The organism is Rhodococcus sp. NPDC059968, from assembly GCF_042738615.1.
Lineage (GTDB): Bacteria > Actinomycetota > Actinomycetes > Mycobacteriales > Mycobacteriaceae > Rhodococcus_F.
Window position 1 is genome coordinate 56,986 of record NZ_JBHWUE010000015.1, and the last position, 56,186, is coordinate 113,171.

Below are 56,186 nucleotides of genomic sequence, written 5' to 3' on the forward strand. Positions count from 1 at the left end.
CCACACCGGCAGCTTCCTGCTGATCGACCCGGCCGGCGGCAACACGCTCGCGGCCGGCCTCGTCGGAGATGCCATCGCAGCGGTGGAGCTCGGCGAGCGCGTCTAGATGCGATGACTCCGCTGATCGCTGTCGCCCACGGCAGTCGCGACCCCCGCAGTGCGCGGGTGGTGGCGGCTGCCGTGTCGGCGCTCCGGGCGAAGCGACCGGACCTCGACGTCCGGCTGTGCTTCCTCGACCTCAACGCACCGTCCGTGGACCAGGTGATCGACGCGGTCGCCGCCGAGGGGCATTCCTCCGCCGTGGTCGTGCCGATGCTGCTGGGCAGCGCGTTCCATGCACGCGTCGACCTTCCGGCACTCCTGGACGCCGCCCGCCTCCGTCATCCCCACCTGCACGTCCGGCAGGCCGACGTTCTCGGGCACGATGCGCGGCTGGTCGAGGCCGTCCGTGACCGCATCGGCGAGGCCGGTGGTTCCGTCGGCGAGGCCGGTCTCGGGATCGTCCTCGCCGCGGTCGGTTCATCCGACCCGGCCGCGAACGACCGAACCCGCGAGCTGGCCGGATCGGTCGTCGCGGGTACCCGATGGTCGGGAGCGGTGACGTGTTTCGCGACCTCGGCGGAACCGACGGTGCAGCAGGCGATCTCGACGCTGCGGCAGGCCGGTGCCGAGCGCATCGTGATCGCACCGTGGTTCCTGGCCCCGGGACTGCTCACGGACCGGTTGAGCCGTGCGGCGGAATCCTGCGGACCCGGCATCACCTACGCGGCCACCATCGGACCGCACCCTCGGCTGCTCGACGTCATGCTCGACCGGTACTCGCAGACCCACACGGAGCTGCAGCGGTACCGCGCACTGTCGGCCTGAGCGCGTCTGTCACCGCACGCCCGGCGTCCGGGTTCCCGACCGCTATCCGCGCGTCACCACTGGGATAGGTGCGCGCGTGGATGCCGGCGCGAGCCAGTGCGTCACCGACTCCCTCCCCGGGGATGTACAGGAAATTGGCGGAACTGCGCGGGACCGGAATTCCCGCCGCCCTCACCGTGCGCCACAGTTCCTCGCGTTCGGCGACGATGGCTGCCACCCGGGCACGGAGTTCACGCTCGGCGGCGTACGACGCCGTGACCGCGGGAACGGCGGCGCTGCCCATCCCGAACGGCAGTTGCAGCGTTCGAATCGTCCGCGCCAGAGCCGCATTCGCGAAGCCGAATCCGATACGCAACCCGGCAAGTCCGTACGCCTTGGAGAACGTTCGCAGGAACACGACGTTCGGATGTTCGGCGATGATGCGATGCACGTCCAGGACCAGTTGGCGGTCGACGAACTCCACGTAGGCCTCGTCGAGGACGACGACCACCCGGTCGGGAACACGACGGAGGAAGTCCGCCAGTTCGGCGGCGTCGACGAGCGTTCCGGTGGGGTTGTGCGGGCGGCAGACGACGACGAGCCGGGTGCGGTCGTCGATCGCGGCCGCCATCGCGGCCAGATCCTGCCCGCCGTCCGGGAGAATCGGTACCGGCACCGCGTCGAGTGCCGCGATGCGCGCCATGATCGGGTACCCGTCGAACGTCGGGGTGGTGAACACGATCCGCTCCCCCGGCCCGGCGACGGAGCGCATGATCTGCAGGGCGACGCCGGTGGCACCGGCGCCCACCACCACCTGATCGGCGTCGAGCCCCTCGTGATCCGCGATGACCTCGATCAGCCGGTCGGGCAGGAACTCCGGATACCGATGCGCCCGGCGCATCACACCGTCGAGCGCATCGAGTACGGAGGGCAGCGGGGCGAACGGGTTCTCGCTCAACGCGAGATCGAATCTCACACCGGGTCCCGCGATGGTCGGCGTCGTCATCTCACACCCCCGCCGGGGCGGCGCCCCATCGAATCGCCCCGGCCCCGGCGAAGTCGCCCGCGTGCGCGAACGCGGACATCATCACCAGCGAGCCGTTCGGGATCCGGCCTGCCCGGTTCTCGATGTCGAGGGTGACGGGGATCGCGGCGCCGAACAGGTTCCCGCATTCGTCGAACGTGTCGGGGTGTCGTTCCGCCGGGAGCTCGAGTGCGTCCCGCCAGTTGCGGAGGAACAGCCGGTTGGGCTGGTTGGTGACCAGGGTGTCGATCTCGTCCGGGGCGATGCCGATCTGCTTGCACACCGCGAGGGCGACCTCGGGGACCAGCCGGTTGCCGCGGGCGAAGACCTTCGCGATCCTCGATTCGGTGAACCCGATGTGCAGTTGGCCGGTTCCCGCCTCCCAGTACTTGCGAGGCGGATCGACGGCGGCCGTCATGTCCCCGGCGAACTCGGGGTAGGTCCGGCACTCGAGCCCGAGCACCGGCGCGGCCTCCGACTTCACCAGCAGACACGCGCCCGCGCCGTCACCCGGCACCGCCGACTGTGCCAGCGCGCGCACGTCCGATTGCGTGAAGATCTGGCCCGCGCTGTTCTGCACCGACACGATCAGGGCGGTCGACGCGTCGCCGGTCTGCATGATCTGACGTGCCAGTTTGATCATGTACACGAACGATGCGCAGCCGCCGTTGTGCAGGTCCACCACCCAGTCCGGGGTGATCCCCATCCGGCGCGCGAGTTCCCCGCCGGCGCCCAGGATCGGGACGTCGGGCAGCTGGGTGTGGGTGATGAGAATGTCCACGTTGGACACGAGTTCGGAGCCGTTCCGTTCGATCAACGGGGCGATCGCCCGTTCCGCCATGTCGACGGCGTTCTCGTCGCTCCCGATGTGGTGACGAAACTTCGGTGCCCGGAACATGATGTTCTGGGCGAGCCGGTCGGAGACGGCGAACTGGGCGAAATAGTCTGCTCCCACCCGGTTCTCGGGTAGGTAGCCGGCGATGTCGATCAGGCTGACGGTGTCCATGTCTCACTCACTCATCCAGGTCGGGGTCACGGGCAGGTCGTTCGCCCACCGGTATTCGCAGATCGCCTTGAGATTGCTCATCTCGAGCTGGTGTCCGGCGGCGAACATGTCCCAGAAGTCGCCCACCCACGGAACCCGGTCCGCGGGAGCGGTCTCGGGGTAGGGATTTTCGTCGTAGAAGGGATGGTGGCAGTTGGTCCACAGCACGACGGATCCGTCGACGTCCAGGACCGTGCGCGCGTCCACCACCCGCATCAGATACACCATCCACAGGTGTTTGCCCTGGTCCCAGGCACAGTGATAGTCGACGGTCATCGCGGCCGGGTGTGCCACGGTGCGCGTGTAGATCTCGGTGGTGTCGCCGAGGCGGTCGTACGCGAGCCACAGCCCGGGTTCCCCGGCCGGGGTGAATCCCCGGAGGCTGTACGTCCATTCCTCGAGGCTGCGGGTGTCGGAAAGGTAGCGGAACACCTCGTCCGGCGGGCAGTCGATGTATTCGTTCACAGTGCAGTACTTTCCGAACACCTGGTCGTGCGGATACACCGATCTCAGCATGTCCATGATGATCGGTGTCGTCGCCTGACGGTCGGAGGTCTCGATCCGGACGAGGCCGGGCAGGTCGGCGGGAAGGTCGGGCAGCGGGGCGATCTCTCGAGCGGTCATCGGCGGGCTCCTTCTCGGGATTCGGATCTCTCGGTCGGGCGTCGTGCGGGCAGGAACGGCAGGAACGGCGGCAACTCCTCGGCGTCGCAGGCGACTTCGATGACAGCGGGCCCCGCCGAGTCGGCCGTGGCACGGAGAGAGTCGGCGAGGCCGGCGTGCGTGTCGACCGTGTGGGACGGCAAGCCGGGAAACAGTGCGCCGACTCCCGCCGCGATGTGTGCGGGACGAAACCGGCTGTAGGTGTATGCGCCCTCGAAGTACACCTGCTCGCGGGTCAGGCACATCGCGTGGGCGTTGTTGTTGAACACGACGAACGTGACCGGCACGTCGTACTCGACCGCCGTGTGGATCTCGAGACCGTGCGCGTAGAACGCACCGTCGCCGGCGATCACGAACGTGCGGCGGCCGCGTGAGAAGGCGGAACCGATCGCGGCGCCGAACGTGTAGCCCATCCCGCCCATTCCCAGCGCCACCACGAACCGGCCCCCGGTTGCGACCGGAAGATGGTGCACCACAGCGGCACCCGTATTTCCTGCGTCCGCGAACACGTCGGCGCCCGCGGGCATCACCGCGGCGAGCGCCTTCACCGCGTCGGTGTAGCGCAGACCCGATGTGCCGGACGACGGCACGTCGATCGGGGTCGGATCGCACTGCGCGACGGGCGCACGCGAGGTCGCCGGTCCGATCTCGGTGACGAGCCCACGCAGTGTCGCCCGCAGATCCCGCGTCGGCACGTGATGGGACTGCAGATACGGCTTCGCCGAGCCGACGCTGTACACCAGCGTCTTCTCGAGCACGGCATCCAGACCTCCCCGCGCCATCACCGGCAGTCGCGTGCCGACGAGCAGGCAGACGTCGGAATCCTGCAGTGCGTCGACGACATCCGGATTCCCCATCGCGCCGGTGACCCCGAGTCGCCCCGGCGCCGCAGGATCGAGCACGTCCCTCGCGTCGGGCGTGACGGCCACCCGGGCACCGAGCACGTGCGCGAGTTCCGCGAGTTCCGTTCGCGCGCCGGCTCGCGCGACCTCGTCGCCGGCGATGACGGTGATACGGCCGTAGTCGTCGCGCAGGGCTTCGGCGAGCCGCGTGACGTCCGTCGTGGTGGCGCGCGGCGCGGCCGGGACCGTCGGGCGCGGTTCCGGGAACTCGCCGATCGACTGCTGAATGTCTTTCGGCAACAGGAGAACCGCCGGTCCGCCGCGGCGCGCGGCGGCCAGCGCCTCGGCCAGCTGTCGTTCGAGGTCGAGTGGCGACTCGACGCGCGCGCAGTACACGGACACCTCACCGAACAACCGGGACGCATCGATCGACCCCGCCAGTCCACTCGTGTCCTGGAATGCGCCCATCCCCTCGAGCGTCGTCGGCGGTTGCCCGACCAGCGCCAGAAGCGGCACACGGGACGCGAATGCCTCACCGAGCCCGGCGATCACATTGAGCGCACCGCCGCCCGACGTCGCCGCGACCACGCCGATCCGGTTCGACGTCCTGGCATACCCGTCGGCCATGGTCGTCGCCGAGAACTCGTGTTTGGCGACGACGCCCTCGACGTCGCGGGAGCGGTGCAGCGCGTCGTACAGGTCCTCGATGTTCGCGCCTCCCACTCCGAAGACGTGCTCGACCCCTTCTGCGGCCAGCGCCGCGACGATGTAGTCGGCGACGCGCATGTTCCGACCGGTTTTCCGTGGCTCGTGATCCGTGAGATTCATCGGCAGACCCCCGTGTCGTGGATCGGACGGGGCGACCTGCGGTCACCCACTGGATATACACACGAACCACGTACCGGTCGGGTTCACCGGTGGCAGAACATTTTTCCGTAAACGTTCGTGACGAACGAAACACGGCGGTGAAGCGTGCAAGGGGTATGAAACCGACCCGACTCCCTGGCGGCCCGCTCACAACGCCGTGGTCAGCAGTACCTGATGGTCGTCGTCGGATCGCACGTCGATGCTCGCGATCTCGTCGACGGGCAGGCTGGTGGTGGCCGTGGGCCGCACCGTCCTGCCTGCCTCGCCGGTCCAGGTGGCCAGTGTGGTGACGACCCCGGAGCGGTCGGTGACGGTCAGCGCGTACCCCTCGGTGTCCGCGCCGTAGCGACCGTCGCCGGGCCAGGTGTCCTCGTAGGAGCACTCGACGAAGATGACGGTGCCCCAGGACGTCGACGCGACGGACGCAGTCGCGGTGATCGTAGTCGGGACCACGGGGGTGAACACCGCCTCGGTGGTGTTCGCGCGGTCCGGGACGGGCATGGCCGTGACGGGGACGGCCGGGGTCCGGTCCTGCGTCACCAGCACCCCGACGGGGACCGCCACGGCGACCATGGCGGCCGCCGCCGCGAGTGCCGTCGCCGCTCGCCGGTAGCGTCGGCGCCGTTGTACCGTGCCCACCAACTGGGTCAGCACGCGCGGTGCGGGCGTCTCCTCGTCCTGGGGCCCAGCGTTCCCCGGCAGTGTGCCGAACGCCTCTTCCGGTGTGATCAGGGCCATCAACCCGGGCATGCCCGCCAATTCGGACACGGCCTGCGAGCACCGTGCGCAGTGGGCGAGGTGCGCCTCGTATTCGCGCCGATCGCTCGGGGACATCGCACCGAGCACGTACGCGGCATCCCAGCGTACGTAGGGATCCTCGTGCGACTCGAAGTCGTCGAACGTCATCGGGTCACCCCCATTTCCTGCAGAGCCAATCGAAGGGCCCGCAATCCGTAGTGCATGCGGGATTTCACCGTTCCCTCCGGAATTCCGAGTTCGTCGGCGATCTGGTGGGTCGACATTCCCCGGTAGTAGCCGAGCACGAGGACCGCACGGTGGTCGGGACTGAGCCGGGCCAGCGCATCACCCATCATCCAGGCGTCGAGTGCGCCGTCCGAGCTGTCCGGGGCGGCGCGTTCGGGTGTTGTGCTCATCCCGATCTCACGCTGGGAGCGGGCGCTGCGGTGCTCGTCGAACACGAGGTTCCGGGCGACCGTGAACAACCACGCCCGAGCCGACGACTCCGACTGGTCGAGCACGTTCGGATGCTTCCAGGCTCGCAGCAGTACCTCCTGCACGATGTCCTCGGCGCGGGCGCGGTCGCCGGTCAGCCGCAGGGCATACCGCCACACTGCGGGGGCATGCTCCTCGTACAGGGCGTGCATAAGCTCGGACTGGGCATCCGGCATCGGTCACCACCTCCCAGCAGTACACACGGTTCAACCGCGCCTCCGGTTCACCACGCCAGCGAAACGCAGGGAAACCCCAGGTGAACCAGGTCGGGGCGGCCGAAAACCCTTGGCCCGTACTTCAGGAGGTGTTCAGTGCCACGGCGGCGTGGACGAGCGCCTGGAACGCCTTCTCGTCGATAGTGTCGCCCTCGTGGAAATCGATGGCACGCCGGGTATTGCCTTCGAGGCTGGAGTTGAAGAGGCCGGAAGGGTCGTCCAGTGAAGCGCCCTTGGCGAACGTCACCTTCACCGCGTTCTTGTACGTCTCACCGGTGCAGATCATTCCGGCGTGCGACCACACCGGAACCCCTCTCCACTTCCACTCCTCGACGACGTCGGGTTCGGCCTGCTTGACAAGGGCACGGATCCGGGCGAGCGTTTCGCCCCGCCAATCGGACAGCTCCTCGATTCGCGCATCGATCAACTGTGAGGGAGAGTCGCCTCCCCCTCCCTCTTCCGAGCCGCTCGTCCGCTTCTTCATGGTGAACCGTTGCTCTCTTTCTTGGTGTCGTCGCTCGCTCGCCGGTCACTCGAGTATCCCGCGGACCGCCTCGATCGTGTCGGGATCGGCCGCCGGCCGATTTACCTCTGGCGCGTCGCCGCCGTCCTGGACCAAACTGGAATGGAGGTGAGGAGCACCCCCATGAGCACAGCACGGATTCGACGCGGCATCGTGGCAGGGATCGACGGATCGGACGGCGCGCTGGAGGCGGCGGCGTGGGCTGCATCCGCCGCGAGGCGCTTCGAGGAGCCGCTGCGCCTCGTCCACGTGTTACCCAAGCATCCGAATTCCGCGGACGGTCACCCCGAAGGCGATGAGTTCCTCGACGCCGCCGAGCGCATCGTCCTGGACGGGCAGCAGGACCTGGAGGTGGAGCGCAGCACCCACCCCGGTCCGCCCGCCCACGCGCTGGTGGAACTGTCCAAGACGGCGCGGATGCTGGTTCTCGGGCCCGCGGCCACGAGTGAGATGAAATCCGTGGTTGCCGGTTCCGATGTCGTGCGGGTGTCGAATCGCGCCGAATGTCCGGTGGTCGTCTGGCGCGGCATCCAGGGCCACGAGGTCAGCGAGACCCGTCCCGTCGTGGTGGGTGTGGACGGCAGCGAACTGAGCGACATGGCGGTGGCCCACGCGTTCGAGTTCGCGGCGTTCTTCGGCGCTCCCCTCGTCGCGGTGCACACCTGGGCCGAGCACTCCACCCTCGGTGCGTGGTACTCGGAGGAACGTCGCTTCACCGACTGGTCCGATCTGGTCCAGCACGAGGAGGCGTGGCTCGCCGAGAGCCTCGCAGGGTGGCGCGAGAAGTATCCCGATGTCGAGGTCACGCGCTGCCTCGAGCGTGGTGGGCCGATGAAGGTGCTCCTCGAGTATTCGTTCGGTGCGCAGTTGATCGCCGTCGGCAGCCACGGGCGAAATCCGTTCACCGCGTCGATCGTGGGCTCGACGAGCCAGAGCCTCATCCACCACGCCCGGTGCCCGGTGCTCATCTGCCGAAAAGGCTGAACACGGTCGGCTTCCGTTTCACCTATTTCGATCAGCCTGATTCATATTCACCCGTCGCGGCGTCATTCCCCCGACGAGGCGCGAACCGAATTCCTACGCCCGAACACTGTCCTGAACTGCCGAAATGCATAGCGTCACAGCGCTGACATCGGAGACTCACACGCAGCAGAAAATGCCAAGTGTTTCAATCACGCTAATTCGATTTCCTCCCGATTTCGGCACCGAATTTCGCGTTTATAGTTTCCGGCATGTCGGAGCCACGCTCATATCTCGTCTGCGCGTCACAGCGCAGCGGCAGCACTCTGCTCGTCGAATCTCTTCGCGCCACGACCGTGGCCGGCCACCCCGAGGAGTTCTTCCAATACCTGCCGTCCACCAGTCGATCACCGCAGCCGCGGCAGTGGTTCGAAGGCGTCACCGACGAGGCGGTGCTCGCACTGCTCGCCCCGCTCGAACCGGGGACCGTCGACACCCGCACGGCGGAGCAGTGGCGTGATCAACTGCTCAGCCTCGGTCGCACCCCCAACGGGGTGTGGGGCGGAAAGCTGATGTGGAACCAGGTGCCGCTCGTCGTCGACCGCGCCGCCGGACTTCCGGAGCGGTCCGGCGACGACCTGCGGTCCGCCCTCGACGACATTCTCGGCCGCGACCTCGCCTTCATCCATGTCTACCGGCGTGACGTCGTCGCCCAGGCGGTGTCGATGTGGCGGGCGGTGCAGACCCAGGTGTGGCGCGACGACGCCACCCCACCCGCCCCGCACGACGGCGCCGAGTACCACGCGGGCGGCATCGCCCACCTCGTCCGCATTCTGCGCGATCAGGATGAGCAGTGGCGCAACTGGTTCGAGGCCGAGGGACTCGACCACATCGACATCGGTTTCGACGATCTCGTCGCGGCGCCGCAGGCGACGGCGGCGAAGGTGCTCGTCGAACTCGGCCTCGACGCCGATCTCGCGCCGCCGCCGCCGCTGAAGCGGCAGAGCGACGGCCGCTCCAAGGAGTGGGTGGAGCGGTATCGGTCCGCCGCCGCCGCGAACGGACTTCCGCTGTGACCGCCACCGACACCGCCGCACGGGTGGACGAACTCCGCGCGCTGGAGGCGGAGGCCGTGCACATCATCCGCGAGGTGGTCGCCGAACTCGAGCGGCCGGTTCTGCTGTTCTCGGCCGGCAAGGACTCGATCGTGTTGCTGCGGCTGGCGGAGAAGGCGTTCCGGCCGTCCCCGTTGCCGTTTCCCGTCCTGCACGTCGACACCGGGCACAACTTCCCCGAGGTGATCGAGTTCCGCGACCGCCGGCTCGCCGAGGACGGTCACCGGCTGATCGTCGCGTCGGTGCAGGAGTCGATCGACCGGGGCCGCGTCACCGAAACGGGCACCCCGGGCACGTCCCGGAACCGCCTGCAGACCCGCACCCTGCTCGACGCCCTCGAGGAGCACCGCTTCGACGCCGCGTTCGGCGGCGCGCGCCGCGACGAGGAACGGGCCCGCGCGAAGGAGCGGGTCCTCAGCTTCCGCGACGAGTTCGGGCAGTGGGATCCGCGTTCGCAGCGGCCCGAGCCGTGGTCGCTGTACAACGGGCGGATTCGCCGCGGGGAGCAGGTCCGCGTGTTCCCGCTGAGCAATTGGACCGAACTCGACATCTGGCGCTACATCGAACTCGAGAACCTGGCGCTGCCGTCGATCTACTTCGCCCACGAGCGGCAGGTGTTCGAACGCGACGGCATCCTGCTGGGGTTGTCCGAGTACACGCTGCCCACCGAAGACGAACTGGTGCAACGACTCCGGGTGCGGTACCGCACGGTCGGGGACCTGACCATCACCGGTGCCGTGCGCTCCGACGCCGGCGACGTCGCCGGCGTGATCGAGGAGATAGCCGCGGCCACGGTCTCCGAACGGGGCGAGACCCGGGCCGACGACAGGACTTCCGTTGCCGCGATGGAAGACCGCAAACGCGAGGGGTACTTCTGATGACCACCACCAGCCGGCCCCGCCAATTGCTGCGGCTCGCCACCGCGGGCAGCGTCGACGACGGCAAGAGCACGCTGATCGGGCGGCTCCTCCACGACACCGGGAGCCTGCCCACCGACCACCTCGAGGCGGTGACCAACGCCGACGGCGAGGCGGACCTCGCCGCCCTGTCCGACGGGCTGCGCGCCGAACGCGAACAGGGCATCACCATCGACGTGGCGTACCGGTTCTTCTCCACCCCCACCCGCAGCTTCGTCCTCGTGGACACGCCGGGGCACGAACGGTACACCCGCAACATGTTCACCGGTGCGTCGAACGCCCACGTGGCCGTGCTGCTCGTGGACGCCCGCGCCGGGGTGCTCCGGCAGACCCGCCGCCACGCCCGGATCGCCGACCTCCTCGGTGTGCCGCACCTCGTCGCGGTGGTCAACAAGATCGACCTCGTCGACTTCGACGAGACCCGGTTCAAGGAAGTCGAATCCGAACTCGGCCTGCTCGCGCAGCGGCTCGGCGGCCGCGACCTCACGGTGATCCCCGTGTCCGCCACCCGCGGTGACAACGTCGTGACACGGTCGGATTCGACACCCTGGTACGACGGGCCCACGATCCTCGAGTACCTCGAAGAGGTGGAACTCGCCGCGCCGTCCGCGGTCGCGTCCGAACTGCGACTGCCGATCCAGTGGGTGGCGCGTCCCACCGACGACCGGCGACGCCGCTACACCGGCCGGCTGTCCGCAGGCACCCTGTCCGTCGGCGACGAGGTGGTGGTGCTGCCCGCCGGTTCCCGCAGCACGGTCACCGCCCTCGACACCCTCGATCCGAGCCGGTCCGTCGCGGTCGCCCCGCTGTCGGTGTCGTTCGAACTCGCGGACGACCTCGACATCGCCCGCGGCGACCTCGTCGTGAGCGCCGCCGCCGACGCGACCGCACCCGCCCCGGCCCGCGAGATCGACGCGACCGTGTGCTGGCTGAGCGAGACACCGCTGCGGGCAGGCGACCGGGTGGCGCTCAAGCACACCAGCCGCACCGTGCGCGCCACGGTTCAGGAATTGCACACCCGGCTCGACCCGGAAACGCTCGAAGAACACGATTCCCCCAGCGAACTCGCCCTCAACGACATCGGCCGGATCACGCTCCGGACGAGCACGGTGGTGCTTCCCGACCCCTACGCCACCAATCGCGATGCCGGCGCGTTCATCCTCATCGACGAGCAGAGCAACGACACCGTCGGCGCCGGCACCGTCAGCGAAGCCCGGGAAGTCGTGCCCGGCGAGCAGACCCGGCACGACATCAAGTGGCACCCGTCGTCGCTGGAACGGGATCGGCGCTGGTCCGCGACCGGGCAGCGGGGCGCCACCATCTGGTTGACCGGGCTGCCGGCGTCCGGCAAGTCGACGGTGGCCGTCGCACTCGAACGGACCCTCGTCGACGCCGGACGGACCGCCTACCTGCTCGACGGCGACAACGTCCGGCACGGCATCTCGGACGACCTCGGATTCTCCCCCGGCGACCGGGCCGAGAACATCCGCCGCGTCGGTCACCTCACCCGGTTGTTCGCGGACGCCGGGGTGGTCGCCATCGCGTCGATGGTGTCACCGCTGCGCTCGGACCGCGCGATTGCGCGGGCGCTCAACGAGGCCGCGGGACTGCCGTTTCTCGAGATACACGTGAGCACGCCGGTCGACGAGTGCGAACGGCGTGACCCCAAGGGGCTCTACGCGCGGGCGCGGGCAGGCGAACTCCGCGGCCTCACCGGGATCGATGCACCGTACGAGGCCCCCGAGAACCCGGATCTCGCGTTCGACACCACCGGCGCCGATCTCGACGACCTCGTCGCACGGATTCTCGCCGAACTCGCCCGGCACGAGACGCTACTGGCCTAGCTCAGCGTGCGACGAGCCGGAGGAGTGCCTCGTGGAGCGCGATCCGGTCGTCGAACACACGTCGGCGCGGTCCGTACGCCTGAACCCGATCGTGCCCACGGCCTGCGACCACCACGACGTCGCCCGGCGCGGCGAGGGTGACGGCGGCGGCGATCGCCTCGGCGCGGTCGGGAAGGACGAGCACTTCGGCGTCGCCACCACTGCGAGCTCCTCGCGCCACGTCCTCGCGTAGGCGGTGCGCGTTGTCGGAGTACGGACTCTCGTCGGTGACGATGACGGTGTCGGCGAAACGGGCTGCGGTCGCGCCGAGCGGGACCCGCTTGCCGGGGTCGCGCTCACCGGTCGCCCCGACGACGGCGATGACCCGACCCTCGGTCAGCGAGCGGAGGTACGGAAACAGACGTCGCTGTCCGGCCGTGTTGTGCATGTAGTCGACGAAAGCGAGGAACGGCTGGCCCGCGTGCACCGCCTCCAGGCGTCCGGGCACGGTGTCGAGGTTCTCGATCCCGGCGACCGCCGCGTCGAGGTCCACGCCGCGAGCCGCGAGGGCGGCGATCGCCGCGAGTGCGTTGTCCACCTGATGCACTCCGAGTAGCCGGAGCCGCACCGGTTTCCGCGCCCCGGCGCCGTGGAGCGTGAACGACGTGCCGCCCTCGTCCGCGTGCACGGCGGAGGCGTGGAAGTCGGCCGCCGGCGTCGTCGACGAGAACGTCATGCGGGGCACGGTGACGGTGGCGGCGAGGCGGCGTCCGAACTCGTCGTCGACGCCGATGGCTGCCGCGGCGCAGTGCCCCGGTTCGAACAGTCTGGCCTTCGCCGCGAAATACGCGTCCATGTCGGGGTGAAAGTCCAGATGGTCGCGGGCGAGGTTGGTGAACACCCCCACCCGGAAGGATGTTCCGTCGATTCGGTGCAGAGCGAGGCCGTGGCTCGACACCTCCATCGCGACGGCGCCGATCCGGTGCTCCGCGAACGCGGCGAGGGTCTGCTGGAGTTCGCACGCCTCGGGAGTGGTCCGGGTCGCCGTGCGTGACCCGTTCGGTCCCCGGACGGTGATCCCCGTCATCATGCCGGTGGCGACACCTGCCGCACGCAGTCCCGCGTCCAGCAGGTACGCGGTGCTGGTCTTCCCGTTCGTCCCGGTCACGCCGTAGACGTCGAGTGCGTCGGACGGAGTGCCGTAGACCCACGATGCCAACGGACCGAGAACACGACGCGGATCGTCCACCACGATCGTCGGCAGGACGTCCGAGTCGCGGTCGCTGAGCATCGCGACGGCGCCGCGCGCTGCCGCTTCGACCGCGAACTCGATCCCGTGACGGTGCCGCCCCGGCAGCGCCGCATACACGTCTCCGGCCTGTACGAGACGCGAGTCCTGGCTGATACCCGTCACCGCTGCCTCGCCGGACCCGGAAAGTGTCGCCGAACGGCCGAGGCGGCGCACCATCTCACGCAGCAGCTTCGGCGGGGTGCACCGCGGGCAGTCGACGCTCACGCTTCCAGTGCACCACTGCCGTGCAGGTCGCGAGGACGGAACCGCATCATCCGCCCCCCGACCCGGCCCCTACGTCGCGACGCCGCTCCGCGGCTCGTCCAGGATTCCGCGTTCGGCGCTGTAGGCCGAACGCACGTCCGGCACCCGGCCGAGAGTGGCGAGGTATTCCTCCATGGCCTTCCGGGCGTAGGCCGTTCCCTCCTCCTCGCTCGGGATCGAGTCGCCCGTCGCCCGCCGCCACGTGGAGAGTTCCAGCGCCAACTCGGCCTGCGTCCCGGCGAAGTCCTCGGTGTCGGCCAGGTTGTCGCGCTCGCCGGGATCGGCGACCAGGTCGTAGAGTTCCCGGCTCGGACGCGGCCGGAGATGCTCGGTGCCCAGCGCTGCACCGGACAGACTGTTCTCGATGTCGAGGGGCAGATCGAGCCTGGGCCGTGGTGCGTAGTTCTCGATGTAGCTGAACTGCTTGGTGCGCACCGCGCGAATGGGATCGAAGCTGTCGTGGAACGTCTTCTCCGTGAACAGGACGTCGCGCGCCGTCGACTCCGACCGCCCCAGCAACTGCCCGGCGTGGGAAACACCCTCCACGGCCGCGGGGATCGGGACGCCGAGCAGATCGAGAAGGGTGGGAACCAGATCCACCCCACTGAACAGGTCGTCGTAGACGCGGGGCGCCGCCCGCAGCCTCCGCGGTGGGCGGACGATCGTCGCGATTCCCGTGCCCGGCGCATACAGTGTCGATTTCGCTCCGGGGAACGCCTCGCCGTGGTCGGTGAGAAACACGACCCACGTGCGCTCGTCGTGCCCCTCGTCGTCCAGCGTCTGCAGCAACCTGCCGACGGCCGCGTCGGCCACCTCGATCGACCCGTGGAATCCGGCCAGATCCTCACGGACCTCCGGCCGGTCGGGCAGGTACGACGGAACGTCGAAACCTTCGGGATCGGCGGGTACATACCTGTCGACCGGGTACGGGCGGTGGGTCTCGAAGAATCCTGCGGTCAGCAGGAACGGTTGCGGAGGGAACCGCGCCAGCCACCGCGACGCCCGATCGGTGACGTATTCGCAGTACGAGTTCGTCACGTCGTACTCGTGGAAGCCGAGGCGCTTGGGATACGCGGTCTCGTGCTGCATCCCGAACAGAGACGTGTACCAGCCCGCCTCCGCCAACAGGGACGGCAGCGTGCGGACGTCGTCGTGGTACTGCCAGCCGTGGTGTGCGAGGCCGATCAGCCCGTTGCTGTGCGGGTACCGGCCCGAGAACAGAGCGCCACGGGACGGCGAGCACAGCGGCGCCGCCGCATGCACGTCCGTCAGCAGCACACCCTCCGCGGCGAGCCGGTCGAGGTTCGGACTACGCACCCCGGACGCGCCGTAACATCCGAGGTGACGGCCCAGATCGTGCCAGTGCACGATCAGAACGTTGTCACGGACGGGATTCACCGGGGTCGCCACAGTCGCCTCCTACATCGGCGGGGAGTTACAGGGAGACCGGAACTTCGGCCTCCGGGAGTTCGGGTGCCCGCGTCGCCCGCGCGTACACGGTCTCGCCTTCCTGCAGACCGAGCGCCGCGCTGTCGCCGCGAGTAACCTGCGCGGAAAAGGGTTCACCGGTCGCCTCGTTGCGCAGATCCACCCGCACCTCGAACCCCAGGTGCACCACTCGCTCGACGGTGGCCCGCGTGACGCCGAGCGACTCGGCCGTGCCGGCCTTCTGGGCGAGGGCCAGGTCGGGATCGCGGCCGAGGCGGATGTCGTGCGGGCGGACCAGCTGACCGTTGAGCTTGGCCACCGACCCGAGGAACGACATCACGAAGTCGTTGTGGGGACGGTCGTAGAGGTCTGCCGGTTCGCCGATCTGCTCGATCCGGCCCTTGTTGAGGACCGCGATCCGGTCGGCAACGTCGAGCGCCTCCTCCTGGTCGTGGGTGACCAGCACGGTGGTCACGTGCACCTCGTCGTGCAACCGGCGCAGCCAGGTGCGCAGGTCAGTGCGGACCTTCGCGTCGAGCGCGCCGAACGGCTCGTCGAGGAGAAGCACCTTCGGGTCCACGGCCAGGGCCCGCGCGAGCGCCATCCGCTGACGCTGACCGCCGGACAGTTGCGCCGGATAGCGATGCTGGAAGCCGTCGAGGCCGACGATCTCGAGAAGCTCGTTGACCTTCTTGTCGATCTCCGGCTTGGGTCGCTTGCGGATCTTCAGACCGAACGCGACGTTGTCACGCACCGTCATGTGCTTGAACGCCGCGTAGTGCTGGAACACGAAGCCGATGTCCCGCTTCTGCGGGGAGATGTCGGTGACGTCGTTCCCGCCGATCACGACGGTGCCGGAGTCGAGGGACTCCAGGCCGGCGATGGATCGGAGCAGCGTCGACTTGCCCGAACCACTGGGCCCGAGGAGCGCGGTCAGCGAACCCGAGGGGATGTCGATGGTGACGTCGTCGAGAGCAGCAAAGGACCCGTAGTTCTTCCGGGCGCCGGTCACGGTAATCATGTGGTGCTCCTCTTGCGGTCGAGCAGAGTCATCAGAAGCAGGGTGATCAGCGCAATGCCCATCAGCAGGGTGGCTGCGGAGTACGCACCGAACGTGTTGTGGTCGTCGATGTAGCGCGAGTGCACGAGCAGGGTCAAGGTCTGCGACACACCGGGGAAGCCGGAGGACACCATGATCACCGCACCGAACTCGCCCAGCGAGCGGGCGACGGTCAGGACCACGCCGTAGGTGAGGCCCCAGCGGATGGCGGGCAAGGTGATCAGCCAGAACGTCTGCCAGCGGCTCGCACCGAGCGTCGCGGCGGCCTGTTCCTGCTCCTCGCCGATCTCGTGCAGGACGGGCTCCACCTCCCGCACGACGAACGGCAACGTCACGAAGAGGGTGGCGATGACCATGCCGGGAAGCCCGAAAATCACCTTGAACCCCAGCGATTCGAGCCCGCCGAACCACCCGTTGGCGCCCCACAGCAGGATCAGCGACACACCGACCACGATCGGCGAGACGGCGAACGGAAGGTCGACCACCGCCTGCACCAGGCCGCGCCCGGGGAATCGGCCCCGGACCAGCGCGAGGGCCGTGACGATCCCGAACACCACGTTCACCGGGACGACGATGGCCACGATCAGCAGGGACAGATTGAGCGCGGAGATCGCGGCGGGGGTGCTGATCGACTGGACGAACGCGCCGATCCCGTTCTCGAACGTGCGGAACAGGATGATGACGATCGGCACCACCAGCAGGCCGAACAGATAGAGCAGCGCGACCGCGCGCAGGGTGATCCGGGTGGACCCAGAGAGCTTCATTCCGCCTGCTCCTCACGACGCTGCCCCCGGCTGGCGAAGACCCGGAGGGCGAACAACGTCACGAACGCGATGGCCAGGAGAGCCACCGACACGGCCGCCGCGGCGGCCGGCCGATCGATTTCGATCTGCTGTTGAATGTACTGGGAAGCGACCTGGGTCTCTCGGGGAATGTTTCCGCCGATCAGGACGACGGATCCGTACTCGCCGATCGCGCGGGCGAACGCGAGCCCCGCGCCGCTGATGATGGCCGGGGTCAGGGTCGGCAGCACGACTCGCCGGAAGATCGTCACGTTGTCCGCGCCGAGCGAGGCCGCGGCCTCTTCGACTTCCCTGTCCACCTCGATCAGCACCGGCTGCACCGAGCGGACGACGAACGGCAGCGTCACGAATGCCAGCGCCACGATCAGACCGGGTTGCGTCGCGTTGAGGTGGACGCCGATCGGGCTCTCCGGGCCGTACAGCGACAGCAGCACGATGCTGGCCACGATGGTCGGCAACGCGAACGGCAGGTCGATCAGCGCGTTGACGACCCGCTTGCCGGGAAATTCGTCGCGCACCAGAACCCACGCGATGAGCGTGCCCATGATCACGTTGATCACGGCCACCACCACCGACACCACGACGGTGACGCGCAGGGACGCCACCGCCACGGGCGCGGTGATCGCGTCCACGAAGCCGCCGATCCCGTCGCCGAACGAGGCCACGGTGAGCGCGGCAAGTGGCAGGACCACGATGACGCTCAGCCAGAGCGTCGCGATGCCGATGCCGAGCGGTCCCACCGCACCGGTGACCCGGGCGATCTTCTTGCGCGCGGGCGGAACGGGCGGAGACGGCACCGTGGTGCCGCGTCCGCCCGTCGCCGTCGTCGTCGTGTCGCTCACGTCGGTCTTACTTGGTTGCGTTGTCGTAGATCACTGCGATGGACCCGGTGTCCTTGGCGAACACCTCGGAGTCGACCTTGGACCAGCCGCCGAGATCGGCGATGGTCCACAGCTTGGCCGGCTCCGGGAACTTGTCGGCAAACTCCGTGGCCACTGCGGGATCGACCGGGCGGAATCCGGCCTCGCCCCACAGCTTCTGGCCCTCGGTGGTGTAGAGGAAGTCCTTGAACGCGTTGGCCTTCTCCAGGTTCTTGCTGTTCGACAGCACCGCGACCGGGTTCTCGATCTTGAACGTGGTCGGCGGGGTCACGTGCTCGACGGGGTCACCGTTGCCCTCGATGAACAGCGCCTCGTTCTCGTAGCTGAGCAGCACGTCACCGGTGCCCTGCAGGAACGCCTCCGACGCCTCGCGGCCCGACTTCGGCTGAATCTTCACGTGGTCGTTCACCAGCGAGGTGATGTAGGCGAGACCGGCGGCCGGGTCCTGGCCGCCGTTGCTCTTCGCCGCGTACGGTGCGAGCAGGTTCCACTTCGCGGATCCGGAGCTGAACGGGTTGGGGGTCACGACCTCGACGTCGGGACGCAACAGGTCGTCCCAGTCGTGGATGTTCTTCGGGTTGCCCTCACGCACGACGATGGTGACCACCGAACCGAACGGAATTCCGTTGTAGGCGTCCTGGTTCCAGCTCTTGTCCACCAGGCCGGCGTCGACGAGGCGGGTGATGTCCGGTTCGACGGAGAAGTTGACGAAGTCGGCCTCGGCGCCGTCCTTCACCTTGCGGGACTGGTCACCGGAGGCACCGTAGGACGGCTGGAAGGCCACACCCTTGCCCTCGTCGGTGGCGTTGAACGCGGGGATCAGCTTGTCGAAGCCCGGCTTCGGCACGGCGTACGCGTACAGGTTGATGGTGCCCGCGCTGCCGTCGGCACCGGCCGAGTCGCCGCCGGCGGTGTCGCTGGCGCCGCCGCTGCACGCGGTCAGCGCCACAGCTCCGAGCGTCACGAGGGCCGTGAGGAGACTACGAGAACGGCGTTTCATGGGAGAAACCTTCCTGGGGATCTGTCACAGAGGGGTGGTGCGAAACGTGGGAGGTGGTGCAAGAGGAGGAACGCAGGGATCGCCCGAACGGGAATCAGGAATGCGAACGAAATCAGCAGCGCGAGACCGGTCGAGCGTGCGCGGTGTCACCCGCGCGCATTTCTGTGTGCGAGGGAGAAATCAACAACAGTCGATGTCGGCGACTGCGAGCATGCCGACAGCGATCAACGCCAATTCATGGCGGACCTGGTGTACAGCGGCTTCAGACACGCCGTGGACTGTAGCAGAGGCTGAACCAACCGCCCACATCGAACGGGATTTACCGGGTGACCAGCCAGGCGACCACGACGAGGACGAGCAGCGCGAGCAGCGCGAGTGTGACGCGTGAGCGCGGCATCAGGGTTCCTCCACCTTCGAGACGTCCCGCCTGAGCAGGACGAAGACTGCGGCCAGGCCACGATCGAGCAGCCACGCCAGTCCTCGGCACACCGGCACCATCACCAGCAGCACGAGAGCGACCTGCGGCACGAACGGGAGCCCGGCGATCCACAGCTCGAAGCCGTCCCACCAACTCGCCATCCGGTCCACCGTGCCACCCTATCGTTCGACGGCAGCTGGTCGGCGCACAGGTGGACGCCGTGACGACGACGGCCGATGATGAGCAGATGGTGTCTCTCGATGCGCACTCGGACGACCAGCCCCGCTCCGCCGCGCATCGCCACCGTCGCGCGTTTCCGCCGATCGACGATTACGCATTCCTGTCGGACTGCGAGACCACGTGCCTGATCGCCCGAAACGGGGCGGTCGAGTGGATGTGCATCCCCCGGCCCGACTCCCCCAGCGTCTTCGGCGCCGTCCTCGACCGCAGCGCGGGCCACTTCCGGATCGCACCGTACGGGCAGAACGTGCCCGCCGCCCGCCGCTACCTGCCGGGGGGACTGATCGTCGAAACGACGTGGCAGACCGAGACCGGGTGGCTCATCGTCCGCGACGCACTCGTGCTCGGTCCGTGGCACAACGTGGAACAGCGGTCCCGTTCCCGCCGCCGCACCCCCACGGACTGGGATGCCGAACACGTCCTGCTGCGGACCGTCAAGTGCGTGAACGGCACCGTGGAACTGGAGATGAGCTGCGAGCCCGCGTTCGACTACCACCGCGGCGACGCGGTGTGGGAGTACACCGGCAAGGTCTACGAGGAAGCCACCGCCACCTGCAAGTCGAGCGGTCCCGGCGACCACCCGACACTCCGGCTGACCAGCAACATGAAGCTCGGGCTGGAAGGGCGCGAGGCCCGCGCCCGGACCCGGATGGTCGAGGACGACAACGTGTTCGTCGCACTGTCCTGGGCGCACATGCCGGCGCCGCAGACGTACGACGAGGCCGCCGAGAAGATGTGGCAGACGGCGAAGTTCTGGCGGGAATGGATCACGACCGGCCGCTTCCCCGACCACAAGTGGCGTGGCTACCTGCAGCGCAGCGCCCTGGCCCTGAAGGGGTTGACGTACGCCCCCACCGGCGCGCTGCTCGCCGCGTCGACCACGTCGCTTCCGGAAACCCCCGGGGGTGAACGGAACTGGGACTACCGCTACGCGTGGGTGCGCGATTCGACGTTCGCCCTGTGGGGTCTGTACAGCCTCGGGCTCGACCGGGAGGCCGACGACTTCTTCGCGTTCCTCTACGACGTGTCCAGCGCCGACGACGGCAAGTACCGGCCGCTCCAGGTGATGTACGGCGTCGGCGGCGAGCGGACCCTCGTCGAGGAGGAGCTGCCGCACCTGTCCGGCCACGACGGCGCACGTCCGGTCCGGATCGGGAACGGTGCGTACGACCAGGACCAGCACGACATCTGGGGAACGATCCTCGATTCCGTGTACCTGCACGTGCGATCGCGCGAGCGGGTGCCCGAGACGCTGTGGCCGATGCTCAAACGTCAGGTCGAGGAGGCGATCGCGCACTGGCAGCTCCCCGACCGCGGCATCTGGGAGGTGCGCGGCGAGCCGCAGCACTTCACGTCGTCGAAGATCATGTGCTGGGTGGCGCTCGACCGGGGCGCGAAACTCGCCGAGCAGCAGGGCGAGACGAGTTACGCGGACCAGTGGGCCGAACTCGCCGACGAGATCAAGGCCGACATTCTGGGACACGGCGTCGACGCACGCGGAGTCCTCACCCAGCGTTACGGCAGCGACGAACTCGACGCTTCGCTCCTCCTCGCTCCGCTCCTGCGGTTCCTGCCCGCCGACGACCCGCGCATCCGTGCGACCGTGCTCGCCATTGCGGACGAACTGACCGAGGGCGGGCTGGTGCTGCGCTACCGGGTGGAGACCACGGACGACGGGTTGACAGGCAAGGAGGGCACGTTCACGATCTGTTCGTTCTGGCTCGTGTCGGCGCTCGTGGAGATCGGCGAACTCGACCGCGCCAAACGCCTGTGCGAGCGGCTCCTCGGGTTCGCCAGCCCCCTCGAGTTGTACGCGGAGGAGATCGATCCCGAGTCGGGGCGGCACCTGGGAAACTTCCCGCAGGCGTTCACCCACCTCGCGTTGATCAACGCGGTCGTTCACGTCATCCGCGCCGAGGAGGCCGCGGCGGGCGGCTTCCACCCCGCCCACTACACGGTGTGATGAGGAGCCGACCGCCTCCAGTTGCGGCGTGATCCGGCCGAGCGAGTACTGCACCCAGCACCGGGGTCAGGGTGAGGCGGCCCAGATTCGGCGCTACGGGTTACTCCGCGAAACGGTGTAGCAACCGCTCCGCGTCGGCCGCGATCTGCCGCACCACGACACCCGCCGGCCGCTCCGACGTGACGAGACCCGCGGCCTCCCCGGCGTACACGACACCGAGGTCGGGATTCGCCGGGTCGTAGGCGGTGGCGAGTTCGGTGTCGGGGGCGTCCGCGCCGTGCCAGCGGGAGGTGAACTCGTTGCTCAGGGCCCGGCCGCCCCAGCGGGCGGGCCACGGCTGGCTGCGCGCCTGGTCGAACACCGACGTGTACACGGTGTCGGCGCTACCCGCCGCGATCAGCTTGTCGCGGGCGTACTCCGGTCCGATGGTCTCGGGGCTGGCCAGCAGCGCGGTCCCGATCATCGCGCCCTCCGCGCCGGCGGCGAGGACGGCGGCGAGACCGCGGCCGGTCGCGATGCCGCCCGCGGCGAGCACGGGCAGCGCGGTGGCGTCCAGGATCTCCTGCAGCAGCGGCAACGTCCCGATCCGGCCGGTGTGGCCACCCGCCTCGCCGCCCTGGGCGATGACGAAGTCGACGCCCGCCGCCTCCACGACACGCAGATCGTCGATCGTGTTGACCTGGGACACCACGAGCGCTCCCGTGGCGTGTACCCGCTCCACGTACGGGGCGGGATCACCGAACGACAGCGACACGACCCGCGGGTTCTCCGCCAGCGCGGCGTCGAGCAGAGCGTCGTCGTCGTCGAGCGCCCAGGTCATCAACCCGATGCCGAATGCGTCGCCGCCGATGCTCCGCGCGACCGCCGTCTCCTTCGCCACCCACTCCGGGGTGGCGTAGCGCGCGGCGCCGAGCAGGCCGAGCCCACCCGCCTTCGACACCTCGCCGACGAGGGTTCCGCCGGCCCGTCCGCCCATCGGGGCACCGAAGATCGGCACCTCGATTCCCAGCGTTCGGGTGAGCCAGGTTTCGAGGGCCACGGGCCGCACCTACTTTCGATCAGACGTCGACGGACAACAGGATCGGGCGCCTACTTCTTCGGCTTGTCGCCGACCGACTCGGACGACAACGCCGCCACGAAGGCCTCCTGCGGGACCTCGACCCGGCCGATGGTCTTCATCCGCTTCTTGCCCTCCTTCTGCTTCTCGAGCAGTTTGCGCTTGCGGCTGATGTCGCCGCCGTAGCACTTGGCGAGCACGTCCTTGCGGATCGCGCGGATGTTCTCACGGGAGATGATCTTCGACCCGATCGCCGCCTGGATCGGCACCTCGAACTGCTGACGGGGAATCAGCTCACGCAGCTTCGATGTCATCCGTCCGCCGTACGCGCCGGCGGCGGAGCGGTGCACGATCGACGAGAACGCGTCGACCGCCTCACCCTGCAGCAGGATGTCCACCTTCACCAGGTCGGCCTGCTGCTCGCCGGCCTCCTCGTAGTCGAGGCTGGCGTACCCCTTGGTCCGCGACTTCAGGGCGTCGAAGAAGTCGAACATGATTTCGCCCATGGGCATCTCGTAGCGAAGCTCGACACGGGTCTCGGACAGGTAGTCCATGCCGCCGAGTTCACCGCGCCGGTTCTGGCAGAGCTCCATGATCGCGCCGATGAATTCGCTCGGCGCGATGACGGTGCACTTCACCATCGGCTCGTAGACCTCGCGGATCTTGCCTTCCGGCCAGTACGACGGGTTGGTGACGACGTGCTCGGAGCCGTCCTCCATCACCACCCGGTACACCACGTTCGGCGACGTCGAGATCAGTTCGAGCCCGAATTCGCGCTCGAGGCGGTCGCGGGTGATCTCCATGTGCAGCAGTCCGAGGAATCCGCAGCGGAACCCGAACCCGAGTGCCACCGACGTCTCCGGCTCGTAGGCCAGGGCGGCGTCGTTGAGACGCAGCTTGTCGAGGGCGTCGCGCAGGACCGGGTAGTCCGAACCGTCGAGCGGGTAGAGGCCGGAGTAGACCATCGGCTTGGGGTCGCGGTACCCCACGAGGGGTTCCGTCGCACCGCCGCGCGCAGCGGTGACCGTGTCGCCGACTCGCGACTGCCGGACGTCCTTCACACCGGTGATGAGGTAACCCACCTCGCCGACGCCGAGGCCGATACTGGCCTTCGGTTCGGGCGAGATGATGCCGACCTCGATCAGTTCATGGGTGGTGCCCGTCGACATCATGGTGATCTTCTCGCGCGGCGAGATCCGGCCGTCGACGACGCGCACGTAGGTGACGACTCCGCGGTAGGCGTCGTACACCGAGTCGAAGATCATGGCGCGCGCCGGACCGTCGGGGTCGCCGACCGGGGCGGGGATCTGCCGCACGACCTCGTCGAGCAGTTCCTTGACCCCCATGCCCGTCTTGCCGGACACGCGCAGCACGTCGCCCGGTTCGCACCCGGTGATGTGGGCGATCTCCTCGGCGTACCGGTCGGGGTCGGCGGCGGGCAGGTCGATCTTGTTGAGCACCGGGATGATGGTGAGGTCCTTCTCCATCGCCAGGTACAGGTTGGCGAGAGTCTGCGCCTCGATGCCCTGCGCGGCGTCTACCAGCAGGACCGCACCCTCGCACGCCTCGAGTGCGCGGGAGACCTCGTACGTGAAGTCGACGTGCCCCGGAGTGTCGATGAGGTGGATGACGTACTCGTCGTCGCCCACCTTCCACGGGAGCCGGACGTTCTGCGCCTTGATCGTGATGCCGCGCTCGCGCTCGATGTCCATGCGGTCGAGGTACTGGGCACGCATCTGCCGCTCCTCGACCACACCGGTGAGCTGCAGCATTCGGTCGGCCAGCGTCGACTTGCCGTGATCGATGTGCGCGATGATGCAGAAATTCCGGATCCGGGCAGGATCCGTGAACGTCTTGTCGGCGAAGCTGCTGATGGGGGACCCCTTACCTGGACCGGCACCGGCCCGGTTCCGGACCACTGTCACCTGTCAGGATATCCAAGTCACCGCGTTGCGGCTGCCGCGGCATACACGCACTAAGCTCGGCGGCCATGGCGAGCACGTGGAGCAGCATCGGGAAGACGTTGGGCCGACTTGCACGGGACAAGGGCCCGCAGCTTCTCCAGCAGCTGCAGAAGTCCGGCGCGCTGGACCGCGCGGCCGGTGTCCTGACCGGGTCGACGGCCGCCGCGCCGAAGCCGGCCCCGGGTCGTCCGGTCACCGCGAACTCCGCCCCGACGGCCCATCGGGCACGGAAGGTGGAGTACTCCCCCGACCTGGACGGTCGCGCGGATCCCGGCGAAATCGTCTGGACGTGGGTGGCGTACGAGGAGGATCCGAGCCAGGGCAAGGACCGCCCGGTGCTCGTCGTCGGACGCGACGGCGACACCCTGCTCGGGTTGATGCTGTCCTCGCAGAGCAAGCACGAGGGCGACCGGGACTGGATCGCGGTCGGCTCGGGGGCGTGGGATGCGGAGGGCCGTCCGAGCTGGATCCGCCTGGACCGGGTGCTGGACGTGCCGGAGGCGGGGATCCGCCGCGAGGGCGCCATCATGGCCCAGGACAAGTTCGAGATCGTGGCGCGGCGTCTGCGAGCGGACTTCAGCTGGCAGTGACGCCGTCACCGGCCCAGATCTTGGGCGATCATCTCGGCGATCGCGGTCATCGCGAGCGCGTTGGGATGTGCCGGTTCCGCGGGTGACTGCGGCAGGATGCCCTCGAACCACCGCCGCCCCGCGGGCGCGCAGGCATCGTGCCCACCGTCCACGGCGGCCTTCGCGATGTCGACGTAGTGCACGCCGTACCTGGCCGCGGCATCGACGTAGATCTGGTTGAACCGCTCGAAGTATCGCTCGAGCCAGACCGCGTCCGCGTCGGACACGGGCATGTTCGGCCAGCAGCCGCTTCGTCCGACGGAACCGCCGTGCCCGATCAGGTAGACCTCGGCGTTCGGTGCCTTCGCGACGATCGCGGCCACCACGGCGTCGACCTGCGGCGCCATCGTCGCGATCCCCTCGACCGTGAGCTGCTCCGCCCGCGGGTTGTTGCGGCAACCGGCATCCGCTCCGGGAACGAGGGCGCCGCAGCGCACCGACACGGGCAGGTGATTGGACCCGCCCCCGCCGATGCTGAGCGTCACGACGTCGGTGTCCGCGCGGAGCGCGTCGATCTGCGGCGGAACGAAACGCGTCCCCACGAATTGCGGGGTGCTGATCACATGGGCAGGTGTGGCCGCGGAGCAGGTGACGTCGGTGACGGTGGCCGCGCCGATCAGCTGCGCCAGCTTCGCCGGGTAGTTCAGGTCCGGTGATCGCAGGCACAGGTCGCGGTGCTCGGAGAACTCGATGAGTGGCCCGGCCGCCCGGGAGTCGCCGAGGGCCACATATGTCGGTCCCGGCAGCGGCCTGTCCTCGGCGGACGCGGTCGCGGGGACCGCCCCGGTGAGCGCGAGAACGACGCACGTGAGAATTGCGGTTCGCAGGCCGCGCCTGTCCGGGACGGGACGGGCGGCGCTCAGCTCTGCAGGCGGTCGTAGCGGCCGAACAGCGACCGGTAGGCCAGCGCGCCCACGGCGCCACCGATCAGCGGGAACACGATGAACAACCACACCTGGGCGAGTGCGCCGTTCTGGTACGGCGCGACGGCGAGGCTGCGAGCAGGGTTGACGGACGTGTTGTCGATGGGGATCGACGCGAGGTGGATCACGGCGAGCGTGAATCCGATGGAGACACCGGCGAGGGGGACGTCGGAGATCTGGTCGGTGGACGCGAGGACCACGAACACCAGCAGCGCGGTGAGGAGGATTTCGACGATCATCGCCGCGCCGATGCCGTAGCCGTTCTCGATGACCCCGCCGAGCGGTCCCTTGATGGCGGACGGGCTGTGGGCGCCCCAGCCGTTGGCGCCGAGACCGTCGTCGGCCCGGTTGTACGAGGGCAGGCTCTGCGCGATCGCGTAGACCACCACACCGGCGACGAGACCGCCGATGACCTGGGCGACGACGTACAGTCCGGCCTTCACGACGGACAATCGGCCGAGCAGGAGGTGGCCGACCGTGACGGCCGGGTTGACGTGGCAGCCCGAGATGGGTCCGATGGCGTAGACGAGGAAGAGGAGCGTCAGTCCGAATGCCAGTGCCACACCGAGGTTCCCGACCTTGGCACCGGCGAAGACCGCAGTACCCACCGCCGAGAAGACGAGTACGAACGTACCGATCGCCTCTGCTACGTACTTCTTGAGGTCCGAGATCGGTTCGACTTCTACGTATTCCTGTGCGGTTGGAGACATTGAACCCACCTTCATCGAAATGGATCGTTAGTCCTGCTTTCCACGCATAGATCTGGGTGGCACTTTACGCCAGCCGTGTGATCTCCACGACGACTTCGAGATCTGTCGCCCGGCCGCCGGAGAAGATGCCCTTGAGCGGCGGAACGTCCGCGTAGTCCCGTCCGATACCCACCGACACGTGCTGTTCGTTCACCGCGACCGCGTTGGTGGGGTCGTATCCCCACCATGCGCCGGTCCACGCCTCCACCCAGGCGTGACTCTCCCCCGCCACCGTGTCGTCCACCGCCGCATCGGGTTTCGGATGCAGATAGCCGGACACGTAGCGACTCGGAATTCCCATGCTGCGCAGAAGGACCAGCGTCAGGTGCGCGTAGTCCTGGCACACGCCCTGCCGCTCGGCCCAGGCCTCGACCGCGGACGTGTGGACGCCCGTCGTGCCCGGAACGTAATCCATCTCCCGATGCACCCAGTCCGCCGCCGCGACAACGGCTTCGTCGGGGGTGCGGCCCTTGCGGAGGTCCCGGGCGATGGTGTCGAGCTTGCGGCTGCGCGGCACGAACGTGGTGTTGCTCAGCTGTTCGTTGAACCGGTCGGTGAGCGGCGGGCTGGCCAGCTCGTCCCAGTCCACCTTCTCCTCCGGCTCCCAGAACGGTTCGGTCTCGACCACGGACAGCCCGGTGACCTCGAGTTCCTTGTGCGGTGCGTGGAGATCGAACGCGGTGACGGCGGTGCCCCAGTAGTCGGTGTAGCGGTACGACCGCGTCGCGGGCGTCGTCTCCACGCGGTTCAGGATCACCGTCTGCCTGCTGTCACCGCGCGGGGTGAGTCGCGCCTCGTTGTACGAGGACGTGACCGGTGCGTCGTAGGCATACCCGGTGGTGTGCACGACTCTCATACGCCAGCTCACAGCTCTCCCTCCACGACGGCTTCGCCGCCGACGGCCCGTGCATCGGTCCACGCCACCCACGGCGCGGCGTGAAAATACTGCAGCGCGATGGCTTCTCCGAGCTCGCGGCAGGTTTCCTGCAACCCCGCGAGCCGATCCTGGAGATCCTCGAGGAGCACGCCGGGCGGCAGGAACTCGAGTTCGCTCCGGGCCCTGCCGAGGAGTCGCTGCGCCTCGGCTCTGGGTCCGACGCGGCTGTCGGGCTGGTGGTCGAGCTCGGCGAGGCACAACTCCGCCTGCCGGATGGCGTGGAACACCGACCGCGGAAACAGCCGGTCCAGCAGGATGAACTCGACCACCCGGTTGGCGTCCAGCGCGCCGCGGTACGTGCGCAGGTAGGTGTCGTGGGCTCCCGCGGAGCGCAGCACCGTCACCCACGCCGGCGAGGACGGGCGGTCACCCGCACGGGACAACAGCATCCGCGCGAGCATGTCGACGCGTTCGATCGAGCGGCCGAGCAGCAGGAAGCGATATCCGTCGTCGCGGCTCATCGTCGAATCGGCCAGACCCGCGAACATCGCCGCGCGTTCCTCCACGTATCGGAAGAACTCGTGCGGCCCGAGACGCTTGGACGCCCGCTCCCGTTCGGCGAGGCCGTTGTACGTGGTGTTGAGGCACTCCCACATCTCGCTGGACGTGACCTCCCGGGCGCCCCGCGCGTTCTCACGGGCGCTGGCGAGAGAGTCGATGATCGAGCCCACCTGGTTGCGGCTGAACGCCACCAGTTCCGTCACCGACCGGACGTCGAGCTGCGTGTCGGGCGCTTCGATGCCGAGCACCCGCAGCAGCAACCGGGACGTGCGGTCCGGGTCCACCGAGGCGTCGTCGAGCAGCTGGTGCACGGCGACGTCGAGAATGCGGGCCATGTCGTCGGCCCGCTCGACGTACCGGCCGATCCAGTACAGCGATTCCGCGTTCCTCGCCAGCATCAGCGATCACCTCCCTGGCCCTGTTGCTGCTGCTGTTGCTGTTGTTGCTGCAGTTGAGTCGTGCTGAGTTCGGGTCCCTGCTCGGCCTCGGCGGACTGCGCCGGCTCAGCCACGAGCTCCTCACCTGCGAGTTCCCGCTCTTCGTCGGAACTCCTGCTCGCGAGCACCCACGTGTCCTTGCTGCCACCGCCCTGGCTGGAGTTCACGACGAGGGACCCCTCGGGCAGGGCCACCCGGGTGAGGCCGCCCGGCAGCACCCACACGTCGTCACCGTCGTTGACCGCGAAGGGCCGCAGATCGACGTGCCGGGGCACCAGTTCGTCCCCGACCTTCGTGGGCACCGTGGACAGCTGGACGACGGGCTGCGCGATCCACCCGCGCGGGTCCGCCTTGATCTTCCGGGCAATCGTGTTCAGTTCCTTGGGTGACGCGTCGGGGCCGAAGACGATGCCGTAGCCGCCGGAACCCTCCACCGGTTTGATCACCAGTTCGTCGACCCGGTCCAGGACCTGCTCGCACTCCTCGCCGAGCCAGCAGCGGAACGTGTCGACGTTCGCGAGCAAGGGCTTCTCACCGAGGTAGTAGTCGATGATCTGCGGAACGTACGTGTAGACGAGTTTGTCGTCGCCGACCCCGTTCCCGACGGCACTCGAGATGACGACATTGCCCGCCCGGGCCGCGTTCAGCACGCCGGCCACCCCGAGCACGGAGTCCGGCCGGAAGTGCATGGGGTCGAGGTAGTCGTCGTCGATGCGGCGGTAGATGACGTCGACCTGGCGTTCGCCCTCGGTCGTGCGCATGTAGACCATGTTGTCGCGGCAGAACAGGTCACGGCCCTCGACCAGTTCGACACCCATCTGGCGCGCGAGCAGCGAATGCTCGAAGTACGCGGAGTTCGCGACACCGGGTGTCAGCACCACGACGGTCGGGTCGGCCTCGTTGAGGGCGGCGGAAGCGCGCAGCGCCCGCAGGAGGTGGGAGGCGTAGTCACCGACGGACCGTACGCGGTGCGACATGAACAGGTCGGGGAACACCCGCGCCATCGTGCGGCGGTTCTCCATGACGTACGACACTCCCGACGGCGAACGCAGGTTGTCCTCCAGGACCCGGAACACCCCGTTCTCGTCGCGGACGAGATCGATTCCGGCTACGTGGATCCGCACCCCGTTCGGCGGGACGATCCCCGAGGCCTCCCGGTGGAAGTGCTCGCACGAGGTGACCAATCTCTTCGGCAGCACGTGGTCACGCAGGATGCGCTGTTCCCCGTACACGTCGTCGAGGAACATCTCGAGCGCCTTGACGCGCTGCTTGATGCCCTTCTCGAGACGCGTCCACTCGGCAGCGGCGATAACCCGCGGCACCAGATCGAGTGGGAAGGGTCGTTCCTGACCGGACAGCGAGAACGTCACGCCCTGGTCGATGAACGCCCTGCCCAGGGCCTCGGATCGGGCGGCGAGGTCGGCTCGGTCCGCGGGCTCGAGTGCCTTGAAGACGCCCTTGTAGGGCGGGCGGACGGTGCCGTCGCGGTCGAACATCTCGTCGAACGCCAGCCCGTAGCGCCCGACGTCGGTGTACCCGTCGAACACGTGGGCGGGTTCTGCGGGCTTGCGCGGACGGGCGGTCACCCGCGTCCGCGGCTGCGTTCCCGATGCCTTCGCACCCGCCTGCGTGCTTGCCCCCGATTTTCGGACGGGGGCTTTCGAGGTTGCCGACGATTTCGTTACTGTTGACGACTTCGATGCTGGGGGCGTCATCCCAGACATGCTGCTACATGTACACCCGTTCAGCAGCACAGCCGCAGGATTTGTCGGCGCGTCCGGCGCCGGTTTGAGATCGGACACCGATCACTGGTAATCTCGCCTGTCGGTGCATATGTGTGCGCCCACAGCTTTCTCGACCGTAACCAGCTTAAGACGACAGGATTTTACGCGTGGCCAACATCAAGTCCCAGGTGAAGCGGATCCGTACCAACGAGGCGGCCCGACTCCGTAACCAGTCGGTGAAGTCCTCGCTGCGCACGGCGATCCGCTCGTTCCGCGAGGCTGCGGCGGCCGGTGACAAGGACAAGGCCAACGAGCTCCTCGTCGCCACCAGCCGCAAGCTCGACAAGGCAGCCAGCAAGGGCGTCATTCACGCCAACCAGGCTGCCAACAAGAAGTCTGCTCTCGCGCAGGCTGCCAGCAAGATCTGACGGTTCTTCCGTCATAGGCTCTCCAACAGCCGCTCGATCCTCGGATCGAGCGGCTGTTGTCGTGTCTCCGTCAGATCTGGCGTAGCCGGGAGACGCGTCCCACCGCACTCTCGACGGCGTAGTCCGCGTCGGCCGCCGCGCCCTTGACATCGGCGTTCAGCGAGGCCACGATGCGCAGCGCGTCCCCCACCGACGTGGGCGTCCATCCCTTCGCGAGGGCTTGCGCCTTCTTGATCTTCCAGGGCGGCATGCCCAGTTCCGACGCCATCCGGAACGGGTCTCCCCGCCCCGCCGGGGCCACCCGGGCGATCGAGTGCACCGCGTCGGCCAGCGCGTCGGCCAGCAGCACGTGGGGTACGCCGCGCAGCATCGCCCAGCGCAGCGCCTCGATCGCACCCGCGGTGTCGCCGGCGACGGCCTTGTCCGCGACGTCGAATCCGCTCACCTCGGCCTTGCCCGCGTAGTACCGCTGGACGGCGGCGACGTCGATCTTTCCGCCGGTGTCTGCCGTGAGCTGCGAGCACGCGGCGGCCAGTTCACGCAGATTCGAGCCGACCCCCTCGAACACGCTCTGGACCACTTCCGGCGACACCCGGATCTCGAGGGTGCGGAACTCGCCGCGGATGAACCCGATGAGGTCGCCGGACTTCAGTTTGGCGCACGGGTGCACCACGGCTCCGAGTTTCTCCAGCGCCCCGGTCATCGCTTTCGCACGTCCGCCGCCCGAGTGCAGGACCACCAGGACGACGCCCGGAGGTGGGTCGCCGGCTGCATCGAGGATCAGTGCCACCGCGTCCTTGCCCGCCTCGGCCGCGGCCTCCAGCACCACCACGCGGTCTTCGGCGAACAGGGAGGGGCTGAGCAGTTCGGCGAGTTCGGCCGCCCCGGCATCGCCCGCCCTCAACCGGTTGACGGGAAGGTCCGCGCCCGCGGCCACGTCCGCGCTCGCGCGGACCTGGCCGATGACCTGCGCCACCGCGCGTTCGACGAGGAACTCCTCGTCACCGAGGACCAGATGGAGCTGTTCGAGCTGAGTTGGAGTGCTCACGCGAAGATCGTGCCACGTGTGGCGGACACGTTCGCCGACACCCCGGGGCCGGCACCGAGCAGGCCGAACACGGGCGATCGCCACGCAGCGGTCGCGTCAGCGGTGGACACTCGATCATATGACCGCGGAAACCGAGGTGGACGGCGTCACCCGCGAGGACTACGCGCACATGATCGACCTCGACGACGATCGCACGGCAGGGCAACGGTACGAGCTGAGTTTCCGGTACACCTGCCGCGACGGGCTGCTCCTCCGATGGTCGGTGCAACTGGTGGCCCGCTGTTCGGCCTCCGGACATGCCGAGACACTGTTCGCCGGCGGTCGATCCGCCCTCGAACCCGCATCGCCCTCGCGTCGCGACGTTGCGGCGACCAACTCCGGCGACGACTTCGACACGGCATGCGACTTCTACGAGCACCGATGGCGGGCCCTGCTCGATCCGGCGGGCGGCAGCCCGAGAGGTGAGACCGAGCAGCGTCACCTGTCCGACGCGCTCACCCTGTACGGGCGTACGTGGCGCAACGACGCCGGGCGCACGGTCGCCGACCGGCTCGCGTCGTTCGCGAATGTCACCGTGCTCGCCCTGGGCACCGACCCCGCATTCCACGTCATGCGCCGCACCGCCGCCCACTACCCCGACCCGGTCGTCCTCGCCGTCTACCGACCCGTCGGGCAGCGCATCGACCTCAGCCTCGTCGACACCGCGACCGTGGAGGCGTTGATCGACGACCCCGGCCCGCTGCGCACCGGACCGGACACCAGCGCAGGTGCCCTGCTCACGGGCGAAGGATCCGCCGGATTGCTGCATCCCGGCTACATCGGCTCCACCACCACCGCCGGCGTCACCGAACTGACTCCGCCACCCCCGGTCAGCTGACCACTTCGCGGGTCAGGAGGTCGACCACCGCCGCCAGCGTGCCGACGCGCGCGAACTCTGCCCGTTGCCGCTCGGCGCCCGTGCCCTCCCGCAGCACGGTGTCGAGACCCGCCTCGAGGAACGCCCGATCACTCGCGCCGAGCCCCGGGGCCACGCACTCGTTCAGCAATTCCAACTGCCGGCGAATCGGCAGGGACCGATCCGTCGCCGGGCTCGTGCATTCCCCGTCGAGTCCGTCACGGGCCGCGCGCCACAACTGCGCCCGCAGCAGCTCGGCGCGCAGCCACGGCACGGTGACGCCGTCCTCCAGCGACAGCAGCGCCCATCCGACGAGCCCCTTCACGACTACCGCGTAGAGCGCCGCGTGCGCCGCGGTCATGGCGACGTCCGCGATCCGGACCTCGATGGTCGGCTGCTTGTCGGAGAGCCGGACGTGCCAGTAAATCATTCCCCGATCCATCGCGGCACCGGTTCCGATCATGGCGCCGACCGTCGCCTCGTATTCGTCCGCGGAGTCGAAGTGGGGCGGCGGCCCCGCCGACGGCCACCGCGACCACATGATGTGCCGCCAACTGTGATACGCGGTGTCGTGCCCACTGTGGAACGGCGAGTTCGCGGCAAGCGCGAGCAGTACGGGCAGCCAGCTGCGAACCAGGTTGCTCACTCGCACACCGACGTCGCGGCTCGGGATTCCCACGTGCACGTGACAGCCGCACGTGGTCACCGTGTCCACGATCGACCCGAAGTGGCGGGCCATCTCCTCGTACCGCGGGCTCGGGGTGATCGCCGGGGGTAATCCCTCGACGATCAGGGACGTCCCGCTGGGCAGCAGCAACAGGTCGCGTCCCGCGGCGGCCTTCGCCAGCCGGCGTCGCAGGCTGCGCAGCTCCTGGTGCAGTTCCTCCCCGGTGTGGCACACACCCGTCGCCGTCTCGATCTGGCATCGGGCGAGTTCACGCTGAAGCCCGTGAATGTCGTGGCCGGCCTCCGCGACGACGTCGGGTCCCGCGGCGGAGAGGTGACCGGACGCGTCCACGAGGAAGAACTCCTCCTCGACTCCCACACTGAGGTCGCGACCCGATTCCGTTGCTGCAGGACTCATTCAGCAGGTATCCCCCGTTCCGCGGATACGAAACCGGGGCGCCTCCGCTCAGGTGAAACCGATGACTTCCTCACCCCAGGCCCGGCGTAGCTCCCGGTCCGGATCGGCGACGACGGTGTCGGACTTGCCGATCAGCAGGGTCGTGCGATCCGCCTCGTCGTACCGCGGCCAGCCGACCTCGGCTCCCGTTCCGTCCGGCGTGCCCTCGGTGGCGAACGACAGCCACCGTCGCTGGATCCGCGCCGACACGTGCCCGGCGGTTCGGTGCCCACCGAGCTTGAACGTGGGATCGTGCGGGACGACGCCGAAGTTCCCGAAGACGTACGGCACCTCGGTGCCGTGGGTGGCGCCGATCCGCGCGGCGCGCAGGAACGGTGTCGCATAGTCGAAGCGGTACAGCCAGGTCGGGGCGACGCGGCTGTGCGCCTCCGCGATCCACAGCGTCGGCATCCGGAACGCGGCGTCCCGCGAGATCTCCATGGCCGAGCGCCTCTTCGGGTAATCGGGATACGCGGCCGCCACCTCCTGTTCCTCGTCCGCCCGGAGGTCGGGATGGTCGGCGGCGATCGCCACGAACATCTCATGCACGGCGTCCGGGGTGATCGGCATCAGAGGCGACTTCATCAGCCGGAACATGGACGCCTCGTCCTTGTTCGTCCCGATCAGCAGCGGGATTCGATGCGCGAGGCCTTTGCGGAATGCCGCCACCGGGTAGTGCGGGACCACGTCGCCGTCGACGGTCGGGGCAACCGCCAGAGTGCCGGGGACCCGCGCGGGCACCTGCTGGACGAGTTCGACGCAGGCCTTCGTCAGCACGTCGACGGGCAGGTCGCGGAGACGGCCCGCGTCGGCGGGCGCGATGTCGAGCAGCTCGAGGAACGATTCGGCGATGCTCGCGGCGCGGTCGCTGCCGTACACGGACGTCGCGGGTGAACTCTCGGCGATCGCGCGATGGAACAGTCCCTCGGCCGGTGGGGACGTCATCAATGTGGTGACCGCGCCGCCACCGGCGGACTCCCCGAACAGCGTGACGTCGCCCGGATCGCCGCCGAATGCCGCGATGTTGTCGCGGACCCAGGTCAGTGCCGCGACCTGATCGCGCAGGCCCAGGTTCGTGTCGAACGGATGCTCCTCGGTCGAGAACGAGGAGAAGTCCAGGAACCCCAGCGCACCGAGCCGGTAGTTGAACGTGACCACCACGACGTCGCCGCGATCGACCAGACGAGTCGGATCGAACATGCGCTGTCCGGACGAACCGAGGTAATACGCCCCGCCGTGGATCCACACCATCACCGGCCGCGGTCGCTCGGTATCCGTCGCGGGGGCGAAGACGTTCACGGTGAGGCAGTCTTCGTCGATGGTCAGACCGGGATCGATGGGCAGCGGGCCGTGCTCGTTCTGCGGTGCGATCGGGCCGAACCGGGAACAGTCGCGCACCCCGGCGAACGGTTCGGGCGCGCGCGGGGCGCGGAGCCGCCACTTGCCCACCGGCGGCGCGGCGTAGGGAATGCCTTTCCATGACCGAACGCCGTCGAGGCGGACGCCCCGCAGCGTTCCCTGGCCGATGGTCACATGTGGGTCCTCGGTGCGCGAAACCATGACGTCATCTTCGCCCGGGACGACCGCCCCCGGAGTCCGATCGAGAATTCCTCCGGCCCGGACCTGCGGCGACCTCCCTCTCTGGCACACTGAATCGGTGAGCCGGGCACATGCCCGCACGCTGGAGGAACGATGCGAGACACAGCGCCCGATACGACGCGCGCGCAGGCTGTCGGCAGGTCGGCCGCGACGTTCGCGGCCCTCGCCGATCTTCTCTACGCGGGCCAGGATTTCGGGCACGTCCACCAATCCATCTGCGACGCAGCGCCACTACTCGTCGAGGGCTGTGACCACGCGAGCCTGATGCTCCGGGAGGATTCCCGCTTCGTGACGGCCGCGGCCAGCGACGACGTGGCCGCCCGCGTCGACGAGTTCGAGCGCGACGAGAACGAGGGACCGTGCGTCGATGCCATCGTCAGCGACACGCCCCAGTTCGAGACGGACCTCTCCAGCATGTCGCAGTGGCCGCGGCTGTCGGCGCGGGTGCTGGCCCACACGCCGGTGCGCGGTGCGGCCGGATTCCGCCTCGTCATCCTCGGGCGCAAGGTCGGCGCTCTCGATCTGTTCTCCGACACGCCGGGAGCCCTGAACACCACGTCCGTCGAGCAGGGCATCATGCTCGCATCGTTCGCGGCGGTGGCGCTGGCGGCCGTCCACGAGCACGCCGAGGCCGAGACTCTGCGGGCAGGCCTCGCCAGCAATCGGGAGATCGGGAAGGCCGTGGGTCTGCTGATGGCCTTCCACAATATTCCCGAGACTCAGGCGATGGAGATTCTCCGCACCACCTCGCAGGACATGAATCTCAAACTGGCGACGGTGGCGCAGGAAATTATCGCTCACCATCACCGGAAGGTGACCTGACCGCTGTCAGTCCACCTCCGGCGCATCGGGGTTACCCGCAATGCCGAGCATGGACAGGAGCATGCGGCAGTCGTCGGCGTCGAGTGACTGGGCAGCAACGACCCGCTGAGCTCTCCACACCTGCCCGGCGTCGAGCTCGTCGTCCACATCGAGATCTGTCCGCTCCGATTCCGACATCTCGCCCTCCAATGCGGGTGCGTTCCAAGACCGTTCACCTCAACATCTGCCACCGGATGGTAGTCGGTGTTTCGGTGTCGCATACGCACATCGGGAATCGAAGTCGAAACGATACAGAAGTCGTTCCGCCGTCGTCCCGCCGGGCGCGCCGAGCGGCGCATACTGGAAGCGAAAGCGACAGCGGCACAGCCGATATCAGGGATTTGTCAACGCCCGCAGCGGCTCGCTCAACTCGTTGGCGAAGAACTCGAAGAAGCCGTCGACGTCCGGCCCCGCGTTGATCAGTGCCAAATGATCGAATCCGGCGTCCACGAACGTGCCTGCCACCTCGAGGTGCCGCCGGACGTCCGGACCGCACGCCATGGCGCCTCGGACGTCCTCGGTGCGGATCGACGACGACGCAGCCTCGAAGTTGATCGGATTCGGCAGTTCCGCTTGCACCTTCCATCCGGTCAACCCGAACCGGAACAACCGGTGCGCCGCCTCGACCGCGGATTCCTCGTCACGCGCCCACGCGAGAGGCACCTCCCCGTATCTCGGCCCCGACCCACCGGCCCCGGCGTAGGCCTTCACCAGATCCGGGTCCGGTTCGGTGGCGAAGAGTCCGTCACCGAGTTCCGCCGCGATCCCGACGGCCTCAGTGCCGCCCGCCGCGACTGCGATCGTGGGCGGCACGTCGGGGAGATCGAAGACGCGTGCGTCGTCGAGGGTGAGGTGCTTGCCCTCATACGAGTGGTAGCCGCCCGACCACAGCAGGCGGATGATGTCGATCGCCTCACGGAGCATCTGGTGCCGGATGGTCACCGACGGCCAACCGCCTCCGACGACATGTTCGTTCAGCCGTTCCCCCGAACCGAGTCCCAGGGTGAACCGACCCTCGCTGAGGACGGCGGTCGTGGCGGCGGCCTGCGCGATGATCGCGGGGTGATATCGGACGAACGGGCAGGTGACGCCGGTCGCCAGACCGATCCGGTCGGTCCGTGCCGCGGCGGCCGCGAGCATCGACCACACGAATCCCGAATGACCGTGACTGTAGAGCCAGGGGTGATAGTGATCGCTCACCTCGACGAAGTCGAAACCGGCCCGTTCGGCCTCCACCGCCTGCCGCACGATCTCCCGCGGATCGAACGTCTCGGCCATCAGCTTGAACCCCACCTGCATGTCGTCGTCCCTTCCTCGAGTGCCTTGCGACGGTTTCCCGGATTCGGGCGCGCTCACACAAGGCGACCCACCGACGACGGCCAGACCGGCGCCCACAGCACCAGCACACCGATCGCGATTCCCGCCAGCACCAGCCGAGGTCCGCGTCTGCGCATCGTCACACCGAGCGCCACCACGGCACCGAGCACGATCGCCGCACCGGCAGGCCCGGAGGGCACCGGGATCGAGGCTCCGGGAATCCGCGCGCCCCGCTCGGCCACGGTGACGAGCCACCACAGCGGCCACTGCGTCACGCGCACCACCACTTCCGCAACGGGAACACTGACCCCGGCGATCAGCGCGGTGATCGCTCCGGCCACGGTGATCACGCCGACCACCGGGGCGACCAGGATATTCGCGCAGATGGAGACCAGGCTCACGGTCCCCGCCATCGCGGCCACGATGGGGGCGGTGACAGCGAAGGCGGCGACGGACACCGCCACCGACTCTGCCACCGCCCGCGGCCAGCCGCGGCCCACCAGCACGTCGACCAACACCGGCGCGATCACGATCAGCCCCGCAGTGGCGGTCGCCGAGAGAACGAAGCCGAAGTCCACCGCCAGCTCCGGTGACCACGCCAGCAGGGCGATGACCCCGGCCGCGAGCGCCGGCATCGCCTGTTTCCGCCGTCCGGTCACGAGCGCCAGCAGGGCAACCGATCCCATCGCCGCGGCGCGCAGCACGCTGGGTGACGGTCTCGCGATCACCACGAATGCGATCAGTGCCGCAGCGGCCAGCGCCGCACCCGCGCGGGGACCGAGCCCCACCCCTCGGACCAGGAGCAGCACCGCTCCCAGCAGGATGCTGACGTTCGCCCCCGACACCGCCGTGAGATGGGTCAGTCCGGTCGCGGTGAAATCGTCCTTCACCTCCCGGGGCAGCGCCGAGGTGTCGCCGACCACCAGCCCCGGCAACAGTCCTGCCTCGTCGGCGGGCAGGACGGAGGCGGCCGCGGCGAACCGCGCACGCAGGACGCCGGCCCACCGCTGATGCGGGGGCGCGGGACCGACGTCCGCGGGCGGTCCGGACACCCGGACCGTGGCCAGGCTCAGGTCCCGGTGCCGCGGAGGGCTCGCCTGCCCGCGCAGAACCACGTCCTGTCCCGGCAGGAGCCCGAGCCACCCCTCCGCCGGAGCGAGGACGACCACCGCACCGCCCGAGTGGATCGTCTCGGTGTCCCGGCGGATCTCGACGACGTTCGCGTTCACGAGGACGTGCCGTCCGAAGCCGGGGATCTCCCGGGGATCGTCGACAAGAGTGACGACGAGCGTCACCCACGTCTCGTTCCGGCCGAGTTCGGTCATCGGGTGCCGTTCCACGGCCTGAACCCGCCAGGCCACCCCGGCAGCGCAGCAGGACCCGAACAGCAGTACCGCCAGCGTCCCGGCCGTCCACCGTCCCGGTCCCCGCAGGGCGCATCCCGCGGCGAGGAGAACTGCCGCTCCCGACAGGGTTGCCACGAGAACCCACGCCGCCCGGGAGCCTCCGAGGATACCGACCAGCGTTGCCGCCCAGCACATCCCGGCGAACGGAAGAAGCCGCAGGTCGAGGATCCGCGGTTCGTTGTCGGGCATCACAGGGTGACCTGGCCGCGCAGCTTCTCCAGCCGCACCGGCCCGATCCCGTCCACCTCCCCCAGTTGCGAGATGTCGGTGAACTTGCCGTTGGTCGTGCGCCACGCGACGATCGCCGCCGCCGTGACGGGCCCGACACCGGGAAGCGCGTCGAGTTCCGTCTCGGTCGCCGTGTTGAGGTTCACGAGCCCTCCGCCCGTGGCGGCCGCCGCGCCGGCGGTCCCCGGCGATCCCGCGGAGGCGCCGCCCACCGCGCTCGGTGGCGCCTGGGTGGTCGCGGCACCCACGAGCACCTGATCGCCGTCCGAAAGTCGTTGAGCCAGATTCAATCCGAGGGTGTCACCGCCGTCGCGCACTCCCCCGGCAGCGGCGAGAGCGTCCGCGACCCGGGAGCCCGGTGGCAGCCGGACGAGACCGGCCGACGCCACCAGTCCCACGACGCTGACGACGATCTCCTCCGCCGGGTCGGGTGCCGACGTCGCCGCGGAGGGAGTCGTCGTAGCCGGTGCCGGAGTCAGGGAATGCACTCCGGCGGCGGGTAACGACGGAACGGCCTGTATCTCCGGCCGATCGCTGCGCACCCCCAGCACGGTGGCTGTCGCGACGACGATTCCCACCACGATCAGCACCAACGCCCCGGAACGCCCGGGATCGAATCGTGCGTCCCGCCACCGGTCCGGCAGTGAGAATCCACCCCGGCGGCGTTCGGCCGACCACGTCGTGTCGCCGTCGAGGACGGTCCCGCTCGGCTCGGCCAGCCACTCCGGCGCCGCCGGTGTGTCGGGCGGCACCGCATCGCGTTCCCCCGACGTCAGGAACGCGAGCCGGGTCCGGCCCCTCGAACGTTCTTCCCTGATGCCCATGGACGCGACGGTAGAGTGCGCCGCCCACAGAATTCCCGCGAAAACCCGGCTTCCGAATCGGCCTGTGGATCAGTGCGAAGCTGTGGATGAATCGCGGTCTTCGTGGTGCAGGGCGGGTTCCGGGCACAGCACGATACCGATGGCCCCCGTCCCGACGTGGGCACCGATCACCGAGCTGAAATCGGTGACGACGAGATCACTGACCTGCGGAATCCGGTCCTTCAGCTGCTGTGCCACCGCTTCGGCGCGCTGTCGGGCGTGCATGTGATGCACAGCGACGGCCGTCCTGTCCAGACCTGCCAGCTCCACCGCGGCGTCGACCATCCTGGCCATCGCCTTGGTCGAGGTGCGGGTCTTTTCCTTCAGAACCAGCCGGCCGTCCACGAGATGCAGCACCGGTTTCATCGCCAGTGCGGTTCCGAGCAGTGCGGCGGCGGTGCCGATGCGGCCTCCACGACGCAACTGATCGAGCCTGTCCACGACGATCAGGCAACGCCCGCGGCTCGCGACGTCGACCGCCCGCCGGTACGCCGTCTCGAGGTTCGCACCGTCTTTCGCGGCCCGCGCGGCCTCGAGGACCGGGTAGCCCAATCCCATTCCGGCGGACTGGGAGTCGACGATCCGCACCCGGCCGTCGAATTCCTGTGCCGCCTGGCGGCCTGCCTCCCACGTGCCGGACAGCTGCCGCGAGATGTGTACCGCGAGAACTCCTGCGCCCTCACTCATCTCCAGCGCTGTCGCGTACGCCTCGGACAGCTCGCTCGGCGACGCGCCCGACGTGGTGACACCGGCAAGATCCGCGGGGAGATCGTCGATTCCCTCCCGGAAATCCTGACCGCCGCTGAGGACATGGAGCGGGACCACCTGGATCCCGTACTGCTCGACGAGTTCGGGCAGGATCGAGGCCGAAGAATCGGTGACGACGACGACGGGCATCGGACTACTCGGCTCCGCTCGACACCGGGTCGGCCGGAACCGCACCCTCGGCGGAGTCCGGGTCCACTCCCGCCGCACGGAGCGCGGTCAGCATCGCCGCAGCCACCTCGGTGTGTCCGTCCCAGCCCCAGTGGATGCCGTCCGGATTACCCTGATCGCTGAATACGTTGGCGCGCACCGCTTCCGCGAGGTCGACGATGGGCACGTTCTTCTCCTCCGACCAGGCGGTGATGGCGGCAACGGCACCGGGGCGACCCGCATGCACCTTGCCGTAGGCCTCGCTGCGATGCACGGACGGCAGGGTCCCGATGACGGGCAACTCGGGGCGCATGTACTCGAGCGCCGCCCGGGAACTCTCCAGATATTCGACACTCAGCCGCGGGGGCAACGCCACCGGCCACCCCAGCGGGGACAGCCTGGGCTGAAGCCACTGGTAGCCGGCCCGCACGACGCGGCGCAGCGCGGGCGGGCGGACGTAGCGCAGTTGTTCCCGCAGCGCCGTCGGGAGCGGGGACGGCAGGGAGTCCATGCCGCCGACCGCGAACACGACGGCACCGGCGCGGGGAACCGCCGACCACACGCGTGGGTCCTGGGTCAGCGCCCACCACACGTCGCGGCTGGTCCAGCCGATCCGCGCCACCAACTCGACATCCCAACCGAGTTGACGTGCAACGATATTGGGCCAGATCTCGGGGTGGTCGGACGGGAGACCGCCCTTGGGTCCGTAGTACGACAGCGAGTCGGCGAGCACGAGCAGGACGGGGCGTTCCCCGGAACCGGCACCCACGTCAGAGGACGTCACTGGCCACACTCGCAGAAGCGTTCCACACGTCGAGGCGCCAGTTGAGCGACTCGGGGTTTCCGTACGCACTCAGCTGCACCCAGCTGGTGTTGCCCAGCCCGCCCAGCACCGGCCAGCGGTCGACGGGCAGATCCAGCAGGGCGGCCGTCAGTGCGGCGATCAAACCGCCGTGAGCGACCAGGACCACCGGCTTCTCCGCCCAGTCCTCGTGCTTCTCGACGAGTTCGGCGACCACCGGCTTGCTGCGGCGTGCGACGTCGATGCGGCTCTCCCCGCCGGGCGGTGCCCACGTCGCGTCGCCACGCCACGTGGCACGGGCGCCGGGTGCGCGCGCGTCGACGTCGAGGTGGGTCAGCCCCTGCCAGTCACCGAGATGCGTCTCACGGAGGCGCTCGTCGATCTGCACGGGAAGACCGGCGTTGTCGCCGACCTCCACGGCGGTGTCGTAGGCCCGCCGCAGATCGGAGGACACGATGGAGATCGGTCTGCGACCGACGAGCGCGGTGGCGGCGACGCGGGCCTGGGACCGACCCAGCTCCGACAGTTCGGTGTCGAGCTGACCCTGCATGCGGTTGTCGGCGTTGTACTCGGTCTGCCCGTGGCGGAGCAGGATCAGACGTCGCGGGGCACGGGGGGCATCCGTCACAGCTCGGACTCCTCCGCCTCGACGGCGGCGCCCGCACCATTCGCGTCGGCCGGGCCGTGCTGCCCGAGACCCTCGACGGGCACGGCCGGGCAGTCCTTCCACAGCCGGTCGAGTGCGTAGAAGTTGCGCTCCTCGTTGTGCTGGACGTGAATCACGACGTCCACGAAATCGAGCAGTGCCCAACGGCCTTCGCGGGTGCCCTCGCGCCGCACCGGCTTGTGACCTGCCTCACGCAGTCGATCCTCGATGTTCTCGACGATCGCGTTGACCTGTCGCTCGTTGGGGGCGGAGGCGATGACGAAGCAGTCGGTGATGACCAGCTGCTCGGAAACATCGAGCACCACCACATCGGAGGCCAGCTTCTCGTCGGCAGCCACTGCCGCGATGCGTGCCATCTCGATGGCTTCGGTCGTTGCGCTCACGCGATGTTCTCCCAGTTCGGTTCGAAAAAGTACTGACTAACTCTTGGTCTTGTCCGGGGCCGGTTCGGACATCGTCGTCGCGCCGTCGAGGCGCTCGGAGTCCGGCGGCCGGTACAGGTTCCGTTTGGAGATGTACTGGACCACACCGTCCGGCACGAGGTACCACACAGGACGGTGTCGACTGGCACGCCGCCGACATTCCGTCGAGGAGATCGCCAGAGCCGGGATCTCGATCAGCGTGACCGCGTCCTCCGGCAATGCGTCCAGGTGACCGGCCAGATGTTCGGTGTTGAGATCGAATCCCGGGCGCGACACCCCGACGAACTTCGCCAGCGAGAACAGTTCCTCCCAGTCCTGCCAGGACAGGATACTCGCCAGGGCGTCCGCACCGGTAATGAAGTACAGCTCGGCGTCCGGGTGGTAGCTGCGCAGATCACGCAGAGTGTCGACAGTGTAGGTGACCTTCTCCCGGTCGACGTCCACCCGGCTGACCGAGAATCGCGGATTCGACGCGGTGGCGATGACCGTCATCAGGTACCGGTCCTCGGCGGGGCTGACGCCCTTGCCCTGCTTCTGCCACGGCCGGCCGGTGGGCACGAAGACGACCTCGTCGAGGCTGAATCGATCTGCCACCTCGCTGGCCGCCACGAGGTGACCGTGATGAATGGGGTCGAAGGTGCCACCCATGACTCCCAGGCGGCGCCGACGCGCGCCCGCTGCTCCCTGTTCCACGAGTGACGAGCTTACGTGTTCACACCGGCAGCAACCCGGCGACCACCGACGCCAGCTGCTGAGCGGATCGGCATTCGTGCATGCTGATGACCTCGTTGTACACCTTGGCCGCCGAGTCGCCCGTTCCCCACTGACCGCGGGGCTCCGGGTTGAGCCAGTGCGCGTGTTTCGCCACCGACACGAGCCGGGCCAGGGCCTCCAGATTCGGGTCGCGGTAGTTGTTGCGGCCGTCGCCGAGCACCAGCAGCGACGTCCGCGAGGTGATGCTCTGGGTGAATCGCTCGGCGAACACCCCGAACGCGTTGCCGTAGTCGGAGTGCCCGTCGTAGCCGACCAGGTCGGCTTCCCGGATCATCCGCGACATGGCGCTGCCGAGGTCGGCTCCCGCGTCGAAGAAGCGGGTGACCTCGTCGGTGGTGTCGATGAACGCGAACACCCGCACGCGGGAGAACTGTTCGCGCAGCGCGTGGACGAGCAGCAGAGTGAAGTGGCTGAAACCCGCGACCGAACCCGATACGTCGCACATCACGACGAGTTCGGGGCGCGCCCGGCGGGGCTTGCGCTGGACGAGGTCGATGGGCACTCCGCCGGTCGACATCGACTTGCGCAGGGTCCGGCGCAGGTCGATCGAACCGGCCCGGTTGCGGCTGCGCCGCACAGCCAGGCGGCTGGCGAGGAGCCGGGCCAGCGGGGTGACGTTGCGTTTCAGCGCCGTCAGTTCGGCGTCGGACGCGCGCAGGAAGTCGACCTCCTCGGCCAGCCGGGGCACGCCGTACGACGCCACCCGTTCCTTGCCGAGGTTCTCGGCCGATCGTCGCCGCGTCTCCTTCTCGATCATCTTCCGGAAGTCGGCGATCCGCTGGGCTGCGGTGCGCTTGGCCACCTCCGATTCGTAGCTCTCCGTCGTTCGGGCGCCGCCGTCCTGCTGATTGCCGAGGAGTCCGTCGAGGATCTTCTTCAGCAGGTTTTCCGGCGCGACGTCCCGCAGCGCCTGGTACGCGGAGAACGACGGGCCGTTCGCCGACTGGTACTGCCCGAGTTCCTCGACCATCTGCGCGGTCAGGAGTTCGGTGAGCTCGATCGCCTCCGGCGACCCGTCGGTGAGGAGTTCGACGATCAGCTCGCGCAGCGCCTCGTAGTCGATCTCACCCTTCGCGTTCCGCGGCAGACTCGTGTCGATCGCCCCGTCCGCCCGGCTTCCGACCGCCGCCGGGAACCAGAGTTCGAACAACGCGTCGAACGTGGGCCGATGGGTGGGCCGCCGCAGCAGCGCACACGCGAGACCCTCGCGCAGCGATTCGCGGTCGAGCAGATCGAGGACCGACATCACCCGACCGGCGTCGACCGTCTCGGACGGTCCGACCGTGATGCCGCGCCTCCGCAACGCCTCGACGAAGTCGACGAGATGCCCCGGCAGCCCGTGCGGCGCCGCGGGACCGCCCGGCTTCGACCGGGACGCGAGTGGACCACCAGCAGCCATGGGGAAGTCCTTCAGTTCAGTCGCAGCTCGGCAGCGGCACGTAGCTGGTCGGATTGGTGTTTGAGGACGACACCCATCGTGGCGCGCACGGCGTCGTCGTCGAGGGTGTCGAGCCCGAGCGCCAGGAGCGTGCGACCCCAGTCGATGGTCTCGGCGACCGACGGCAGCTTCTTCAGTTGCATGCCGCGCAGCACGCGGATGGTCCTGACCAGCTGTTCGGCCACCGCCTCGGGAAGTTCCGGCACCCGGCTCGCGAGAATCTTCCGCTCGAGCTCGGCGTCGGGGAAGTCGAGATGCAGGAAGAGGCAGCGGCGCTTGAGGGCCTCGGACAGTTCGCGGGTGGCGTTCGAGGTGAGGACGACGAACGGCTTGCGTGTGGCCGTGATGGTGCCCAGTTCGGGGACGGTGACCGCGAAATCGCTGAGCACCTCGAGGAGCAGGCCCTCGATCTCGACGTCGGCCTTGTCGGTCTCGTCGATCAGGAGCACCGTCGGGTCCTCGCGCCGGATCGCGGTCAGCAGCGGCCGCGACAGCAGGAACTCCTCCGAGAAGACGTCCGCCTTGGTGGAGTCCCAGCTGTGGTCGCTGCCCGCCTGGATCCGCAGGATCTGCTTCGCGTGATTCCACTCGTACAGCGCGCGTGCCTCGTCGACGCCCTCGTAGCACTGCAACCGCACCAGTTCGGCACCGGTGGTCTCGGCGACGGCGCGGGCGAGTTCGGTCTTGCCGACTCCGGCGGGACCCTCGATGAGCAGGGGTTTCCCGAGTCTGTCGGCGAGGAACACCGCGGTCGCGGTGCCCTTGTCGGACAGGTACCCGGTTTCGGCGAGCCGAGCGATGACGTCGTCGACGCTCGCGAAGAACGGCGTCGTGGTGGGCAGTGCGCGGTCCACGCTCGCTCCTTTCAGAGGGGTTGACGGGCAGGGGGTTGACGGGCAGGGGGTTGACGGGCAGGGGGTTGACGGGCGGCGGGGCTTGACGGAAGGGGGTGGGTGAGGGTCTAGACCGGGCGGGTGTGCCCGTCACCCCAGACGATCCACTTGGTGGAGGTCAGTTCGGGGAGCCCCATCGGGCCACGCGCGTGCAGTTTCTGCGTGGAAATCCCGATCTCGGCGCCGAATCCGAACTGCTCACCGTCGGTGAAGGCGGTGGAGGCGTTGACCATGACGGCGGCGGCGTCGACCCGGGCGGTGAACTCGCGGGCGGCCGCGAGGTCGGAGGTCACGATGGCCTCGGTGTGGCCGGTTCCGTAGCGGTCGATGTGCTCGACCGCGGCGTTCAGGTCGTCGACGACCTTGAGCGCCACATCCAGGGTGAGGTACTCCTCGGACCAGTCCGACTCGGTCGCGGGCACCAGTCCCGGCAGATCCCCGTGGACCGTGACACTGTGCATCTGCAGGGCCTGCAGCAGCTTCGGCACCGCCGTCTCGGCGATCGCGGCGTCGATCAGCACCGTCTCCGCGGTGTTGCAGACACTCGGTCGCCGGGTCTTGGAATTGAGCAGGATCCGTTCGGCCATCTCCAGGTCGGCCGCCGAGTGGACGTAGACGTGGCAGTTGCCGACGCCCGTCTCGATGGTCGGGACGGTCGCGTCGCGCACCACGGCGCTGATCAGGCCGGCGCCGCCGCGGGGAATGACGACGTCCACCAGCCCGCGGGCCTGGATCAGGTGCGTCACGCTGGAGCGATCCTCGCTCAGCAGCAACTGCACCGCGTCCTCCGGCAGCTGCTGCGCCGCCAGCGACGCCCGCAAAGCCACGACCAGCGCCGCGTTCGACTTCGCCGCGGACGAGGACCCGCGCAGCAGGGCCGCGTTGCCCGACTTCAGTGCCAGTCCGAACGCGTCGACGGTGACGTTGGGGCGGGCCTCGTACACCATGCCCACCACGCCGAGCGGCACCCGCAGCTGACGGAGTTCGAGACCGTTGGGGAGGGTCGAGCCGCGCAGCACTTCACCGACCGGGTCGGGCAGACCGGCCACCTGGCGCAGTCCGGACGCGATCCCCTCGATCCGCTCCGGGGTCAGCCGCAGGCGGTCGACCAGGGAGTCCTCGGTGCCCGACGCCCTGGCCGTCTCGATGTCGGCCGCGTTGGCGGCGAGGATGTCGGCCGAGGCGGCGAGCACGGCATCGGCCGCCGCATGGAGCGCCGCATCCTTCTGCGCGGTGGTGAGCAGCGCGAGGACCCGCGACGCGGTGCGGGCGCGACGTGCCGCTGCGTGGACGGCTTCACGGGTATCCACCGCGGCACCGGCCGACGAGGTGGAAGTCACTGCAGTCATGAAGACAGCCTATATACAGGGGCGCGGGAATGATTTCGTCCCCCGCGCTGGTTGCGACTGGTCGAGACCATCAGAGGCAGGAGTGCTGCAGTGAGCGTGTTGTTCGAACCCATCACCTTCCGTGGAGTCACCGTCCCCAATCGGGTGTGGATGGCGCCGATGTGCCAGTACTCGGCCGACGTGACGGGCCGCGACGTGGGGGTGCCCAACGACTGGCACCGGACGCACCTCGTCACGCGCGCCATCGGCGGTGCCGGGCTGATCCTCACCGAGGCGACGGCCGTCAGCCCGGAGGGCCGCATCAGCCCCGCCGACCTCGGCATCTGGAACGACACCCAGACCGAGGCCTTCGCGGAGATCAACGCGCAGCTCGAGTACTTCGGCGCGGTCCCGGGCATCCAGCTCGGTCACGCCGGGCGCAAGGGATCCGCGCACGTGCCGTGGCGCGGCGGCGGGAGCCTCGCCGACGACGATCCGTTGTCCTGGCAGACGGTGGCGCCGAGCGCGATCGGTTTCGGCGACCACACCCCGCCGGCCGCGGCGACGACCGCCGACCTCCGGAAGATGGTCGCGGATTTCGCCGCCGCAGCCGAGCGGGCGTCGCGGGCCGGTTTCAAGGTGGTGGAAATCCATGCGGCACACGGCTATCTGCTGCACCAGTTCCTGTCACCGGTCAGCAATCACCGCACCGACGAGTACGGCGGCAGCTTCGCGGGCCGCATTCGTCTCCTGCTCGAGGTCGTCGAGGCGGTACGCGGGGTGTGGCCGGCCGAGTTGCCCGTCTTCGTCCGGGTCTCGGCCACCGATTGGCTGTCCGAGGAGCCCGGCCTCGACGCGGACAGCTGGACGCCGGATCAGACCGTCTCCCTCGTGCAGGCCCTCGCCGACCTCGGCGTCGACCTCGTCGACGTCTCCAGCGGCGGCGTCGCGTCCGCCCGGATCCCGGTGGGACCGGGCTATCAGGTCCCGTTCGCCCGTCGCATCCAGAACGAGACCACGGTCCCGGCCGCCGCCGTCGGGCTCATCACCGAGCCGGACCAGGCCGAGCGGATCGTGGAGTCGGGAGAAGCCGTCGCCGTGTTCCTCGGGCGCGAACTGCTGCGCGACCCGTACTGGCCGCGAAAAGCCGCACTCGAGTTGAATGCCCAGGTGACGCCGCAGATTCCGGCGCAATACGCACGGGCGTACTGAGGCTCGGGCCGACAAGCCCGCACATCCTTTGCTACGGTAATCGCTCTTACAGCTGGTAGTCCCGCACCCCGGACGGTGGGGCGGGACCGAGCCACGAGCCAGAGCCGATCGGCGGGGGCCGCATCGCGCCGAAGGGCCGTGGGTTGCCGAACCCGACCAGCAATCGCCGTGCGGGCGACGAAAAGATGCGTGCATCAGGTACGTGCCCCGCGCGGGTGATAACTGCGCTGGGGAGCGCACGACATGAATGCACCAGATCACTCGATCACGTCGGCCGAGGTGGCCGAATCACCTGATGTCACGGTCACCGACGAGGCTTCCGTCAAACGGGCCGTCAAGGCCACCATGCTCGGCAACGCCATGGAGTGGTTCGACTTCGGCGTGTACGCCTACCTCGCGACCACCATCGGCAAGGTGTTCTTTCCCGAGGCCAGCGGTACCGCACAGCTGCTGTCGACGTTCGCGATCTTCGCCGCGGCGTTCATCGTCCGTCCCCTCGGTGGACTGTTCTTCGGTCCGCTCGGTGACCGGATCGGCCGCAAGAAGGTGCTCGCCACCACGATCATCCTGATGGCGGGCAGCACGTTCGCCATCGGCCTGATCCCGAGTTACGGATCCATCGGGCTCGCGGCACCGATTCTGCTGGTGCTGTTCCGGCTCGTGCAGGGATTCTCGACGGGCGGCGAGTACGGCGGCGCCAGCACGTTCGTCGCCGAGTACGCGCCGGACAAGCGCCGCGGGTTCTTCTCGAGCTTCCTCGAATTCGGAACCCTCGCCGGGTATGTCGCGGCCGCGGGCCTGGTCACCATCATCAGCACCGTGGTCAGCGCCGACGCTCTGGTGGACTGGGCGTGGCGAATTCCGTTCCTGCTCGCCGGTCCGCTGGGCCTGATCGGCCTCTACCTGCGGTTGCGGCTCGAGGAGACGCCCGCGTTCCAGCAGATGGAGCAGGCCGAAGAGCGTTCGCTCGCAGACGAATCCACGGGACGCAAACTGCGCGAGACCCTGGTGGAGAACTGGCGACCGCTGGTGCTGTGCGTCGTCCTGGTCGCCACGTACAACATCGCGCACTACGGCCTGCTCAGCTACATGCCGACGTACCTGTCGAACACGCTCGGCTACGACGAGTCGCACGGCCTCGTCCTCATGATCATCGTGATGCTGATCATGATGGTGTGCATCAGCTTCGTCGGGAAGCTGTCCGACCGGGTCGGTCGTAAACCGGTGCTGCTGGCCGGTTTCGTCGGATTCTTCGCGCTGTCGCTGCCCGCGTACCTGTTGATCGGTGTCGGCCACTACTTCACCGTCTTCGTCGGACTCGCGATGCTCGGCGGCCTCCTGCTGTTGTTCGTCGGTGTCTTCCCGTCGGTCCTTCCCGCGCTGTTCCCCACCGGAATCCGCTACGGCGGGCTGGCGATCGGATACAACCTCGCGGTGTCGATCTTCGGTGGCACCACACCCCTCGTTCTCACGGCGCTGCAGGATGCGACGGGCAGCGACCTCGTCGCGCCGATGTACATGATGGTCGCGGCCGTCATCGGCGGTATCGCGGTTCTCCTCATCTCCGAGACCGCCCGGAAGCCGCTGGAGGGTTCGCCGCCCGCCGTGGCCACGGACGCCGAGGCCCGCCGCATCCTGAAGCGTCTCCGCCGCACCAAGGGCGACGCATCCGCGACGCCCGCAGAGGAGACGGCGGCCGCCGACGCGGGTTAGTCTCGGGGTATGTCCGCTCCCAGGGTCGCCGTGGTCGGCAGCATCAACATGGACTTACTGACGGCGACCGAGCGGTTGCCCGCGCCGGGAGAGACGATCCTGGGCAGCGCCTTTGCCGCCACCCCCGGCGGCAAGGGTGCCAACCAGGCGATCGCCGCGGCGCGGGCCGGCGGTGACGTGACGTTCATCGGCGCCGTCGGCTCCGACGTGTTCGCTCTCGACCTTCGGCAGGCCCTCGTGGACGCCGAGGTCGACACGCGGTACCTGCGCGAAGTGGACGGGCCGAGCGGGATCGCGGCGATCACCGTCGACGCCGCCGGCGAGAACAGCATCGTCGTGGTTCCGGGCGCCAACAGCACCGTGACGGACCTGACGCCCGCCGAACTCACCGCGATCGCAGACGCCGACGTCCTGCTCTGCCAACTCGAGATACCCCTGGGCACCGTGTTGGCCGCGGCGGCGCACGCCGCGGCACACGGCACCGTCGTGATGTTGAATCCGTCACCGGCGCAGACACTTCCGCCCGAACTCGTGGCGCTGGTCGACGTGCTCCTCGTCAATCAGACCGAGGCTGCGCAACTCGGCGCCGAGGTCACCGGCGCCGTCTCCCATGTCGTGACCACGCTGGGGTCGTCGGGTGCGGACTACGCGGGCAGCGACGGCACCGCGCTCCACGCCGACTCCCCCGAGGTCGAGGTGGTGGACACGACCGGGGCGGGCGACGCGTTCGCCGGTGCCCTGACCGTCTCGTGGAGGCGCGGGCCCGCGGCCGCCGTCCCGTTCGCGTGCTCGGCGGGCGCGCTCGCCACCACCCGCCGAGGCGCCTCCACGTCCTCACCCACCCGTGCCGAAATCGAGGCGGCACTGCCCGGCTGAGCGAGCTCCTGCCGTCGCCCGGATCCTTCGTGTCACCCGTGTCGTGCACCATGGGGGCATGACGACCGCCACCGAACCCGCACTCCGTGACGAGGCCGAACGGCTGCTCCGCGAGCTGGCAGGCGAGCACGCCACCCTCCGCGACGACCAGTGGACGGCGATCGAGGCGCTCGTGGTGGGCCGCAGACGGGCGCTGGTCGTCCAGCGGACGGGCTGGGGCAAGTCGGCGGTCTACTTCATCGCAGCGAAGCTCCTGCGGGCGCACGGGCACGGCCCCACGGTCATCGTGTCGCCGCTCCTGGCCCTCATGCGGAACCAGGTGGCCTCCGCCGAGCGGGCAGGCGTGCGCGCCGCCACCATCAACTCCGGGAACGTCACCGAGTGGGACGACATCCACGCCCGGGTCGCGGACAACGAACTCGACGTCCTGCTGGTCAGCCCCGAACGCCTCAACAATCCCGACTTCCGCGACCAGGTCCTCCCCTCCCTCGCCGCCGACGCCGGCCTCGTCGTGGTCGACGAGGCGCACTGCGTGTCGGACTGGGGCCACGACTTCCGTCCCGACTACCGGCGGATCCGCACGTTGATCGCCGAACTGGGCGAGGGCATCCCCGTTCTGGCCACCACGGCCACGGCGAACGACCGCGTCGTCTCCGACGTCTCCACACAGCTCGGGGTGGGTGGCGCCGAAACCCTCGTCCTCCGCGGCGGCCTCGAACGCGAGTCGCTGCACCTGTCGGTCGTGCAGATTCCGGAGGCCACCGCCCGGGCCGCGTGGCTCGCCCAGAAGCTCGACAGCCTGCCCGGCTCGGGCATCATCTACGCGCTCACCGTCTCGGCGGCGCGGGATCTGGCGAGCCTGCTGTCCGAGCAGGGCCACACGGTCGCCGCATACACCGGGCAAACCGACGCCGCCGAGCGCGAGACCCTCGAGCAGGACCTGCTCGGCAACCGCGTCAAGGCCCTCGTGGCGACGTCGGCGCTCGGCATGGGGTTCGACAAGCCCGACCTGGGGTTCGTCGTACACCTCGGTGCGCCGTCGTCCCCCATCTCCTATTACCAGCAGGTCGGGCGTGCCGGACGGTCCACCGACCGCGCCGAGGTCATCCTGCTGCCCGGATCCGAGGACAAGCAGATCTGGAGTTATTTCGCGTCCGTGGCGTTCCCCCGCGAGCACGTGGTGCGCCGGGTGATCGAGGTCCTCGACACCGACCGGCCGCAGTCCACACAGGCGCTCGAGCCGCTGGTGGAGCTGGGCCGCACCCGATTGGAGATGGTGCTGAAAGTCCTCGACGTGGACGGTGCCGTACGCCGGGTGCGCGGCGGCTGGGTGGGCACCGGGGAGCCGTGGACATACGACGCCGACCGCTACGAGCGCCTCGAACGCGCCCGCGAGTCCGAGCAGCAGGCGATGATCGACTACCAGCGGATCACCACGTGCCGGATGGCGTTCCTGCGCGAGCAGCTCGACGATCCCGGTCTGGCGGCGGGCACCTCGGACTGTGGGCGATGCGACAACTGCACCGGAGTGCGCCACGACGCGACCGTGGACGCCGAGGCGGTGCAACAGACCAGAACGCGCCTCGAACGGCCAGGCGTGGACCTCGCGCCCCGTAAACAGTGGCCCACGGGCCTCTCGAAGCTCGGGCTGACACTGTCCGGGAAGATCACCGACGGGCCCGAACCGGGGCGCGTCCTGGGCCGGCTGTCCGACCTCGGCTGGGGTCAGCGCCTGCGTTCCCTGCTCGACGAACCGGACGGACCCGCCCCCGACGCCGTCCTGAAGGCCTGCATCCAGGTGCTGGCCTCCTGGGACTGGGCCGAGCGCCCCACCGCCGTCATGGCGGTCGAATCCGCCACCCATCCCCTGCTGTCGGCGTCGATCGCGGGGCAGCTCGCTTCCGTCGGACGCCTCACCGACCTGGGAGTTCTGCGGCTGCGCCCGGAGCATCCGCCGGTGTCCGCGGCCAACTCCGCCTACCGGGTGGCCGGGCTCGTCGACGCCTGGGAGGTCCCCGACCTTCCCGACGGCGCCGGACCGGTGCTGCTCGTCGACACCCTCACGGACACCGGCTGGACCCTCGCGATGGCCGCCAGGACGCTCCGCGCGGCGGGTGCGGCGTCCGTCCTCCCCTTCGCACTCGCGAGTCTCAAATAGGCGAAGTGTGTCGCTTGCGGTTCACCCAAAAGTTACATAATGTGATGAGCATCACTTTGCACGTCTCACCTGCAAAGCTCCGCCGCCTGAACTGTCCAATTTCGCGAGCCACGTGAAATCGAAGGGGATGGTTGTTAGGTTCGAATTTCCAATGACGCCTGTTCAGAAGAGTGCTATCCCGACCACCGCGCCGGACGCGGTGTTGTTCAGAAGTCCAGAGATCACTGACGGAGTCCGGCTCTGGGAGATCGCCAGGAACACGGAAGTGCTCGATCTCAATTCGAGCTACGCATACCTGTTGTGGTGTAGAGATTTCAGCCGCTCGTCGGTCGTCGCAGTCGTCGACGAGCGCGTCGTGGGATTCGTATCGGGCTTCATCCGCCCCGAATCCCCTGCGACGCTGTTCGTCTGGCAAGTTGCCGTGGACGCAGACCAGCGCGGCAAGGGAATTGCAGGTCGCATGCTGAGCGCGCTGCTCGATCGACTTGCACCCGAAGGGATTACCCATCTCGAAACGACGATCAGCCCCGGCAACGAGGCCTCGATCGCGCTGTTCACAGCATTGGCGCGTCGCCGAGATACGGCGATCAACAAGCAAGAACTGTTCTCCCCTAATGATTTTCCCGATGGACACGAAGCCGAAGATCTATACACGATCGGCTAAGAGCATGCCCCGGAGGAATGCAGCACATGACTAATATCGATACGAACATTTTCGAGAGCCTCGAGTCCGAGGTTCGCAGCTACAGCCGCGGCTGGCCGGCCGTCTTCGAGTCGGCGTCCGGATCGTGGATCCGCGACGAGAACGGCCGCGACTACCTCGACTTCTTCGCCGGCGCCGGTTCGCTGAACTACGGCCACAACAACCCGGTCCTGAAGTCGGCGCTCGTCGACTACATCGTCGGCGACGGCATCACGCACGGTCTCGACATGTCGACCGTGGCCAAACGCGACCTGCTCGAGACCTTCCAGGACAAGATCCTGAAACCGCGCGGGCTCGACTACAAGGTCCAGTTCCCCGGACCCACCGGCACCAACACTGTCGAGGCCGCACTGAAACTGGCGCGCAAGGTGACGGGTCGTTCGTCGATCATCAACTTCACCAACGCTTTCCACGGCATGACGCTCGGCGCCCTGTCGGTCACCGGTAACTCGATGAAGCGCGCCGGCGCCGGTATCCCGCTGGTGCACGCCACGCCGATGCCGTTCGACAACTACTTCGACGGCGTCACCGAGGACTTCCACTGGTTCCGCCGCGTTCTCGACGACTCGGGCAGTGGCCTGAACCGTCCGGCCGCCGTGATCGTGGAAACCGTGCAGGGTGAGGGCGGCGTCAACGTCGCCCGGGCCGAGTGGCTGCGTGCCCTCGCCGACCTGTGTGCCGAGCGCGAAATCCTGCTGATCGTCGACGACGTCCAGATGGGCTGCGGACGCACCGGACCGTTCTTCTCCTTCGAGATCGCCGGCATCACCCCGGACATCGTCTGCCTGTCGAAGTCGATCAGCGGCTACGGCCTCCCGATGGCGCTGACGCTGTTCAAGCGTGAGCTCGACGTGTGGGGCCCGGGCGAGCACAACGGCACGTTCCGCGGCAACAACCCGGCGTTCGTCACGTCGAAGGTGGCCCTGGACCACTACTGGTCCGACGACACCCTTCACAAGTCGACGCTGACCAAGGGCGAGAAGATCCACCAGGCGTTCACCGATCTGGCGAACCAGTTCGACGGCTCCGTCTCCACCCGCGGTCGCGGCCTCGTCCAGGGTCTCGTGTTCGACGAGCCGGAGAACGCGGGCAAGGTCTGCAATCTCGCCTTCGACGAGGGACTGCTCGCGGAGACGTCCGGACCGTCGGACGAGGTGGTCAAGCTTCTGCCGGCGCTCACCATCACCGACGAGGAACTGGACCACGGACTCGCCATTCTCGCCGACGCCACCGGCAAGGTTTGCAGCTAGAGAGAGGACTGACACTCACATGATCGTTCGCACCACCGCAGAAATCACCGACACCGACCGCGACATCACCAGCGAGGACGGCAACTGGCGCAGCAAACGCATCATCCTCGGCGGCGACAAAGTGGGTTTCTCGTTCCACGAGACCACGATCAAAGCGGGCTCGGTCAACGAGTTTCACTACGCCAATCACGTCGAGGCCGTCTGGCTCGTCGAGGGAACCGGCAAATTGATCGACCTCGACAACGACAAGGTCTACGAACTCGGGCCCGGATCGATGTACCTGCTCAACGGTCACGAGCGTCACCGCGTCGAGCCCGACACCGAAATGCGCATGCTGTGCGTGTTCAACCCGCCCGTCACCGGCCGTGAGGTCCACGACGAGAACGGTGTCTACCCCTTGGTCGAGGTTCCCGCGTAAGTTCGACCCCATGGCCGACGACGCTGCTGTTCCAGCTATAGCCATCGGACCCGCCCCGGACCCGCTCCTCGAGGATGCGGTGCGCCGGGGCGGTGCCCGTGTGGCCCCCCTCGAGTCCGCGGACGCTCTGGTCTGGACCACGAGTCCGATCGGTTTCCCGGACCCGCTTCCCGAGAACATCCGCTGGGTGCAGTTGAATTCCGCGGGTGTCGAGGAGTGGTTCGCCGCGAAGGTGATCAGACCCGATACCACCGTCCTGTGGACGTCGGCGGCGGGCGCGTTCGCCGCCACCGTCGCCGAGCACGCGCTGACGTTGCTGCTGGCCGGGGTGCGGGCACTCCCGGAGCACCTCGAGGCGAAGACCTGGCGCCAGCAGGAGTTCTTCTCGAAGATCGGCACCCTGCGGGGCACCACGGTGGCAATCGTGGGTGCCGGCGGAATCGGCCGGGCACTGATCCCGATGCTCGCGGGCGTCGGGGCCGACGTCATCGCGGTGAATCGCTCCGG

At 68.6% G+C, this 56,186-nt stretch carries 56 protein-coding genes (2 of these 56 only partly in view); 19 read left to right on the plus strand and 37 right to left on the minus strand.

Features of this window, described 5'->3' with window-relative positions; translation table 11 throughout:
* Nucleotides 1-106: the 3' portion of a sulfate adenylyltransferase subunit 1 gene (locus tag ACFWAY_RS15460; RefSeq protein WP_378456160.1), read on the plus strand. The gene continues 1,181 nt to the left of window position 1, outside the view; only the last 106 of its 1,287 coding nucleotides appear in the window; its start codon lies beyond the left edge, outside the window; it ends in the stop codon at nt 104-106.
* A 5-nt stretch (nt 107-111) separates the two neighbouring features.
* Nucleotides 112-867, plus strand: coding sequence for a sirohydrochlorin chelatase (locus ACFWAY_RS15465; protein ID WP_378456161.1), 756 nt, complete (start codon nt 112-114; stop codon nt 865-867).
* Here ACFWAY_RS15465 and ACFWAY_RS15470 read toward each other — a convergent pair.
* The 7 genes from ACFWAY_RS15470 to ACFWAY_RS15500 form a co-directional block, all read right to left on the minus strand.
* Nucleotides 803-1,852, minus strand: a complete 1,050-nt coding sequence (locus ACFWAY_RS15470) for an aminotransferase class I/II-fold pyridoxal phosphate-dependent enzyme (RefSeq protein ID WP_378511141.1) — start codon at nt 1,850-1,852, stop codon at nt 803-805. The genes ACFWAY_RS15465 and ACFWAY_RS15470 overlap by 65 nt on opposite strands.
* Before the next feature lies 1 nt (nt 1,853).
* Nucleotides 1,854-2,876: a 3-oxoacyl-ACP synthase III family protein gene (locus tag ACFWAY_RS15475; RefSeq protein WP_378511142.1), complete on the minus strand. Its 1,023-nt coding sequence runs from the start codon at nt 2,874-2,876 to the stop codon at nt 1,854-1,856.
* A 3-nt stretch (nt 2,877-2,879) separates the two neighbouring features.
* On the minus strand, nt 2,880-3,539 hold the full coding sequence (locus ACFWAY_RS15480) for an SRPBCC family protein (RefSeq protein WP_378456164.1): 660 nt from the start codon (nt 3,537-3,539) through the stop codon (nt 2,880-2,882).
* Nucleotides 3,536-5,248 carry a thiamine pyrophosphate-binding protein gene (locus ACFWAY_RS15485; protein ID WP_378511143.1) on the minus strand — a complete coding sequence of 571 codons (1,713 nt, stop codon included), beginning with the start codon at nt 5,246-5,248 and terminating at the stop codon, nt 3,536-3,538. Before ACFWAY_RS15485 ends, ACFWAY_RS15480 begins: the two co-directional genes overlap by 4 nt.
* Nucleotides 5,249-5,434: 186 nt before the next feature.
* The gene (locus ACFWAY_RS15490; RefSeq protein WP_378511144.1) at nt 5,435-6,193 is read right to left on the minus strand and encodes a zf-HC2 domain-containing protein; all 759 of its coding nucleotides are present in this window, start codon (nt 6,191-6,193) and stop codon (nt 5,435-5,437) included.
* Complete coding sequence (locus ACFWAY_RS15495) at nt 6,190-6,696, minus strand: sigma-70 family RNA polymerase sigma factor (RefSeq protein ID WP_378456167.1); 507 nt, start codon at nt 6,694-6,696, stop codon at nt 6,190-6,192. Before ACFWAY_RS15495 ends, ACFWAY_RS15490 begins: the two co-directional genes overlap by 4 nt.
* A gap of 121 nt (nt 6,697-6,817) precedes the next feature.
* Nucleotides 6,818-7,219 carry a DUF1801 domain-containing protein gene (locus tag ACFWAY_RS15500; RefSeq protein WP_378456168.1) on the minus strand — a complete coding sequence of 134 codons (402 nt, stop codon included), beginning with the start codon at nt 7,217-7,219 and terminating at the stop codon, nt 6,818-6,820.
* A 162-nt stretch (nt 7,220-7,381) separates the two neighbouring features.
* On the opposite strand from ACFWAY_RS15500, the gene ACFWAY_RS15505 reads away from it, so the two are divergent.
* From ACFWAY_RS15505 to cysC, 4 genes are all read left to right on the plus strand, one after another.
* Nucleotides 7,382-8,242: a universal stress protein gene (locus tag ACFWAY_RS15505; protein WP_280782427.1), complete on the plus strand. Its 861-nt coding sequence runs from the start codon at nt 7,382-7,384 to the stop codon at nt 8,240-8,242.
* Between the two features lie 248 nt (nt 8,243-8,490).
* Complete coding sequence (locus ACFWAY_RS15510) at nt 8,491-9,294, plus strand: Stf0 family sulfotransferase (protein ID WP_378511145.1); 804 nt, start codon at nt 8,491-8,493, stop codon at nt 9,292-9,294.
* Nucleotides 9,291-10,211, plus strand: a complete 921-nt coding sequence (gene cysD, locus ACFWAY_RS15515; protein WP_378511146.1) for a sulfate adenylyltransferase subunit CysD — start codon at nt 9,291-9,293, stop codon at nt 10,209-10,211. Before ACFWAY_RS15510 ends, cysD begins: the two co-directional genes overlap by 4 nt.
* The gene (cysC, locus tag ACFWAY_RS15520) at nt 10,211-12,094 is read left to right on the plus strand and encodes an adenylyl-sulfate kinase (protein WP_378511147.1); all 1,884 of its coding nucleotides are present in this window, start codon (nt 10,211-10,213) and stop codon (nt 12,092-12,094) included. The genes cysD and cysC overlap by 1 nt, the downstream gene beginning before the upstream one ends.
* 1 nt (nt 12,095) lies before the next feature.
* Here the strand turns inward: cysC and ACFWAY_RS15525 are convergent, their stop codons facing one another.
* From ACFWAY_RS15525 to ACFWAY_RS15560, 8 genes are all read right to left on the minus strand, one after another.
* Complete coding sequence (locus ACFWAY_RS15525; protein ID WP_378511148.1) at nt 12,096-13,589, minus strand: UDP-N-acetylmuramoyl-L-alanyl-D-glutamate--2,6-diaminopimelate ligase; 1,494 nt, start codon at nt 13,587-13,589, stop codon at nt 12,096-12,098.
* A gap of 69 nt (nt 13,590-13,658) precedes the next feature.
* Complete coding sequence (locus tag ACFWAY_RS15530) at nt 13,659-15,038, minus strand: sulfatase (RefSeq protein ID WP_378511149.1); 1,380 nt, start codon at nt 15,036-15,038, stop codon at nt 13,659-13,661.
* Nucleotides 15,039-15,063: 25 nt separating this feature from the next.
* Nucleotides 15,064-16,077, minus strand: a complete 1,014-nt coding sequence (locus tag ACFWAY_RS15535) for a sulfate/molybdate ABC transporter ATP-binding protein (protein WP_378456174.1) — start codon at nt 16,075-16,077, stop codon at nt 15,064-15,066.
* Nucleotides 16,074-16,880, minus strand: a complete 807-nt coding sequence (gene cysW, locus ACFWAY_RS15540; protein ID WP_005261260.1) for a sulfate ABC transporter permease subunit CysW — start codon at nt 16,878-16,880, stop codon at nt 16,074-16,076. The genes ACFWAY_RS15535 and cysW overlap by 4 nt, the downstream gene beginning before the upstream one ends.
* Nucleotides 16,877-17,761 carry a sulfate ABC transporter permease subunit CysT gene (gene cysT / locus ACFWAY_RS15545; RefSeq protein ID WP_378456175.1) on the minus strand — a complete coding sequence of 295 codons (885 nt, stop codon included), beginning with the start codon at nt 17,759-17,761 and terminating at the stop codon, nt 16,877-16,879. The genes cysW and cysT overlap by 4 nt, the downstream gene beginning before the upstream one ends.
* A gap of 7 nt (nt 17,762-17,768) precedes the next feature.
* Nucleotides 17,769-18,800, minus strand: a complete 1,032-nt coding sequence (locus ACFWAY_RS15550) for a sulfate ABC transporter substrate-binding protein (RefSeq protein WP_378456176.1) — start codon at nt 18,798-18,800, stop codon at nt 17,769-17,771.
* Nucleotides 18,801-18,980: 180 nt separating this feature from the next.
* On the minus strand, nt 18,981-19,109 hold the full coding sequence (locus tag ACFWAY_RS15555) for an Ms4533A family Cys-rich leader peptide (RefSeq protein ID WP_368681004.1): 129 nt from the start codon (nt 19,107-19,109) through the stop codon (nt 18,981-18,983).
* Nucleotides 19,110-19,196: 87 nt separating this feature from the next.
* On the minus strand, nt 19,197-19,379 hold the full coding sequence (locus tag ACFWAY_RS15560) for a hypothetical protein (RefSeq protein ID WP_005247996.1): 183 nt from the start codon (nt 19,377-19,379) through the stop codon (nt 19,197-19,199).
* A gap of 86 nt (nt 19,380-19,465) precedes the next feature.
* On the opposite strand from ACFWAY_RS15560, the gene ACFWAY_RS15565 reads away from it, so the two are divergent.
* Nucleotides 19,466-21,421, plus strand: coding sequence for a glycoside hydrolase family 15 protein (locus tag ACFWAY_RS15565; protein WP_378511171.1), 1,956 nt, complete (start codon nt 19,466-19,468; stop codon nt 21,419-21,421).
* A gap of 100 nt (nt 21,422-21,521) precedes the next feature.
* Here the strand turns inward: ACFWAY_RS15565 and ACFWAY_RS15570 are convergent, their stop codons facing one another.
* Together ACFWAY_RS15570 and lepA are read right to left on the minus strand one after the other, a co-directional pair.
* Nucleotides 21,522-22,460: an NAD(P)H-dependent flavin oxidoreductase gene (locus tag ACFWAY_RS15570; RefSeq protein WP_378511150.1), complete on the minus strand. Its 939-nt coding sequence runs from the start codon at nt 22,458-22,460 to the stop codon at nt 21,522-21,524.
* 50 nt (nt 22,461-22,510) lie between these two features.
* A complete protein-coding gene (gene lepA, locus ACFWAY_RS15575; protein ID WP_378456178.1) occupies nt 22,511-24,403 on the minus strand; it encodes a translation elongation factor 4 in 1,893 nt (630 codons plus the stop codon).
* Between the two features lie 65 nt (nt 24,404-24,468).
* On the opposite strand from lepA, the gene ACFWAY_RS15580 reads away from it, so the two are divergent.
* Nucleotides 24,469-25,032, plus strand: a complete 564-nt coding sequence (locus tag ACFWAY_RS15580; protein ID WP_378511151.1) for a type II toxin-antitoxin system PemK/MazF family toxin — start codon at nt 24,469-24,471, stop codon at nt 25,030-25,032.
* Nucleotides 25,033-25,037: 5 nt separating this feature from the next.
* Here ACFWAY_RS15580 and ACFWAY_RS15585 read toward each other — a convergent pair whose 3' ends face one another.
* The 5 genes from ACFWAY_RS15585 to ACFWAY_RS15605 all read right to left on the minus strand — a co-directional run bounded on the left by ACFWAY_RS15585 (nt 25,038) and on the right by ACFWAY_RS15605 (nt 30,204).
* Nucleotides 25,038-25,799, minus strand: coding sequence for an SGNH/GDSL hydrolase family protein (locus ACFWAY_RS15585; RefSeq protein ID WP_378511152.1), 762 nt, complete (start codon nt 25,797-25,799; stop codon nt 25,038-25,040).
* A 131-nt stretch (nt 25,800-25,930) separates the two neighbouring features.
* Entirely contained in the window at nt 25,931-26,704 is a 774-nt protein-coding gene (locus tag ACFWAY_RS15590; protein ID WP_378511153.1) for an aquaporin, read from the minus strand.
* Nucleotides 26,705-26,768: 64 nt separating this feature from the next.
* Nucleotides 26,769-27,599, minus strand: coding sequence for a transglutaminase domain-containing protein (locus tag ACFWAY_RS15595; RefSeq protein WP_378456182.1), 831 nt, complete (start codon nt 27,597-27,599; stop codon nt 26,769-26,771).
* 8 nt (nt 27,600-27,607) lie between these two features.
* On the minus strand, nt 27,608-28,579 hold the full coding sequence (locus ACFWAY_RS15600) for an alpha-E domain-containing protein (RefSeq protein ID WP_009473987.1): 972 nt from the start codon (nt 28,577-28,579) through the stop codon (nt 27,608-27,610).
* Nucleotides 28,579-30,204, minus strand: a complete 1,626-nt coding sequence (locus tag ACFWAY_RS15605) for a circularly permuted type 2 ATP-grasp protein (protein WP_378456183.1) — start codon at nt 30,202-30,204, stop codon at nt 28,579-28,581. Before ACFWAY_RS15605 ends, ACFWAY_RS15600 begins: the two co-directional genes overlap by 1 nt.
* 305 nt (nt 30,205-30,509) lie before the next feature.
* Between ACFWAY_RS15605 and rpsT the strand changes: the two genes are divergently transcribed.
* Nucleotides 30,510-30,770 (plus strand): 30S ribosomal protein S20, encoded by a 261-nt coding sequence (gene rpsT / locus ACFWAY_RS15610; protein WP_378456184.1) that lies wholly within the window; start codon nt 30,510-30,512, stop codon nt 30,768-30,770.
* Between the two features lie 70 nt (nt 30,771-30,840).
* Here rpsT and holA read toward each other — a convergent pair whose 3' ends face one another.
* The gene (gene holA / locus ACFWAY_RS15615; RefSeq protein ID WP_378456185.1) at nt 30,841-31,818 is read right to left on the minus strand and encodes a DNA polymerase III subunit delta; all 978 of its coding nucleotides are present in this window, start codon (nt 31,816-31,818) and stop codon (nt 30,841-30,843) included.
* A 118-nt stretch (nt 31,819-31,936) separates the two neighbouring features.
* Here holA and ACFWAY_RS15620 point away from each other — a divergent pair, with 118 nt between their 5' ends.
* A complete protein-coding gene (locus ACFWAY_RS15620) occupies nt 31,937-32,695 on the plus strand; it encodes a hypothetical protein (protein ID WP_378511154.1) in 759 nt (252 codons plus the stop codon).
* On the opposite strand, the gene ACFWAY_RS15625 is transcribed toward ACFWAY_RS15620, so the two are convergent.
* Together ACFWAY_RS15625 and ACFWAY_RS15630 are read right to left on the minus strand one after the other, a co-directional pair.
* Entirely contained in the window at nt 32,688-33,797 is a 1,110-nt protein-coding gene (locus ACFWAY_RS15625; protein WP_378511155.1) for a glutamate--cysteine ligase, read from the minus strand. The genes ACFWAY_RS15620 and ACFWAY_RS15625 overlap by 8 nt on opposite strands.
* Before the next feature lie 48 nt (nt 33,798-33,845).
* Entirely contained in the window at nt 33,846-35,396 is a 1,551-nt protein-coding gene (locus tag ACFWAY_RS15630) for a carboxylesterase/lipase family protein (protein WP_378511156.1), read from the minus strand.
* Nucleotides 35,397-35,528: 132 nt separating this feature from the next.
* Here ACFWAY_RS15630 and ACFWAY_RS15635 point away from each other — a divergent pair, with 132 nt between their 5' ends.
* Complete coding sequence (locus ACFWAY_RS15635) at nt 35,529-36,257, plus strand: ANTAR domain-containing protein (protein WP_378511157.1); 729 nt, start codon at nt 35,529-35,531, stop codon at nt 36,255-36,257.
* A 6-nt stretch (nt 36,258-36,263) separates the two neighbouring features.
* Here ACFWAY_RS15635 and ACFWAY_RS15640 read toward each other — a convergent pair whose 3' ends face one another.
* The 12 genes from ACFWAY_RS15640 to ACFWAY_RS15695 all read right to left on the minus strand — a co-directional run bounded on the left by ACFWAY_RS15640 (nt 36,264) and on the right by ACFWAY_RS15695 (nt 47,370).
* The gene (locus tag ACFWAY_RS15640; protein WP_378456190.1) at nt 36,264-36,434 is read right to left on the minus strand and encodes a hypothetical protein; all 171 of its coding nucleotides are present in this window, start codon (nt 36,432-36,434) and stop codon (nt 36,264-36,266) included.
* A 195-nt stretch (nt 36,435-36,629) separates the two neighbouring features.
* Nucleotides 36,630-37,595: an LLM class F420-dependent oxidoreductase gene (locus ACFWAY_RS15645; RefSeq protein ID WP_378456191.1), complete on the minus strand. Its 966-nt coding sequence runs from the start codon at nt 37,593-37,595 to the stop codon at nt 36,630-36,632.
* A 53-nt stretch (nt 37,596-37,648) separates the two neighbouring features.
* On the minus strand, nt 37,649-39,208 hold the full coding sequence (locus tag ACFWAY_RS15650; RefSeq protein ID WP_378511158.1) for a ComEC/Rec2 family competence protein: 1,560 nt from the start codon (nt 39,206-39,208) through the stop codon (nt 37,649-37,651).
* Nucleotides 39,208-40,071: a helix-hairpin-helix domain-containing protein gene (locus tag ACFWAY_RS15655; protein WP_378456193.1), complete on the minus strand. Its 864-nt coding sequence runs from the start codon at nt 40,069-40,071 to the stop codon at nt 39,208-39,210. The genes ACFWAY_RS15650 and ACFWAY_RS15655 overlap by 1 nt, the downstream gene beginning before the upstream one ends.
* A gap of 69 nt (nt 40,072-40,140) precedes the next feature.
* Nucleotides 40,141-41,007, minus strand: coding sequence for a DegV family protein (locus tag ACFWAY_RS15660; protein ID WP_378456194.1), 867 nt, complete (start codon nt 41,005-41,007; stop codon nt 40,141-40,143).
* A gap of 4 nt (nt 41,008-41,011) precedes the next feature.
* A complete protein-coding gene (octT, locus tag ACFWAY_RS15665; RefSeq protein ID WP_378456195.1) occupies nt 41,012-41,809 on the minus strand; it encodes a diglucosylglycerate octanoyltransferase in 798 nt (265 codons plus the stop codon).
* Nucleotides 41,796-42,455, minus strand: a complete 660-nt coding sequence (locus tag ACFWAY_RS15670) for a histidine phosphatase family protein (protein ID WP_378456196.1) — start codon at nt 42,453-42,455, stop codon at nt 41,796-41,798. The genes octT and ACFWAY_RS15670 overlap by 14 nt, the downstream gene beginning before the upstream one ends.
* Nucleotides 42,452-42,877 carry a ribosome silencing factor gene (gene rsfS, locus ACFWAY_RS15675; protein WP_378456197.1) on the minus strand — a complete coding sequence of 142 codons (426 nt, stop codon included), beginning with the start codon at nt 42,875-42,877 and terminating at the stop codon, nt 42,452-42,454. The genes ACFWAY_RS15670 and rsfS overlap by 4 nt, the downstream gene beginning before the upstream one ends.
* 36 nt (nt 42,878-42,913) lie before the next feature.
* Nucleotides 42,914-43,609, minus strand: a complete 696-nt coding sequence (gene nadD / locus ACFWAY_RS15680) for a nicotinate-nucleotide adenylyltransferase (protein WP_005248045.1) — start codon at nt 43,607-43,609, stop codon at nt 42,914-42,916.
* A gap of 19 nt (nt 43,610-43,628) precedes the next feature.
* Nucleotides 43,629-45,089, minus strand: a complete 1,461-nt coding sequence (locus tag ACFWAY_RS15685; RefSeq protein WP_378459069.1) for a VWA domain-containing protein — start codon at nt 45,087-45,089, stop codon at nt 43,629-43,631.
* Nucleotides 45,090-45,100: 11 nt separating this feature from the next.
* Complete coding sequence (locus tag ACFWAY_RS15690; protein ID WP_378452255.1) at nt 45,101-45,982, minus strand: AAA family ATPase; 882 nt, start codon at nt 45,980-45,982, stop codon at nt 45,101-45,103.
* Between the two features lie 107 nt (nt 45,983-46,089).
* Nucleotides 46,090-47,370: a glutamate-5-semialdehyde dehydrogenase gene (locus tag ACFWAY_RS15695; protein ID WP_378511159.1), complete on the minus strand. Its 1,281-nt coding sequence runs from the start codon at nt 47,368-47,370 to the stop codon at nt 46,090-46,092.
* 90 nt (nt 47,371-47,460) lie between these two features.
* Between ACFWAY_RS15695 and ACFWAY_RS15700 the strand changes: the two genes are divergently transcribed.
* The 8 genes from ACFWAY_RS15700 to ACFWAY_RS15735 all read left to right on the plus strand — a co-directional run.
* Nucleotides 47,461-48,561 carry an NADH:flavin oxidoreductase/NADH oxidase gene (locus tag ACFWAY_RS15700; protein WP_378511160.1) on the plus strand — a complete coding sequence of 367 codons (1,101 nt, stop codon included), beginning with the start codon at nt 47,461-47,463 and terminating at the stop codon, nt 48,559-48,561.
* A gap of 243 nt (nt 48,562-48,804) precedes the next feature.
* Nucleotides 48,805-50,274, plus strand: a complete 1,470-nt coding sequence (locus ACFWAY_RS15705; RefSeq protein ID WP_378452252.1) for an MFS transporter — start codon at nt 48,805-48,807, stop codon at nt 50,272-50,274.
* A 9-nt stretch (nt 50,275-50,283) separates the two neighbouring features.
* Nucleotides 50,284-51,150 (plus strand): ribokinase, encoded by an 867-nt coding sequence (locus ACFWAY_RS15710; protein WP_378452251.1) that lies wholly within the window; start codon nt 50,284-50,286, stop codon nt 51,148-51,150.
* 58 nt (nt 51,151-51,208) lie between these two features.
* Nucleotides 51,209-53,308 carry a RecQ family ATP-dependent DNA helicase gene (locus ACFWAY_RS15715; protein ID WP_378511161.1) on the plus strand — a complete coding sequence of 700 codons (2,100 nt, stop codon included), beginning with the start codon at nt 51,209-51,211 and terminating at the stop codon, nt 53,306-53,308.
* Between the two features lie 151 nt (nt 53,309-53,459).
* Entirely contained in the window at nt 53,460-53,972 is a 513-nt protein-coding gene (gene ectA / locus ACFWAY_RS15720; protein WP_378452249.1) for a diaminobutyrate acetyltransferase, read from the plus strand.
* Between the two features lie 26 nt (nt 53,973-53,998).
* Nucleotides 53,999-55,261 (plus strand): diaminobutyrate--2-oxoglutarate transaminase, encoded by a 1,263-nt coding sequence (gene ectB, locus ACFWAY_RS15725; RefSeq protein WP_378452248.1) that lies wholly within the window; start codon nt 53,999-54,001, stop codon nt 55,259-55,261.
* Between the two features lie 19 nt (nt 55,262-55,280).
* Entirely contained in the window at nt 55,281-55,679 is a 399-nt protein-coding gene (locus ACFWAY_RS15730; protein ID WP_073369647.1) for an ectoine synthase, read from the plus strand.
* 10 nt (nt 55,680-55,689) lie between these two features.
* Nucleotides 55,690-56,186: the 5' portion of a D-isomer specific 2-hydroxyacid dehydrogenase family protein gene (locus ACFWAY_RS15735; protein ID WP_378452247.1), read on the plus strand. 439 nt of this gene lie beyond the right edge of the window; only the first 497 of its 936 coding nucleotides appear in the window; it begins with the start codon at nt 55,690-55,692; its stop codon lies off the right edge, out of view.

Coding starts and splice junctions, on each gene's coding strand:
- ACFWAY_RS15465 (WP_378456161.1), top strand. CDS start 112: ATGACTCCGCTGATCGCTGTCGCCCACGGCAGTCGCGACCCCCGCAGT.
- ectA (WP_378452249.1), top strand. CDS start 53,460: ATGACGCCTGTTCAGAAGAGTGCTATCCCGACCACCGCGCCGGACGCG.
- ACFWAY_RS15625 (WP_378511155.1), bottom strand. CDS start 33,797: ATGAGTCCTGCAGCAACGGAATCGGGTCGCGACCTCAGTGTGGGAGTC.
- ACFWAY_RS15645 (WP_378456191.1), bottom strand. CDS start 37,595: ATGCAGGTGGGGTTCAAGCTGATGGCCGAGACGTTCGATCCGCGGGAG.
- ACFWAY_RS15560 (WP_005247996.1), bottom strand. CDS start 19,379: ATGGCGAGTTGGTGGGACGGCTTCGAGCTGTGGATCGCCGGGCTCCCG.
- ACFWAY_RS15535 (WP_378456174.1), bottom strand. CDS start 16,077: ATGATTACCGTGACCGGCGCCCGGAAGAACTACGGGTCCTTTGCTGCT.
- ACFWAY_RS15710 (WP_378452251.1), top strand. CDS start 50,284: ATGTCCGCTCCCAGGGTCGCCGTGGTCGGCAGCATCAACATGGACTTA.
- ACFWAY_RS15470 (WP_378511141.1), bottom strand. CDS start 1,852: ATGACGACGCCGACCATCGCGGGACCCGGTGTGAGATTCGATCTCGCG.
- ACFWAY_RS15620 (WP_378511154.1), top strand. CDS start 31,937: ATGACCGCGGAAACCGAGGTGGACGGCGTCACCCGCGAGGACTACGCG.
- ACFWAY_RS15485 (WP_378511143.1), bottom strand. CDS start 5,248: ATGAATCTCACGGATCACGAGCCACGGAAAACCGGTCGGAACATGCGC.
- cysC (WP_378511147.1), top strand. CDS start 10,211: ATGACCACCACCAGCCGGCCCCGCCAATTGCTGCGGCTCGCCACCGCG.
- ACFWAY_RS15655 (WP_378456193.1), bottom strand. CDS start 40,071: ATGGGCATCAGGGAAGAACGTTCGAGGGGCCGGACCCGGCTCGCGTTC.
- ACFWAY_RS15480 (WP_378456164.1), bottom strand. CDS start 3,539: ATGACCGCTCGAGAGATCGCCCCGCTGCCCGACCTTCCCGCCGACCTG.
- ACFWAY_RS15565 (WP_378511171.1), top strand. CDS start 19,466: ATGGTGTCTCTCGATGCGCACTCGGACGACCAGCCCCGCTCCGCCGCG.
- ectB (WP_378452248.1), top strand. CDS start 53,999: ATGACTAATATCGATACGAACATTTTCGAGAGCCTCGAGTCCGAGGTT.
- ACFWAY_RS15475 (WP_378511142.1), bottom strand. CDS start 2,876: ATGGACACCGTCAGCCTGATCGACATCGCCGGCTACCTACCCGAGAAC.
- ACFWAY_RS15510 (WP_378511145.1), top strand. CDS start 8,491: ATGTCGGAGCCACGCTCATATCTCGTCTGCGCGTCACAGCGCAGCGGC.
- ACFWAY_RS15695 (WP_378511159.1), bottom strand. CDS start 47,370: ATGACTGCAGTGACTTCCACCTCGTCGGCCGGTGCCGCGGTGGATACC.
- ACFWAY_RS15650 (WP_378511158.1), bottom strand. CDS start 39,208: ATGCCCGACAACGAACCGCGGATCCTCGACCTGCGGCTTCTTCCGTTC.
- ACFWAY_RS15730 (WP_073369647.1), top strand. CDS start 55,281: ATGATCGTTCGCACCACCGCAGAAATCACCGACACCGACCGCGACATC.
- ACFWAY_RS15495 (WP_378456167.1), bottom strand. CDS start 6,696: ATGCCGGATGCCCAGTCCGAGCTTATGCACGCCCTGTACGAGGAGCAT.
- ACFWAY_RS15580 (WP_378511151.1), top strand. CDS start 24,469: ATGGCGAGCACGTGGAGCAGCATCGGGAAGACGTTGGGCCGACTTGCA.
- ACFWAY_RS15555 (WP_368681004.1), bottom strand. CDS start 19,109: ATGTGGGCGGTTGGTTCAGCCTCTGCTACAGTCCACGGCGTGTCTGAA.
- ACFWAY_RS15630 (WP_378511156.1), bottom strand. CDS start 35,396: ATGGTTTCGCGCACCGAGGACCCACATGTGACCATCGGCCAGGGAACG.
- ACFWAY_RS15705 (WP_378452252.1), top strand. CDS start 48,805: ATGAATGCACCAGATCACTCGATCACGTCGGCCGAGGTGGCCGAATCA.
- ACFWAY_RS15500 (WP_378456168.1), bottom strand. CDS start 7,219: ATGAAGAAGCGGACGAGCGGCTCGGAAGAGGGAGGGGGAGGCGACTCT.
- ACFWAY_RS15715 (WP_378511161.1), top strand. CDS start 51,209: ATGACGACCGCCACCGAACCCGCACTCCGTGACGAGGCCGAACGGCTG.
- ACFWAY_RS15600 (WP_009473987.1), bottom strand. CDS start 28,579: ATGCTGGCGAGGAACGCGGAATCGCTGTACTGGATCGGCCGGTACGTC.
- ACFWAY_RS15685 (WP_378459069.1), bottom strand. CDS start 45,089: ATGGCTGCTGGTGGTCCACTCGCGTCCCGGTCGAAGCCGGGCGGTCCC.
- ACFWAY_RS15590 (WP_378511153.1), bottom strand. CDS start 26,704: ATGTCTCCAACCGCACAGGAATACGTAGAAGTCGAACCGATCTCGGAC.
- ACFWAY_RS15635 (WP_378511157.1), top strand. CDS start 35,529: ATGCGAGACACAGCGCCCGATACGACGCGCGCGCAGGCTGTCGGCAGG.
- ACFWAY_RS15505 (WP_280782427.1), top strand. CDS start 7,382: ATGAGCACAGCACGGATTCGACGCGGCATCGTGGCAGGGATCGACGGA.
- ACFWAY_RS15490 (WP_378511144.1), bottom strand. CDS start 6,193: ATGACGTTCGACGACTTCGAGTCGCACGAGGATCCCTACGTACGCTGG.
- ACFWAY_RS15550 (WP_378456176.1), bottom strand. CDS start 18,800: ATGAAACGCCGTTCTCGTAGTCTCCTCACGGCCCTCGTGACGCTCGGA.
- ACFWAY_RS15660 (WP_378456194.1), bottom strand. CDS start 41,007: ATGCCCGTCGTCGTCGTCACCGATTCTTCGGCCTCGATCCTGCCCGAA.
- cysW (WP_005261260.1), bottom strand. CDS start 16,880: ATGAAGCTCTCTGGGTCCACCCGGATCACCCTGCGCGCGGTCGCGCTG.
- ACFWAY_RS15640 (WP_378456190.1), bottom strand. CDS start 36,434: ATGTCGGAATCGGAGCGGACAGATCTCGATGTGGACGACGAGCTCGAC.
- ACFWAY_RS15595 (WP_378456182.1), bottom strand. CDS start 27,599: ATGAGAGTCGTGCACACCACCGGGTATGCCTACGACGCACCGGTCACG.